This window comes from Micromonospora sp. CNZ296 (assembly GCF_007827635.1).
Genome location: NZ_VISW01000023.1, coordinates 56,265 through 98,804 on the forward strand (window position 1 = coordinate 56,265; position 42,540 = coordinate 98,804).

The window sequence follows — 42,540 nt, forward strand, 5'->3', positions numbered from 1 at the left end:
GCAGGCGCCCGCGAGGCGGTTTCTCATCCGCCGAGTGCACCGTCTCCGGGCATCCGGCACACGGGGCGTGGCGGGCCGGTTCGAGGTAGGGCCAGGCCTACCCGGAGAGCGGGGTCCAGCCGGCTGGGAAGCACGGCGTGGCCTGGCTAGCGTCACCGCATGACCGTTGATCACGGGCTGGCCGGCGCGTTGCGCCGCCGCCGCTACCTGCTGTCCGCGTGGCCGTGGCGGGCACTGGCGTACGCCGTCACGACGCTGCCCCTGGCTGGCGCGGCGGCGCTCGGCGCGGCGGTGGTCGCCGCGCCACTGCTGCTGGTGGCCGGCGCGCTGCGGCGGGGCCGCCCGGTCGACGCCCCGGCGCTGGCGGTGCTGGCCGTGCTGGCGCTCGCGGTGGTGGCGCTCGCCCCGCTGGCCGGCGCGCCGGTGGCTGCCGTCGAGCGGTGGCGCCTCGGCCTGGTCGACGACCGCCCGGTGACAGCACCGCGGTGGCGTGGGCTCGCCGCCCGCCTCACCACCGCCGCCGGGTGGCGGGAGGCCGCGTACCTGGCCGTGCTGGGTGTGGCGGTGCCGCCGGCGTACGGAACGGTCGGTCTGCTCGCGCTGCTGGACGCGGTGCTGATCGCCGGTCCGTGGCTGGCCGGCGGCGAGGACCGGATCGTGCTGGTCTGGGCCACAGTCGACTCCCCGGCCGAGGCGGTGCCGTACGCGCTCGCCGGTCTGCTGGCGGTCCCGGCGCTGGTCTACCTGGCCGGCCTGCTCGTAGCGGTCCAGGCGACGGTGGCCCGCCTGCTGCTCGACGACGCGCCCGCCGGTACGGCGCTGCGCGAGGTGACCCGGTCCCGGGCCCGCCTGGTGAGCGCCTACGAGGCGGAGCGCCGCCGCATCGAGCGGGACGTGCACGACGGCGTGCAGCCGCGCCTGACCAGCCTCACGCTCCAGCTCGGGCTGGCCCGCCTCGACGTGCCGGACGACTCCCCGGGGGCGGGGCCGCTCGCGGCGGCGCACGAGCAGGCCAAGGGGCTGATGGTGACGTTGCGCGGGATCGTCCACGGCATCCGTCCGGCGCAGCTCACCGAACTCGGCCTGGCCGCCGCCGTCGGTGACCTGGCCGCCCGGTCGGTCGTCCCGGTCGCCGTGCACGCCGACCTGACCCGCCCGGTGCCGGAGCTGGTGGAGACCACCGCCTGGTACGTGGTCTCGGAGACGCTCGGCAACGTGGCCCGGCACGCCGGGGCAACCCGGGCGCAGGTGCGGCTGATCCGCGACGAACGGCTGCTGGTGGTGGAGGTGTGCGACGACGGCCGGGGCGGCGCCGACCCGGCGCGCGGCACCGGCCTGACCGGGCTCGCGGACCGGGTGGCCGCGGTGGACGGGCGGCTGCTGCTGTCCAGCCCGCCCGGTGGGCCTACCCTCGTGCGGGTGGAGCTGCCGTGCCGTCCGTGATCCGGGTCGTCCTGGCCGAGGACGAGATCCTGCTGCGGGAGGGCCTGGTGGGCCTGCTGACCCGGTTCGGCTTCGCGGTGGACGCCGCCGTGGGCTCCGCCCCGGAGCTGCTCGACGCGGTCCGCACGCACCGGCCCGATCTGCTGGTGACCGACATCCGGATGCCGCCGCAGCACCGCGACGACGGCCTGCGCGCTGCGGTCACGCTACGCGCCGAGCGCCCGGACCTGGCCGTGGTGGTGCTCAGCCAGCACGTGCAGAGCGGGTACGCCGCCGCGCTGCTCGACAGCGGCGACGGCAACCGGGTCGGCTACCTGCTCAAGGACCGGGTGGCAGACGTCGCCGAGTTCGCCGCGACGCTGCGCCGGGTGGCGGCCGGCGGCACCGCCGTCGACCCGGACGTGGTGCGGCACCTGCTGCGCCGCCCCCGCGACCCGCTCGGCCCGCTGTCCCCCCGGGAGCGGGAGGTGCTGGGGCTGGTCGCCGAGGGCCACTCCAACGCCGCGATCGCGGCCCGCCTGCACGTCACCGAGGCGGCGGTGGGCAAGCACGTGGGCAACATCCTGGCCAAGCTCGGCCTGCCGCCGGACGAGGACACCAACCGGCGGGTGCTGGCAGTGCTCGCCTGGCTGCGCGCGGCGCGCTGACCGGGCGTTACAGGCTCATCGGGCCGGGGTCGGTGGCCAGCGCCCGGAACCGCTCGCGCGGGTCGGACACGAGCCGCCGTGCGGTGAGGTCGAGCAGCCCGCCGACGCCGCTGACCGATGCGACGGGGGTGCCGTCGGCCCGGGTGAACTCCTGGCCGATCCGGAACGTCTTGCCCTCGCCCCAGTGGAACTCGCAGGTCACGTCGACCTCGTCGCCGCCGCGCAGCTCCCGCAGGTAGCGCACCGTCACCTCCAGCGCGACCGGCCCGACGCCGCCGGCGAGCAGCCGGTCCTGGCCGATGCCGGACGCGCGCAGGCACTCCCAGCGGGCGTGCTCGGCGTACTGGAGGTAGACCGCCTGGTTGAGGTGCCCCTGCGTGTCGAGTTCGTAGCCGCGCACGGTGACGCGTACCCGGAACGGATCTGCCATGCCGGCAGCCTAACCAGGGGCGCAGCGGTAATCCGCGTGCGGTCCGGGCCGCGCGGCCCTAGCCTGCCCGGCGTGACCCTGGAGATCGTGACACTGGCGCAGCGGCCCGACCTGGCGCCGCTGCTGGACGACGACTTCGACGGCGCCTGGCCGCCGTTCATGCTCTGGGATCCGATGGGGGCGCTCTACTACGGCGTCGCGCACGAGCTGCACCCCGAGTTCGTCTTCGCCGCCGTCGACCCGGCCGAGCCGGGCCGGGCCGTGGCCCGCGGGTACGCGGTGCCGCTGCGCTGGACCGAGGACGAGCTGCCCGACGGCGGCTGGGACCGGGTGATCCAGCGGGCCACGCTCGGCCGGCTCACCGGGTCGACGCCGAACCTGGTGTCCGCGCTGGAGATCTGCGTGCGACCGGACCGGCGCGGCGGCGGGGTGTCCGGGCTGATGCTCGCGGCCATGCGCGCGGCGGTGGCCCGCGCCGGCTTCGACACGCTGGTGGCGCCGGTGCGCCCGAGCGGCAAGGCCGCCGTCCCGGACGTGCCGATGACCGAGTACGTGGCCCGGCACCGCCCGGACGGGCTGCCGGCCGACCCGTGGCTGCGGGTGCACGTCCGCGCGGGCGGGGTGATCGAGCGGATCGCGCCCCGGTCGATGACGGTGACCGGCACGCTCGCCGACTGGCGGCGCTGGACCGGGCTGCCGTTCGACACCTCCGGCCCGGTACGCGTGCCCGGAGCGCTGACGCCGGTGCTCGTCGACGCCGACCACGACCACGCCGCGTACGTCGAGCCGAACGTGTGGGTGCGGCACCGGCTCTGAGCGGGCCCGCGGGTCAGGCCGGCCAGGCGTGCCCGATCCCGTCGAGCAGCAGCACGACGCCCTCGGTGGCCGCCTCCCGGTCCCGGGAGATCTCCCGGTACTCCGGCGAGGTGGACCAGCGCTCGAAGTCCTCGCGGCTGTCGAAGGACAGGAGCACCGCCTTCTGGTGCGGCCATTCCCCCTCCACCACGCGGGGGGCGGTGTCGGCGGCGAGCAGCTTCCCGCCGTATCGGGCCAGCACCGGCGGGAAGGCCGCGGCATACCTGTCGTAGCGCGCCCGGTCGTGGATGGTGAGCTGTGCGAGGGCGTAGACGGTCACCGGCTCAGGCTACCGACCGCCCGACGGCTGCGGCCTCGTCCGTCGGGCCGGATCCCGCACCTCGCGAGCCGGGTCGACTGTCCGGTGTGCTCTAGCCATTATGGCCCTGACCTGCGAATACTGATAGCAGGTCCGCGCGGCTGGGGGGAAAGAGGTGGGGCACGATGATCGAGCAGGAGACCCAGCCGGAGGCCATACCCGAGCCCCGGAACGCGCCGGAGGGCGGGCCGTCCCGGCCCGCCGCGTCGGTTCCCGGTGCGGTGTGGCAGGTCCGCGTACGGACCAAGCTCGACGACCTGTACCAGCAGCTCGCGGTGCTGTCCCCGCGCGACCCCGAGCGGGCCGAGGCGCTGCGCGCGCAGCTGTCCCGGGTGGAGGTGGTGCTCGGACGCAGCGGCGTGGTCGAGTGGTTGCGCGGCGGCAACCTGGAGTACGCGTGGCAGACGATCCACTCGGTGGAGCGGGCCATGGTGGCGCTGCGCTCCACGGACGAGCTGACCGGGCTGCTGCCCGCGTACCGCAGCGCGGCGGCGCAGGTGCTGCCCGCCGACGATAAGGTGCTCACCGACCTCGACCCGTCGGCCGGCGCCCCGTCCGAGGCGCTGCTGCGCGCCCGGGTGCAGGCGCTGCTGCTGCGCTACCACTCGGCGTCCGACGAGTTCCACGAGTCGGCGCGCCGGCTGCGCAACCGGATGCTGGGCCTGTCGGTGTTCGCGCTGCTGGCGGAGGTCCTGGTGGTGCTGGTGCAGTGGCTCAGCCACGACGTCCGGCTGCTGGAGGCGCCGACCGACGCCGGTGGCGTACCGGCCTGGCGGCTGCTGTTCTTCGTGCTGATCGCCGGGGCCCTCGGGGCGTTCCTCAGCGCGCTGCCGTCGATGATCACCTCCCGGTCCGGCGGGCTGCCCTACAAGCTGCCGTTCCAGCAGGGGCTGCTCAAGCTCGCCGTCGGCCCGCTGGTCGCGGTGGTCGGCATCATGCTGGTCATCGGCGGCCTGGTGGAGACCAGCGTGAGCAGCACCGCCGCGCTGCTGGGCCTGGCGATCGTGTTCGGCGCCGGGCAGCAGGCGGTGACCGCGTTCGCCGACCGGCGGGCGGCCGAGCTGCTCGGCCCGGCGGCCAAGAGCTGATGCCGCGCGGGTGGCCGCCGGCCCTGGGTAGCCTGATCCCATGATCTTCATTACCGCCAAGTTCCGGGTCCGCCCGGAGGATGCCGACCGCTGGCCGCAGATCGCCGCCGACTTCACCGCCGCGACCCGGGCCGAGCCCGGCTGCCTGTGGTTCGACTGGTCCCGCAGCCTGGACGACCCGACCGAGTACGTGCTGGTCGAGGCGTTCCGGGACGACGAGGCGGGCGCGGCGCACGTGCAGTCGGAGCACTTCCGGACCGCCCAGCGCACGTTGCCGCCGCACCTGGCCGAGACGCCCCGGATCGTCAACACGACGGTGCCGCAGCAGGGCTGGTCGCGCCTGGGCGAGATGGCGGTGCCGGGCGGCGCCTGACCGGGTGACCGGTCCGGCGCGGGCGGCGGTCGTGCCGCCCGCGCGGCCGGTCAGGGGATGGTCAGGCCGTACGCGGCGAGGATCTCCAGGATCGGCTGGTAGTAGCTGGTGCCGCCGCTCGTGCAGTTGCCGCTGCCGCCGGACAGGACGCCGATGACGGTACCGGTCGCCGCCACGTAGAGCGGGCCGCCGCTGTCGCCCGGTTCGGCGCAGATGTTCGTGCGGATGAGCCCGGTGACGCTGCCCTCGGCGTAGTTGACAGTCGCGTTCAGCCCGGTGACGGTGCCGCACCGCACGCCCGTGGTGGCGCCGCTGCGGCAGACCGCCTGCCCGACGTACGCGCTGCCCGCGGCGGTGACGGTGACCTGCCCCGGGTAGGTGTGGATCGCGCTCGGGTGGGCGACGGTGCCGGTGTAGCGGACGACGCCGTAGTCGTTGCCGGGGAAGCTGCTGCCGGTCCGGCTGCCCAGCACCGTGGTGCGGGCGCTGTCGGCGTACCAGGTGGCGGCGAGGCGGGTGCAGTGCCCGGCGGTCACGAAGTACCAGGTGGCGCCGCTGCGCACGTTCGCGCCCAGTGAGCAGCGCCCGCCGCCGCCGTGGATCGCCTGACCGCCGGCGATGAGCGTGCGCAGCCGCCCGGGTTCGTGGCGCAGCACCGCGCCGGCCCGGTCGGCGGTCCGGCGCAACGCGGCCAGCTCGCGCCCGCGTACCGTGTCGTCGGCGGTGACTGTCAGCCGGCCGGTGGCCGGGTCGTGCCCCCAGGCGGTGCCGGGCGTGCGGATCGCGGCGAGCGCGGCGGGCTCGGGCGGCGGTGCGGCGGCGCCGGCCCGGGCGACCGCCGGGGTGCCGGCGAGCAGGGCAGCGAGGACGAGTACGACGAGCGCGGGTCGGCGCATCCTCCAGGACCTCCTCCATCGTCTACGGTCGATTCATCAAGCATCGGCCCGGCGACGCGATCGACTCAACCGGCAGAACCGGCGCTCCCCGAAACTTCCGGAGCCGCGCCGGGCGGTACGCGCGTGCCCGCCTACCGCCCCCGCCCGGGATTCCGCCCGTTCGTCCGGTGCCGCGTGCCCCGATGTCGACGTATCGAGGTGATTAAGTTTTCGGAACGCTTCCGGTAGGCTCCGGGCAGAGATTCGCTTCGATCCACTCACGATGTGCCGGGGATTCACTCCCCCACCTGGCGCGGCCACCGGGCGGCCGCGCGGAGCCGACATCGTGGCGGGCGGTGGCCGAGGCGAGCCGATCCCATTGACAGGCTAGAGAGGCGTTCAGATGGACAAGGTGCTCGCCCGCGGCAGCGGGAGCGCGGCAGCCCGGTCACGCCCGCGGACCGCTGTGGTCGCGATGGTGGCGGGGGCCGCGGTGGTCGCCGCCACGATAGCGGCGGCGACCAGCGCCAGCGCCGGTACGACGCTCGGCGCGTCGGCGGCGGAGCAGGGCCGGTACTTCGGCACGGCGGTGGCGGTGAACAAGTTGTCCGACAGCACGTATGTCGGCATCCTGAACCGCGAGTTCAACATGGTCACCGCCGAGAACGAGATGAAGTGGGACGCCACCGAGCCGTCCCAGAACCAGTTCAACTTCAGCAGCGGCGACCGGCTCGTCGCGCACGCCCAGGCCAACGGCATGCGGGTACGCGGACACGCGCTGGCCTGGCACTCGCAGCAGCCCGGCTGGGCGCAGAACATGTCCGGCAGCGCGCTGCGCCAGGCGATGCTCAACCACGTCACCCAGGTCGCCACCCACTACCGGGGCAAGATCCACTCCTGGGACGTGGTGAACGAGGCGTTCGACGACGGCAACAGCGGCGCCCGCCGCAACTCCAACCTGGAGCGCACCGGAAGCGACTGGATCGAGGCCGCGTTCCGTGCCGCCCGCGCCGCCGATCCGGGCGCCAAGCTCTGCTACAACGACTACAACACCGACAACTGGTCGTGGGCCAAGACCCAGGCGGTCTACAACATGGTGCGGGACTTCAAGTCCCGGGGCGTGCCGATCGACTGCGTCGGTCTCCAGTCGCACTTCAACAGCGGGTCGCCGTACCCGAGCAACTACCGCACCACGCTGCAGAACTTCGCCGCGCTCGGCGTCGACGTGCAGATCACCGAGCTGGACATCGAGGGTTCGGGCAGCAGCCAGGCCACCACGTACGGCAACGTGACCCGGGACTGCCTGGCCGTGCCGCGCTGCAACGGCATCACGGTCTGGGGCATCCGGGACACCGACTCCTGGCGGGCCAGCGGCACCCCGCTGCTGTTCGACGGCAGCGGCAACAAGAAGCAGGCGTACACCGCCGTGCTGAACGCGCTCAACGAGGGCGGCACCCCGCCGCCCACCACCGCGCCGCCGACCAGCACGCCGCCCACCTCGGCGCCGCCCACCAGCACGCCGCCGACCAGCGCGCCGCCGACGACTCCCCCGCCGACCGGCGCCTGCACCGCCACGTTCACCGTCAACCAGTGGCCGGGCGGCTTCGTCACCAACGTCCGCATCACCGCGGGCTCCGCCGGACTCAACGGCTGGGCCGTGTCGCTGACAGTGCCCTCGGGCTCGGCGATCACGAACACCTGGAGCGCCCAGGCCAGCGGCACCAGCGGTGCGGTGACCTTCCGCAACGTGGACTACAACCGCCAGGTCGGTGCCGGTGGCACCACCGAGTTCGGCTTCCAGGGCACGGGTACCGCGCCCTCCGGCACGCCGGCCTGCGCGGCCGGCTGACAGTCGACGTGACCCGGCACGGGGCCACCGTGCCGGGTCGCGTCCCGGGCGGGCAGCGGCCCGCGACCGTACAGTGGGGTAGGTCCTGTTCCACCGTTTCGCCGGAAGGACCACAGTGAACCGACGCATCAGGACCGCCCTCGGCGTCGCCCTGACCGCCGCCCTCGTCACCACCGCCGCCCCGGCCCCCGCCACCGCCCACGACCGCCGCCCGAGCGTCATCGCGCTGCCCGACGGCTTCCAGCCGGAGGGCGTCGCCGCCGCCGGCCGGTACGCCTGGTTCGGGTCGCGGGCCACCGGCGAGATCTACCGCGCCGACCTCATCACCGGAGCGGGCCGGCAGGTCAGCCCCGCCACCGGCACCCCCTCGCTCGGCCTGAAGGTCGACCCGCGGGGCCGGCTCTTCGTCGCCGGCGGCACCGCCGGTGACGCCCGGGTGATCGACACGCGCACCGGCGCCGTGCTCGCGAGCTACCGGTTCGCCGACGCGCCGACGTTCGTCAACGACGTGGCGCTCACCCGCGACGCCGCCTGGTTCACCGACTCGAACCGGCCGGTGCTGTACCGCCTGCCGCTGGGGCGCGGTGGCACGCTGCCGCCCGCCGGCGCCTTCACCACGCTGCCGCTGACCGGCGACTTCCAGCAGACCGGCACCGGCATCAACCTCAACGGCATCGCGCCCACGCCGGACGGGCGGGCGCTGATCGTCGTGCAGTCGAACACCGGCACGCTGTTCCGGGTGGACCCGGCCACCGGCGTCACCACCACCGTCGACGTGCCGGGGAGCACGTTCGTCAACGGCGACGGCCTGCTGGTGCTCGGCCGCACGCTGTACGTGGTGCAGAACCGGCTCAACCAGGTCGCCGCGGTCGAGCTGAACCACGCCGGCACCACCGGTGTGCTGCGCCGGGTGCTCACCGATCCGGACTTCGACGTGCCGACCACCGTCACCAGTGCCCTCGGGCGGCTCTACCTGCCCAACGCCCGGTTCTCCACCCCGCCGACGCCGGCCACCCCGTACACGGCTGTCGCCGTCGACGCACGCTGAGCGGGCCGCCGCCCGCGCCGGACGTCCGGCGCGGGCGGCGTCGCTCACTCCTCCATCTCCGGGCCGAGCAGCCGGATCTCCTCGATGTCGATGGCCGCCTGGAGCTGCCGCAGCACCGCGTCGTCGATCTGCCTGGTGTTGCGCAGCCGGGTGATCTCCTGCCGCTTGTGGTCGAGCACCCGCAGCCGCAGCCGGCGGGCCATCTCCCGTTCCGCCTCCGCGTCCTCGCCACCCGGGTCGCGGGCGTCGGCCAGGTGATCCTCGTAGTCGGCGCGCAGCCGGTCCACGGTGTCCTGGGTGGCGCCCACGTCGCTGGCGGCCCGGGGCAGCGCCTCCAGTGCCGCCTCGGTGGCCCGGATCCGGGCCCAGCGCACCTCCTCGTCGCGTTCCCGGTCGCCGGTCAGGCCGGCCCAGCTCACGACCGCGGGAAGCGTGGTGCCCTGCACCAGCATGATCAGCACGATCACCACGACGGTGACGAAGATGATCAGGTCACGTTCGCGTACCGGGCTCCCGTCGTGCATGGTGACCGGCACGGCGAGCGCCGCGGCGAGCGAGACGGCGCCCCGGAAGCCGGCCCAGCCCACGGCGGTACGCATCCGGCCGTCGAAGTGCCGCGCCCGGCTCGACTCCCGCCGGTCCACCCGTTGCAGCGCCGACACCGACAGGTGCACCCAGAGCAGGCGGATCGCCACCACGACCGCTGCGACGAGCACCGCGATGCCGAGCGACGCGGTCGGCGAGTGGCTGGTGATGCTGCGCAGCGAGCGCGGCACCTGCGTGCCGAGCAGCACGAACAGCCCACCGTTGATCATGAAGGTGGAGAGGTCCCAGAACGCGAACGCGGTGACCCGGGAACGGGCCCGGATGACCCGGGGCGCGGCGTACGACAGCAGCAGCCCGGACACGACCACCGCGAGCACCCCACTGGCGTGCACCGCGTCGGCGAGCAGGAACGCGACGAACGGGGTGAGGATGCTCAGCCCGCCCTCGCGCATCGGGTCGTCCACGTGCTTGCGGATCAGCACGACGACCGCGCCGACGAGCAGGCCCGCGGCCACCCCGCCGGCCGACTTGCCGACGAACTCGCCGCTGAGCGTCAGCGCACCGGGCACCGTACCGCCCGCGACCACGCCCGCCGCCACCGCGAACAGCACGAGCGCCGTACCGTCGTTGACCAGGCTCTCCGCGCGCAGCGTGGTGAGGATGCCGCGCGGCATCCGTTTGGCCAGGCCGGCCACGGCGGCGGCGTCGGTCGGCGCCAGGACGGCCCCGAGCACCCACGCGGCGGCCGGCTGCACGCCGAGGGCCTGCGCGGTGTACGCGACGGCGACCATCGTGACGATCACCAGCACGACGGCGAGCCCGACGATCACCGTGAGGTTGGCCCGGATCTCGCGGAGGCTGATGACCAGACTCTCCCGGTAGAGGATCGCCGGAAGGAACAGCACCAGCACGACCTCGGGTTCGAGGATCAGGTTTTCGAACGGCGGCAGCAGGCCGATCAGCGCGCCCATCGCGATCAGCAGGACCGGCGGCGCGACGCTGTAGCGACCGCCGATCGTGGTGCCGACGAGCACGGTGGCACCCAGCACCGTGATCAGCACGAGTGCTTCCACGCCGTACCCCCGTCACCGTCCGCCGGGGATCACGGTGCCCTACGGCGGCGGTCCGGCGGGGCGGAACGGGTGATCGTTACTCGAAGCGGGCCGGGTCGCCGGCGCCGCGGCGCAGGATCTCCGGCTCGGGGCCGGACAGGTCGACCACTGTGGTCGGCTCCAGCCCGCAGTCCCCGGCGTCGACCACGGCGTCGACGAGGTGGTCGAGCCGTTCCTTGATCTCCCAGCCCTGGGTCATCGGCTCGTCCTCGCCGGGCAGCAGCAGCGTGCTGGTCAGCAGCGGCTCACCGAGTTCGGCGAGCAGCGCCTGGGTCACGGTGTGCCGGGGTACGCGCGCCCCGACCACCCGGCGCCGCGGGTCCTGCAACCGGCGGGGCACCTCGGCGGTGGCCGGCAGCAGGAAGGTGTAGCTGCCCGGGATGACGGACTTGACCTGCCGGAAGACCGCGTTGCTGAGCTTGACGAACTGGCCGAGCTGGGCGAAGTCGGCGCACATCAGGGTGAACGGGTGCCGGTCGTCGAGCCGCCGGATCTCCCGGATCCGCTCCACGCCGTCGCGGTTGCCGATCCGGCAGCCGAGCGCGTAGCAGGAGTCGGTCGGGTAGGCGATCACCCCGTCGGCGCGCAGCAGGTCCACCACCTGCCGGATCACGCGGGGCTGGGGGTTGTCCGGATGCAGGTCGTAGTACCTCGCCACGCCGGCCAGCCTATGTCCACGCCCGGGCGGGCGCAGGTTTGGCCGGGGCGGTTTCCGGAAACAGGTGGGGGCCGTTCACGACAGGGGGACCGAATCATGTCCGAAGCCAGCACAGACCGCGTCGCCGACCGCCCCGCGGAGGTGACCGATCCGCTGCTGTGGGACCTGGCCGCCGCGGTGGCCGACGCGCACCAGCCGGACGCCGAGCGCGTCTGCACCAGCCCGAGCTGCGTCGGGGCGGCGTGGCCGTGCGCGGCCTGGAACAACGCGCAGGCGGGGCTGAGCGCCGCCCGGACGCCGCGGCAGCCCGCCGCGCCCCGGCAGTCCGCCGGCTCGCCGCAGTCCGCGTCGCGGCCGGTCGCCGGACAGCCGGGCGCCGGACAGCCGGGCGCCGGGCAGCCGGGCGCCGGGCAGCCGGGCGCCGGTCGAGCCGGTGCCGCCGGTGAGCCGGGCACGGCTGCGGCACGCACCGACGTGCGGAGTCTCGCCGCCACCGCCGCCTGACTCAGCGTAGGCGTACGCGTCCTCGCGCCGCCCCCGGCCGCCTCGGTCGGGGGCGGCGCTTCGTGCGGGCCGTCGACGCTGGTCAGGGCGCTTCGCGAGGTGACCGGAGGGCCTTCCGTGAGCACGGGAGAGCGCTCTCTTTGGTAACAAGACATTGACGGAGCCGTAACCCGAACCTTACTGTCCCTTCTCAAGAGAGCGCTCTCACGACTGCCGGAACACCATTTCGTACCCCGCCTTCTCCTCGTGAAGGGGACCTCCATGAACCTCCTGCGGGACTTCTCCCCCGACCCCGTACCCCCGACCGCGCCCGTCCCGTCCCCGGCCCGCCGTCGCGGTCTGCGGGCGACCGCCCTCGTCGCCGCGTCCGTGCTCGCCGCCGGCCTGCTGGGCGCCGTGGCCGGCGGCGGCGGCACGGCCACCGCCGGCGCCGTCGGCGCGGGCAGCTACACCGAGACGCTGCCGCCCGGCGCCCAGCTGCCCAAGGGCTGCGGCGCGATCAGCACCAACCCGCGCATCTTCACCACCCCCGACGCGCCCGCCGGCGCCATCCCCACCAACGACTGGTGGTCGTCGCTGATCTGGAAGCGCAACAACTGCGCCGGCAGCGAGAACCTGCACGCCCACCCGCTGGCGTTCAAGGCCGAGAACAACGGGCTCGGCCTGTCGTACACCACCACCCCGGCCATCAGCGGCACCGCGACCGGCGTCGGCGAGTTCCACTACCCGTACGGCGAGGACGTCCGCGTCGGGATGCCCGGACTGTCCGCGCCGGTCGTCAAGGCCGCCGACTGGAGCGACTGGACGGTCACCGCCGACTGGAGCGACGGCAGCCGCACCATGCGCGCCACCATCGGCCACGGGCTGCCGTTCAGCTACTACACGGTCAGCGGCGGCACCGCGCAGCTCACCGCCACCGCGACGCCCACCGTGTGGCGCAACTCCGGCGCCACCATCGGCTTCACTGTCAACGGCCACGACTACGTCGCGTACGCACCGACCGGCGCGACCTGGACCGTCAACGGCGCCGGCATCAGCTCGACGCTGGCCGGCAAGGGGTACTTCTCGGTCGCGGTGCTGCCCGGCGGCGGCGACCGGGCCGCCCTGGCCGACACCTACGGCCGGTACGCCCACGCCCACGTCACCGGCACCCGGATGAGCTACACGTACGACCCGTCGGCGGGAACGGTGCGCACCACGTACGCGTTCACCACCACGCCCCGCGAGGGCAGCGAGACGAAGACAGTGGTGGCGCTCTACCCGCACCAGTGGCGCAGCCTCACCGGCGCCACCCCGATCACCCCGACGTACGTCTCGGCGCGCGGCGCCATGCGGGTGCTCACCGGCGTGCCGTCGTTCACCACCACGATGCGTTTCACCGGTGTGCTGCCCGAGGTGCCCGCCGTCGGCGACTCCAGCGGCGCGGACCTGGCCACCGTCACCGGCTACCTCAACGCCGAGCAGGGCAACCCGGAGGGCGTCAGCGGCCGGGACACCTACTGGGCGGGCAAGGGACTCGGCCGGGCCGCCCGGATCGCCGAGATCGCCGACCAGCTCGGGCAGACCCCGGTCCGCGACGCGGCGGTGACCGCGATGAAGAACCGGCTGACCAACTGGCTCACCGCCGGCTCGGGCGAGACCAGCCAGCTGTTCTACTACGACCGCAACTGGGGCACGCTGATCGGCTACCCGGCCTCGTACGGCTCCGACGAGGACCTCAACGACCACCATTTCCACTACGGCTACTTCATCGCCGCCGCCGCCACTGTCGCCAAGTTCGACCCGGGCTGGGCCGACGACAGCCGCTACGGCGGCATGATCGACCTGCTCATCCGCGACGCCAACAACTACGACCGCGCCGACAGCCGCTTCCCCTACCTGCGGGACTTCGACATCTACGCCGGGCACGACTGGGCCTCCGGGCTGGCGCCGTTCTTCGCCGGCAACAACCAGGAGTCCTCCTCGGAGGGGATGAACTTCGCCAACGCGCTGATCCAGTGGGGTCAGGCCACCGGCGACACCGCCGTCCGCGACGCCGGGGTCTACCTGTGGACCACGCAGTCGGCGGCCATCTCCGAGTACTGGTTCGACGTGTACGACCAGAACTTCCCGGCCGCGTTCGGGCACAAGACGGTCGGCATGGTGTGGGGCGACGGCGGGGCGTACGCGACCTGGTTCTCCTCCGCGCCGGAGATGATCCAGGGCATCAACATGCTGCCGATCACCGGCGGTCACCTCTACCTGGGCGACCACCCCGAGTACGTCAAGGCCAACTACGCCGAGCTGGTCACCAACAAGGGCGGCCCGCCGACCGTGTGGCAGGACATCATCTGGGAGTTCCTGGCCCTCGGCGACGGCGAGCAGGCGCTGCGCAACTTCCGGGCGAACAGCGGGTTCACCAGCGAGGAAGGTGAGAGCAAGGCGCACACGTTCCACTGGATCCGCAACCTCGCCGCGCTCGGCACCGTGGACACCACGGTCACCGCGAACCACCCGCTGGCGAAGGTGTTCGTCAAGAACGGCGCCCGCACCTACGTGGCGTCGAACATCACCGCCCAGCCGCTCACAGTCACGTTCTCCAACGGCACCACGCTCACCGTGCCGGCCGGGAGGACGGCCACCTCCGGGGCGTACGCGTGGAGCGGCGGCGACGCCACCGGCGGCGTGACCGTGCCGACCGGTCCGCCGCCGACCTCGACGCCGACGCCGACCCCGACGACCGCCAGTCCGACGCCGACCACGGCCAGCCCGACGCCGACGCCGACGCCGACCACCGCCAGCCCCACTCCGAGTACCGGCACCCCGCTGACACCGGTCCGCTACCTGCGTACGGGCGGCGGGCTGGACGGCAGCGCCGGCACCGCCGGCACGGTGAACGTGGCGGCGGCGAACGGCAACTCCGACGGCACACCGGCCAACCCGCAGGTGTTCACCGCCACCGGGCTGACCGGCACGTACACCGGCGGGGCGACCGTGTTCGACCTGGCCGTCGACGCGGGGACCGCGATCGGCAACGGCGTCCAGATCCGGGTCTCCTACGACCTGACCGGCAACGGCAGCGTCGAGCGGGTGGAGACCTACCGGTACTTCGCCACCGATCCGATCCCGGGTGCGGAGCGCTACCGGCAGACCCAGGGCCTGCTCTCGGCCACCGGCACGCTGGGCAACCTGTCCGGCGGCACGGTACGCGTCGAGGTGTGGAACGCCATCGGTGGCGCGCCCACGATCCTCGGCGTCGGGAACGCCTCGACGGTCACGCTGCCGTACGGCTCCTGACCCACGGTTTCGGCGCCCCGGCCCGCACGGCCGGGGCGCCGGCTCGTGCCTACCGGTTCACGGCCAGCGGGTCGCGGTGGCCTCGAACACCTCGCTGTCACTCGCCACCGGGATGACGCAGAGCAGGTGCCCGCCCGGCGCGCGCAGCACGTGGCAGTCGAGCCAGCGGGACACCGGCGTGGCGCCCAGCCCGCACAGCCGCTCCACCTCGGCCGCCACGTCGTCGGTCTCGATGTCGAGATGGTGACGGGGCGCGTCGTCGACCGACTGCACGGCGGTGACCAGCCCCGGCACCACGTCGGCCAGGCCGGTGAACTCCGGTTCGGCCGGATCGGTGCGCAGGCTCGCGCCGAGCGCGGCGGACCAGAACGCGGCGCACTCCCCCGCCTCGTCCTGCGGCGCGTCGATGATCAGGGCGTACAACCTCGATCGATGCATCGCCCGAGCCTAGCCACGACCGCCGGCAGCGGCAGCCCGGCGAGGTCAGGCGGTCACGTGGGCGCTGTCGCCGGCCGTCGCGGCGAACGACGTGCCGCTGACCATCCGCGCGGCGTCGGAGGCGAGGAACACCACCAGCGGCGACACGTCCTCCGGCTCCACCCACGGCACGCCGAGCGGCGTCTTCGACCGCAGCGCCTGAATCGCGGCGTCCTCCACCTGAGCCAGGTCACCGGAGGCCGGCTTGCCCGCCTCGACGAGCGCCTGGACGTACCGGTCCCGGTGCCGGGTCAGGGCGGTGTCGACCAGGCCCGGGATCACCGCGTTCACCGTCACGCCGTGCGGCCCGAGTTCCAGCGCGGCGGACTTGACCAGCCCGATCAGTCCCCACTTGGACGCCGAGTACGCGGACCCGTTCGTGGTGCCGTGCTGCCCCTGGGTGGACGACGTGACCACGATCCGGCCGCCGCCGCGACGTACCAGCAACGGCGCGAAGACCCGCAGCACGTTCGCGGCGCCGGTGAGGTTCACGTCGATCTGGTCGTGCCAGTGCCGGTCGGTCATCTCCAGCAGCGGCGCGAACGCCTGGATCCCGGCGTTGGCGAACAGCACGTCCACACCGCCGTGCTCGCGTTCCACCGCCTCGGCCACAGCGCGTACCGCGCCGATGTCGCGCTGATCGGCCACGTGCGCCGACCAGCGGGCGCCCGCCGCCGTCACCCGCCGGCCGGTCTCGGCCAGGTCCTCCGGGGTAGCGGGCGGCAGGTCCAGGATCGGGCTGACCGGCCCGGCGACGTCCATCCCGGCCACGTCCGCGCCCGCCTCGGCCAGCGCCACCGCCGCGGCCCGGCCGATCCCCCGCGCGGCGCCGGTGACCACAGCGACCCGCCCCGACAGCACCCCCGCCACCGCGTCACCCCTCCCGTGGACTCCCCTCTCGCACCGTAAGCCCTGCCGCCATCGCCCCGCCTGCAATCGAGATCCCCGTACGCCCGCCCAGCTCACCGCACCCCGGCCCGCTCATCACCGATGCCTCCCTCAACCGGCGACCGCCTCGCCCAAGTGGAGGCGCACCTCTGGACAGAACCAGCCACCTCCCGGAGTTGGCGTCAAGCACGCACCCCACGTGCACCCGCCGATCCAAGGTCAACGCCAGCACGGGGAGGTGGTCACATCCAACCCACCCGGACCCCACCACTCCCCCGAACTGGTGTCGATCACGTATGACCTGCCCACGCCCGGCACCCCACGCCACCAAAGGCCGACACCACCTCGCCGAAGCGGCGGCATCCCCTGCATGAGAAGCGAGCCACCCGGCCAAAGCCCAGGCCAAGGCAACCAAGATCAACACCACCATCGGGAAGTGGCGCCTTCAGACCCGGCCCGACCCCGCCACTCCCCCGAACTGGTGTCGATCTTGAGGGACCGGACCGCTACGGCGCGGTCACCTCGGCCAGCAGCTCCAGCAGGTGCCGGTACGGCTGCCCGGTGGCCCGCGCAAGCCCGATTTCGCAGGTCCGGTTCACCGAGGCGTACCCGTCGAAGGGGCGCGTCGCGACGGCGGCGGCCTCGGCCCGGGTGGCCGACGCGGTCAGCTCCGGATGCAGCAGTCCCCGGTCACCGGCGAAGCCGCAGCACTGCCAGCCGTCCGGGACCACCACCTCGTCGGCGACCGCGCGGGCCACTGTGAGCAGCGCGTCGTCCAGGCCGAGCCGGACCGACGAGCAGGTCGGGTGCAGCGCGAGCGAACCGATCCGGCGGCGCACCGTCAGCCGGGGCAGCAGCGTGCCGGCGGTGTACGCGACCGCGTCCACGACCCGCACGTCCCCGGCGCCGTCGAGCAGCCGTTCGAAGCCCTCGGTGCAGGACGCGGCGTCGCTGACCACCGGCAGCGCGCCGTCGCGGCTCGCGGCGCGCAGCACCGGGGGCACGCGGTCGCGGACCGACCGGTAGCCGTCGGTGAGGCCCTTCGACGACCAGGGGGTGCCGCAGCACAGGTCACCGATGCCGTCCGGCACGAGCAGGCGTACGCCGGCCCGCTCGGCGAGCGTGAGCAGCGCGGCGGCCACGCCGGTGCCACCCTGCGCCGGGGCGAACAGCGTGCCCAGGCAGGACGGGACGAACACCGCGTCGGGGTCGTCGGCCGGGTGGGGGCGGCGCGGGACGCCGCCGCGCGGCAGGTCCCGCTGCCACCGCGGCACCCGGTCCGCGCCGAGCACCGCGCGGGCGGCCCGGGTGGCGGCCTCGGGCAGCGCGGGCGGCAGCGCCCCGGCCAGGTCGAGTCCCCGGGCCATGCCCCGGGTGGTGGCGCCCCAGCGGCGGGCCGCGCCGCGCCAGGCGGTCCCCGCCGTCCGGCCGTGCTCCTGCGCGCGCAGCCGCTTGACCAGGTCACCGGTGTTGATCAGCACCGGGCAGGCGGTGGCGCACATGCCGTCGACCGCGCAGGTCTGCACCGCGTCGTAGTCGTAGTCGTCGGTCAGCTCCCGGGCCAGCGCGGTGTCTCCGGCGGCCTGCGCGGCGGCGATCTCCCGGCGTAGCACGATGCGCTGCCGGGGCGTGGTGGTGAGATCACGGCTGGGGCAGACCGGCTCGCAGTAGCCGCACTCGACGCAGCGGTCCACCTCCTCCTCCACCGCCGGCACGGTCTTGAGGTGCCGCATGTGGATCTCCGGATCGTCGCTGAGCAGCACGCCCGGGTTCAGCACGCCGTCCGGGTCGCAGAGCATCTTCAGCTCGCGCATCACCTCGTACAGCTCGTCGCCGAACTGGCGGCGCACGTAGGGGGCCATCACCCGGCCGGTGCCGTGCTCTGCCTTGAGCGTGCCGCCGTGGCCGAGCACCAGGTCGACCATCTCCTCGGTGAAGTCGGCGTAGCGCGCCGGGGCCTCGCCGCCGTCGAACCGCTCGTTGAGCATGAAGTGCAGGTTGCCGTCCTTGGCGTGGCCGAAGATCACGCTGTCGGCGTACCGGTGCCGCTCGAACAGGTCGGCCAGCGACGCGCAGGTACCGGCGAGCGCCTCGACCGGGACGGCGATGTCCTCCAGCAGCGCCGTGGTGCCGAACGGGCGGGCGCCCGCCACGGCCGCGTACAGGCCCTTGCGGATGTGCCACAGCGCGGCGCGGGCGGCCGGCTCTCCGCTGAGCCGGGCCGGGGCGCTCAGCGGCAGGCCGGACAGCACCGGTCCGGCGTCTGCGACCCGGTCGGCGAGCGCCGCCAGGTCGGACTCCTGCCACTCGGCGAGCAGCGCGGCGTGCCCGCGCACGGCCAGGCCGCGCAGCGTGGCGTCCGCCTTCGGGTCGCGCTGGGCGACCCGCAGGGCGGCGGCGTCGAGCAACTCGATCGCCGCCGGCCCGGCGGCCACCAGCGCCGGCATGGCGGCCATCGCCGCGCCCAGGGTGTCGAAGACCAGCAGGCCGGTCGCGGCGTGCCGGTGCACGGGTACGGTGCGGAACGTCGCCGAGGCGACGAACGCGAGCGTGCCCTCACTGCCCACCACGAGCCGGGTGAGCAGGTCGGCCGGGTCGTCGTGGTCGAGGAACGCGTTCACGCCGTACCCCATGGTGTTCTTCATGGCGTACTGGGCGCGGATGCGGCGCACCGAGTCGGGATTGCCGCGTACCCGGTCGCGCAGCCGCAGCAGCCCGGCGTGCAGGTCCGGTTCGGCGGCGCGCAGCCGGGCGTCGGCGTCCGGGGCGCCGGTGTCCAGCACGGTGCCGCCGGGCAGGGCGAGGACCAGCGACTCCAGCGTCCGGTACGTGTTGAACTCGGTTCCGCAGGTCATGCCGCTGGAGTTGTTGGCGACCACGCCGCCGACCGTGCAGGCGGACTCGCTGGCCGGGTCGGGGCCGAGTTTGCGGCCGTACGGCGCGAGGCGCGCGTTCACCTGCCGCAGCACCACCCCGGGCTGCACCCGTACCCGCCGCCCGTCGTCGAGCACCGTCAGGTCGCGGAAGTGCCGCCGCACGTCGACGAGCAGCCGGTCGGTGACCGCCTGGCCGCTGAGGCTGGTGCCGCCGGAGCGGAACGTCAGCGCGGTGCCGGTGCGGCGCCCGTACGCGAGCAGCGCGGCCACCTGACCGGCGTCGGCCGGCGTGATCACCGCGCCGGGGTGCAGCAGGTAGTGCGAGGCGTCGTGGGCCATCCGCAGCCGGTCCGCGGCCCGGGTCGTCACGCCGCCGGGCACCACCGACTCCAGCCCGGCCCGCGTGGACGCGCTCAGCTCCGTCATGATCACCGCACCTCCCCCGGCTCACAGTAGTCACGCACGGCGGGGGTCACCGCGCGGTGATCCGGTCCAGCACCCGCCGCTGGAACGCGCGGGCAGCCGGGCCGGACGGCGGCGTGCCGCCCCGGCGGGCCGCGATCGAGGCGCGGATCAGCGCGGCGTCCGGGTCGTCGGCGGCCACCCGCAGCCCGGCGTCGACCTTGCCCAGCCAGACGCCGTCGCGGATGCGCACCAGCGCCCGGCAGGCGCCGAGCACCGCGTCCTCCGCGCCGGGGGCCGGTTCGTCGCCGGGTGGCGTGGGCAGCGCCAGCCACCAGCGCAGCGCGTCCGCAAGCAGCGCCCGCAGCGCCTCCAGGGACGGGTCGGCGAACACGTCGGCGGCGGGCGGGCCGAGTAGCGTCCGGCCGGACTGGCGCAGGATGCTGCGGTCCAGCGCGTACCAGAACCGCCCGTCGGCGGCGGGCCGGTCGGCCGGGTCGTAGGTGGCGCGGAACGGCATGGTGGCGCCGGTGTTCAGCTCGACCTCGAAGCCCGGCTCCGGGGTGCCGGAGGCGGCCACGTCGCGGCGGTAGACGACCAGTTCCAGGCCGCGCGCCGGGCATGGCAGCGACTCGTGCCGCAGCCGGTTCACGAGCAGGCGCTTGTCCGGCTCCGGCATCGGCCCGGCGGCCACCAGCGCCACGTCCACGTCGCTGCGGCCCGGCTGGTACGCGCCCAGCCCGACCGACCCGGCGGCGTACGCGCCGACCAGGTCCTCACCGAGCACGTCCCGGGAGCGGCGGACCACTTCGGCCAGGTAGTCGCGGATGTCGTCGCGCATTCCGGCATCCTGCCCCGGCCCGGGCGCGGTCAGTCCGCCGGGTCGGGACAGCACACGGTCAGCGCGCCCGGCACCACCTTCACCTTGAGCCGTTTCGCCTTGCCCCGGGCGCCGCCGTCCAGCTCGTACGTCTTCGGCGCGTCGAACCGGACCTTGATCTTGCGACCCCGGGTGATCCGCACGAACGGCGACTCCTCGGAACGCCCGGCGGCCATCCGGCCCAGTGTGCGCGCCCAGTCCACCGCGCCGCTGGCGGTGGACACGCCGACCTCCAGCGCCCCGTCGTCCGGGCGGGCGTCGTCGAAGGCCGGGATGCCACCGGTGATGGTGCCGACGTTGCCGAACAGCACGCAGCTCGCCTCGTCGTCGAACCAGTCGGCGCCGTCGACCCGGATCCGGGTCCGTACGCACTCGCCGCGCACGTGCCGCAGCCCGGTCCAGACGTACGCGATCCGGCCGAACCGGCCCTTGAGCTGCCGGTCGGCGTCACGGATCAGGTCGCCGTCGAACCCGGCGCCGGCCATCACCGCGAAGTGCTCGCCGTTGATCCGGCCCAGGTCCAGCTCGCGCCGGCGGCCGTGCAGCGCGATGCGCACCGCCTCCGGCAGGTCGACCGGGATGCCCAGGTTCACCGCGAACAGGTTGGCCGTGCCGGCGGGCAGGATGCCCATCGGCACGCCGCTGCCCGCGAGCGCGTCGGCGCACCGCTGCACCATGCCGTCGCCGCCCCACACCAGCACCAGCTCGGCACCCTCGTCCAGGGCCGCGCGCACCCGCTTGGGCGCCTTGCGGCTCTTCGGCACCTCGTACCAGAGCAGCCGCCCGACCCCGGCGGCGACGAGCCGCGAGCGCAGCTCGTCGAGCCCACCCCCGAACGTCTTCTTCCGGTGGGCGACGACAGCGACCACACCGGCCGGGGGCGCGGCGGGGGCGGGGTCGGTGTCCGGGCGTTCGGCCGTGCGCGTGTCCATGGCCGGCTGGTACCCGGACGCCGCGGATCCCACGCCTGCGCCCGGCGCGACGCGCCCGACACGGATCGACGGCGTACTGTGCCCGGGCCGCCACGTTGGGTACAGTGCGGGGCGTCGATCGGTGCCGCCGGGCGTGGATCCGAAGGGTGCGGGATGTCGGAACGGACCGGGTGGATGGCGCGCTGCACGCTGCGCCTCGGCCTGCTGCTCGGTGCCGTGGCGGTCGTCTGGGGCGCCCACGAGGTCGCATCCGGCTCGGCCGCCCACGCCGCCGACCGCGAGCCGTCCGGCCCGCTCACCGCCACCGTCGGGGTGCTCACCCACACGCTCGGAACGGTGCTCGGCCTGCCCACGTCCGGAACGGGCGCCGCGCCCTCCACCGGATCCGGTGACGCCGCGGCGCAGCCGGCGACGCCCGCCGCGCCCGCGCCTGCTCCCGACCCCGCCGCACCCGGCCCCGCCGCACCCGCGCCTGCGTCCGACTCCGCCGCGCCGGTGCCCGCACCTGACGCGACCGCGCCGAAGCCCGGCACGCCCGCGTCCGGAACGCCGTTGCCCGGCACGGGCCGGCCGAATGCCCAGCCGGCCCCCGCGGCGCCGGTCACCGGCCGGGTGGTCGACGCGGTGGTGACGCCGGTCCGCGACCACGTGCTCACGCCCGTCACCGACGGCCTGCGCCCGGTCACCGACCCGGTAAGCGACCACGTGCTCGCGCCGGTCGCGGAGGGCCTGCGCCCGGTCACCGACCCGGTGAGGGCAGGCGTGCTCGACCCGGTGGCGGACGTGCTGGCCCCGGTCGTGGAGCCGTTGCGCCCGATCCTCGGCCCGGTCTGGCGGGGCCTGGAACCGGTACTCGACCCGCTGGATCCGGTGCTCGATCCGCTCAGCCCGGTGACCGATCTGATCGACCCGCCGGCCGCGCCGGACCCCGGCTCGCCCCCGGCGCCCGGCGAGCCCGTGCCCGGCCCGGCCGCTCCCGGCGCCCCGATCGTCCCGGCCGACCCGGCCGCGACGCCGGCACCGGCTCCCGAGCGTGCGCACGACACGCCGCCCCGCCTCGGCGGGCCGGTCCTCGCCGCCCCGGCGGCGCGCAGCCTCACCGTCGTCGGCACGCGGTGGGTCGAGCCCGTACGCAGCCGGGCACCGGCGACCGTCGGTCCGGCCGCGCACGTCACGACCACACCCGCCCTGCCGCTGCCGCTCGACGGCGTCACCCACGGCGGCGGCGCGGTGCACAGCGAGGCCGCCGACGCGGACGCGAACCGCTGGCGACTGCCGACGCTGACCCACGGGTACGCGCGACCGTCGGCCGACCCGCTGCCGCCGTCGCGCACGTCGCGCCCCGGCACCAGACCTGCCTGAGCGGACTCCACAGGCACCACCTCCGATCCGGAGCACGGGCGTGTCCCGCCCGACTGCCGCATGCCGCGGCGGCGCCGTCGACAGTCGTCCGGCGCCCGTAACCGACCCGACCACGCCTGGAAAACAGGAGTTCGTTCATGAGCACAGCCCTGCCCGTCGTCCGCGCCCGATGGTGCGACATCGGCCGGATCGCCGATCTCGTCGCCGAGGCCCTCGCGCCCACCGCGCTGGCCGCCTGGCTCGTCCCCGACAAGTCCCGCCGCCTGCCGGTCCTCGCCGCCGTGGCGCGGATCTGGACCGAACACGCGTTGCTGTTCGGCGACGCGTTCCTGCTGCCAGACGGCAGCGCCGCCACCGTGTGGTTCCACCGCTACCGCCCGATCCCCGTCCCCCACCGGTACGCCGACCGGCTCGCCGGCGCCGCCGGGACGGACGAGGACCGGTTCCGCCGCCTCGGTGAGGAACTGGCGGCACGCCGTCCTGCCGAGCCGCACAACCATCTGGCGCTGCTGGCCGCGCCCCGGGGCGGCGCGACGCAGGCGCTGTCCGCGGCGCAGCGCCGGATGGACACGTTGAGCCTGCCCACGTACGCGCACCCGTGCGCCGGTGAGCAGGAGGAGGAGCTGCTGCGGCGGCTCGGCTACGCCGAACGGGAGACGTTCGCCGCCCCGGACGGCACGCCGGTGCGGTCGCTGTGGCGGTCGGCGCCGTTCCACGCGGGCGGCAACGACAGGTGGCGGACCCGCCGGGCCGCCCGCCGGGAACGCGACGACCGGGCCGTCGGCTGGGCGGCACGCTGACCGGCTGAGCCCCGGGCCGGGGCGGACGACCGCCGCCCCGGCCCGGACCGGCGCCACACCGTCCGGGTTCTTCGGCCGGTGCCGTCGGCGCAGCTCGGTTAGCCTGCGAGCCGGGCACGACTCAGCCGAGCAGCCGGAGGTAACGCGTGCGGAACAGCGGATCCACCCCGGAACCGGGCGGCGCGACCCAGGTGCGCCCCAGGCGCAAGCGGCGGCGTCTGCTGGTCGTCCTCGCGGTCTGCACGCTGCTGGCCGGCTGCGGGCTGGTCGCCGGCGGCTACTACTTCGACAGCGTGCCGACGCCCAGCGACCTGAAGCTGCCCGAGTCCACCACCGTCTACTACGCAGACGGGCGCACGCCGATGGCGAAGCTGGGCGCGCAGAACCGCACCATCGTGCCGTACGACCAGATGAACGACTCGGCGAAGCAGGCGATCGTGGCGGCCGAGGACCGTACGTTCTGGACGAACCAGGGCATCGACTTCAAGGGTGTGATGCGGGCGGCCTGGGCCAACGTGAGCGGCGGGCAGCGGCAGGGCGCGTCCACCCTCACCCAGCAGTACGCGCGCATCGCCGCCGACCTGCGCGGGGTCACCTACTCCCGCAAGCTGCGCGAGGCGGTGATCGCGTGGAAGCTCGACGACGCATACTCCAAGGAGGAGATCCTCGGTTTCTACCTGAACACCGTGCCGTTCGGCCGGGGCGCGTACGGCATCGAGGCGGCCGCGCAGACGTACTTCGGCAAGACGGTGCGCCGGGACGCGCCCGCCGCGCGGCAGCTCACGCCGGCCGAGGCGATGGTGCTCTGCGCGATGGTGAAGCAGCCGGAGGCGGACCCGGCCGACCCGGAGGGCTCGCCCGGCTACGATCCGCGCCGCAACGCGCTGGCCCGGCAGAACTCGATCGACAGGTGGAACTACATCCGCGACGGCATGGTCAAGCTCGGCTACCTGACGCCGCAGCAGGCGGCGGATCTCGCGTACCCGGACACGGTCCGGCCGATCGACAAGGACGCGGGCCGCTCCGACCTGGACCGGCCGACCGGCCTGGTGGTCAACCATGTGCTCGCCGAGCTGCGCGAGACCGAGCCGTTCCGCGGCAAGCCGGACGAGGTGATCCGCGACGGCGGCTACCGGATCGTCACCACGATCGACAAGCGCGTGCAGGACGCGGCCGAGGCGGCGGCGGACATCCGCCGCGACACCGCGCCGCAGGCGGTACGCGGCCAGCCGCGCAACTGGCAGGCCGCGCTGGTGGCGGTGGAGCCGGGCACCGGCCGGGTGCTCGGCTACTACGGCGGCGACAAGGGCTCGGGCGCGGACTACGCCGGCTGGTACTACGACGAGAACGGCGAGACCCGCGGCTTCGGCCAGCATCCGCCGGGGTCGTCGTTCAAGGTGTACGACCTGGCCGCCGCCGTACGCGACGGGATCTCGGTGAAGCAGCGGTTCGACTCGCCGGACACCAAGGAGTTCCCCGCCTCGGGGCGGACGAAGGGCAGCGCGGCCGGGCCGATCCGCAACGCGGAGCGCGCGCCCTGCCAGCCGGACTGCGCGCTCTGGGAGGCCACTGTCGCGTCGCTGAACGTGACCTACTTCGAGCTGACCGAGAAGCTGGGCACCGCCAAGGTGATCGAGACCGCGCGGCAGGCCGGCGTGGAGTCGATGTGGGAGACGGTGCGGGGCAATCCCCGGCCGCAGCGCGTCGACCTGCGCAGCGACCCGGCCGACGAGGTGGCGAAGCGGTTCTCCACCGAGGTCGGGATCGGGCAGTACGGCATAACCGTGCAGGACCACGCGAACGGGATGGCGACGTTCGCGGCCGGCGGCAAGCGTGCCGACGCGCACTTCGTCCGGTCGGTGACCAAGGACGACGAGGAGGTGTGGACCGAGCAGCTCCGTACGACGGACCTGGGCCTGGACCGGGAGGCGATCGACCAGCTCGACTGGACGCTGCGCCGCGTGCGGGCCGCCGAGCTGGGCAACGGCTGGGACTCCGCCGGGAAGACCGGCACCTGGCAGGCCGGGCAGAGCACCACGCAGAACGTGCACACCTGGATGGTCGGCTGGACCGGCGCGCTCGCCTCGGCCGTCTGGCTGGGAACCACCGACGGCAAGCCGCTGCGGACCAGGGGCGGCAGCTACGAGGTGTACGGCTCGACCGGCGCCGCGCCGATCTGGCGGCAGTTCATGACCCGGGCCACCGCGGCCATGAAGCTCGACCCGGACAAGTACCGCTTCGGTCAGCCGAAGTTCCCCGGCGAGACCCCGGAGCCGACCCGGTCGGCGCCTCCGCCGGCGACCACCGCCGCGCCGACGCCGTCGGAGTCGCCGAGCCCGAGCCCGTCCTCGTCGAGCCCGAGCCCGGACCCGACCGGGCGGCCGACCTCGCGGCCGACGCTGACGCCGTCGCTGCCGCCGCTGCCCACCGTGTCGCCGACGCGGACCCGCGGCCCACGCTGACCCGGCCGGGCGGCGGTCCGCCGCCGCCCGGCCGCGCTGACGGCGGCCTCGCGTCTATGCGCGCCATTCGCACACAGCGGCAACGTCCGCAATTTGCACCGGCATCCATCCACCGTCGGCGATGTTCGCCCTGATCAGGGCCTATTGAAGATCATGGTTGCCTGGATCGGCGCGCGCGGCGGCGCGCCCGACTGTCAGCCGTTGCCCAGGTCACCCATTGCTCCGGGCTCGGGCGGCGTGTGATTGTGCACCAGCGAGCCGCCGACCCCCGGCGAATCGCGACGGTCGATCTGTCGACCCGGAGCCACGCCGGCAGCTCCGGTGACCGGCCGTCACCCTGCCTCGCACCACCGCGCCGCCCGTCCCCACCGGGCTCCGTGCGGCGCGCCTGTAGAACAGGAGCAAACCCCCGTGAAACTCTCACCTCGCCTCGCCGCGCTCACCGGCGCGGCCGCGGCCGGCCTGCTCGCCGCAGGCACCGCCGCCGCCGTGCAGGCCGCGCCACCCGGACCCGCCGCCCCCGACCCGGCGCAGGCCCGCGCGACCGCCGCCGACTCGGCCCGCGCCCTGGTCGCTAGCCGCCCCGCCTACCTGCAGGCCGGCTCCGACGACGCGTTCGTCCAGAAGCCGGTCATCTCCTCCGAGGGCACCCAGTACGTGCCCTACGAGCGCACCTACAAGGGCCTCCCGGTGGTCGGCGGCGACTTCGTGCTCGCCACGGACTCGGCCGGCAACCTGAAGTACGCCTCGGTCGCCCAGCAGCGGCCCATCGGCGCCCTCGCCACCACGCCCGCGCTGACTCCGGCCGCCGCCGCGAAGACGGCGCGCGCCCAGCTCAAGACCGTGAACGCGGTCGAGGGCACCACGCTCGTGGTCTACACGCTCGGCGCCGCACCGGCGCTGGCCTGGGAGACCACTGTTCGCGGCACCGGCGCGGACGGGCCGAGCCGGCTCACCGTCGACGTCGACGCCCGCACCGGCGCGGTCCTGCGCAAGCAGGAGCACGTCGTCCGCGGCACCGGCACCGGCGCCTGGAACGGGCCCAGCCCGCTCACGCTCAACACCACCCAGTCGGGCTCCACGTACACCATGAAGGACCCGACCGTCACCAACCTGAGCTGCCAGGACGCGGCCAACAACACCACGTTCAGCGGCTCCGACGACGTGTGGGGCAACGGCACCGCCACCAACAAGGAGACCGGCTGCGTGGACGCGTTGTTCTCCGCGCAGACCGAGCACAAGATGCTCGCCCAGTGGCTGGGCCGCAACGGCGCCAACGGCAACGGCGGCTACTGGCCGATCCGGGTGGGCCTCAACGACCAGAACGCCTACTACGACGGCAGCCAGGTGCAGATCGGCAAGAACACCGCCGGCCAGTGGATCGGCTCGCTGGACGTGGTGGCGCACGAGATCGGCCACGGCATCGACGACAACACCCCGGGCGGCATCTCCGGCGGCGGCACCCAGGAGTTCGTGGCCGATACGTTCGGCGCGGCCACCGAGTGGTTCGCCAACGAGCCGTCCAGCTACGACGCGCCCGACTTCCTGGTCGGCGAGAAGATCAACCTGGTCGGCTCCGGCCCGATCCGCAACATGTACAACCCGTCGGCGCTCGGCGACCCGAACTGCTACTCCAGCAGCATCCCGTCGACCGAGGTGCACGCCGCGGCCGGCCCGGGCAACCACTGGTTCTACCTGCTCGCCAACGGCAGCAGCCCGACCAACGGGCAGCCGTCCAGCTCGACCTGCAACGGCAGCAGCGTGACCGGCCTGGGCATCCAGAAGGCCATGAAGATCATGTACAACGGCATGCTGCTGAAGACCTCGTCCTCGTCGTACCTGAAGTACCGCACCTGGACGCTGCAGGCGGCGAAGAACCTCTACCCGGGCAGCTGCGCGGAGTTCAACACGGTCAAGGCGGCCTGGGACGCGGTGAGCGTGCCGGCCCAGTCCGGTGACCCGACCTGCGCCGGCGGCACCCCGACGCCCACCCCGAGCACCACGACCACCCCGCCGTCGGGCGGCTGCTCCGGCAACAAGCTCGCCAACCCGGGCTTCGAGTCCGGCAACGTGAGCTGGAGCGCCTCGTCCGGCGTCATCACCACCGCCAGCGGCCAGGCCGCGCACGGCGGCTCGTACAAGGCGTGGCTGGACGGGTACGGCTCGTCGCACACCGACACGCTCAGCCAGTCGGTGACGATCCCGGCCGGCTGCCGGGCGACGTTGAGCTTCTGGCTGCACATCGACAGCGCGGAGTCGACCACCAGCACCGCGTACGACAAGCTCACCGTCAAGGCGGGCAGCACCACGCTGGCCACCTACTCCAACCTGAACAAGGCCACCGGCTACGTGCAGCGGTCCTTCGACATCTCGTCGCTCGCAGGCACCACGGCGACCATCTCGTTCAGCGGCGTGGAGGACAGCTCGTTGCAGACGTCCTTCGTCGTCGACGACACCGCGGTCACCCTGAGCTGACCGTGGCGTGCGCGGCCGGTCGTCGTCCTCCCGGCGGCCGGCCGCCTCGCCGTGTCAGGCCCGGCGTCCCGCCGTGTCAGGCCCGGCGTCCCGCCGTGTCAGGCCCGGCGTCCCGCCGTGTCGGGCCGGCCATTTCGCCGTGTCAGGCCCGGCGCGCGCCCTGGGACGCGGTGCCGCGGTCGCGGTGGATCCGCGCGGCCGCCTCGTGCATCGCGCGGCCGAACAGCTCGGCCTGGTCGCCCATGCTGCCGAGCCGGGCGGCGAGCGCGTCGGCGTCGGCCCGCGCCGACGCGCTGACCCGGGCGTCCAGCTCGGACAGCGCGGCGTTGGCGGCGGTGACGAAGTGTCCGCAGAGGACGTCGAGGGGCTCGCCGGCCAGCTCCGGGTCGATCGTCACGGAATCCAGCCGGCCACCCTGGACGGCGACCGCGCGGACCCGGCCGCCGGCGGCCGTGCCCTCGGCGCGCAGCAGGTCGCCGGGCTCGCCGTCGGCGTGCGCCGAGGCCCGGGAGCGCATCGCGGTGAGCGCCTGCTGCGTGCGGGTCAGCAGCTCGTCGATGCTCGCGGCCGCCGAGAACGGGTCGTTGGTCATATCCGCGCTTTCTTCACGTCTTAGCCGAGCATCGTGACACTAGCAACCGGCTCCGACGAATCGCGGTCACCGCCGTCGCGGACCGTCTCCCGGACGCCGGGAGCAGGCCGGACACCGTCGACGCGGCGTGTCGCGGACGGGGCGAACGCCCGGCCGGGGCGACCCGGCCGGGCGTTCTCGGACCGCTGTCAGCGCAGCCGCAGCCGCTGACCGGGGAAGATCAGGCCGGGGTCGTCGCCGACCACTGCGCGGTTGCGCTCGTGCAGGGCGCGCCAGCCGCCGTCGACGCGCTGCGTCACGGCGATCTCCGACAGCGTGTCCCCACGCCGGACCAGGTACGTCCCGGCGCCGGACGACGGCTGCGGCGCCACCGTCGTCGTGGCGCGCTCGGGCGCGGCCCTGCGGGTGGCCGCCCGCTCCGGCGCGGCCTTGCGCGTGGCGGCCCGCTTCGGGGCCGCCTTTGTGGTGGCCCGCTCGGACCGGGTCGCCGCGCTCGCCGAGCCGCCCTTCTTGCCGCAGACCGGCCACGCGCCGATGCCCTGGCCGCGCCGCACCTTCTCCGCGACGGCGATCTGCTCGGACCGGCTGGCCAGGTCTGCGCGCGCGGCGTACTTCTTGCCGCCGTAGCCGTTCCAGGTGGCGCGGGAGAACTGGAGCCCGCCGTAGTAGCCGTTACCGGTGTTGATCTTCCAGTTGCCGCCCGACTCGCAGCGCGCGACCGCGTCCCAGTTGACGCCCGCGCTGGCCGGAGCGGCCGGGCCGAACAGGGTCGCGGCGCCGACGGCGGCGCCGGCCAGGACCGCTCCGAGGGCGGTACGGCGGCTTCGGGCAGAGTATTCAGTTGCCATGTGGATTCCTCCACGCCGACGAGGTGAGCTGTCGGGTTCGGGCCGAGGAGCCCGGCCGCCGGTGGCGGCTTCACCCCGAGGTGACGATGCACCGTGGAACGTGTGGTTCCCCCGCTCCCGCGCGAGGTCCGGTTACCGGGGACGGCGGCGGGATTTGGCGTTTCCGGCCCGCGGTGTCCGCGTCTGCGAACGAAACCGACGCTAGGAGCGATTTGTGACAATCGTCCACTTCTTGTGACGCTCTTCACCCGGCCGGGCTACCGGCGGCGGCGCTACGGTGGCAGGGCCAGGCAAGATCACGGGAGGGCTTGACGGATGACCGATCACGGACACGAGCTGACCTTCGGCGGCTTCATCACCCCCGCCGCCGGGCAGCCCGACCAGGTCGTGGCGCTGGCCCGGCTGTGCGAGCAGGTCGGGCTGGACCTGGTCACGTTCCAGGACCATCCCTACCAGCCGGGCTTCCTGGACACCTGGACGCTGATGTCCTACGTGGCCGCGGCGACCGAACGCATCCGCCTGGCCGGAAACGTCCTCAACCTGCCGTTGCGCCAGCCGGTGGTACTGGCCCGCAGCGTCGCCAGCCTGGATCTGCTCACCGGCGGCCGGGTCGAGCTGGGACTCGGCGCGGGCGCGTTCTGGGACGCGATCGAGGCGGCGGGCGGGCGGCGCCTGTCCCCCGGCGCCGCCGTCGACGCCCTCGACGAGGCGATCCGGGTGATCCGCGAGGTCTGGGACACCGGCAGCCGCGGCATGATCCGTGTCGACGGCGAGCACTACCGGGTGGTCGGCGCCAAGCGCGGCCCGGCGCCCGCGCATCCGGTCGGCATCTGGGTCGGCGCCTACAAGCCGCGCATGCTGCGCCTGGTGGGCCGCGCCGCGGACGGCTGGCTGCCGTCCCTGTCGTACCTGCCCAAGGGCCCCGACGAGCTGCCCGCCCTGAACGCGCTCGTGGACGAGGGCGCCCGGGCCGCCGGGCGCGACCCGGCCGCGATCCGCCGCATGCTCAACGTGACCGGCACGTTCGCCCGCTCGTCGGCCGGTTTCCTGACCGGGCCGCCGGAGCAGTGGGTGGAGGAACTGGCCGGGCTCACCCTGGAGCACGGCATCACCACGTTCATCCTCAGCAGCGACGAGCCGCGCGCGATCCAGATCTTCGGCCAGGAGGTGGCCCCCGCGGTCCGGGAACTGGTCGCCGCCGAGCGCGCCACGCCCGCCGGCGGCGCCCGGGAGGCCGCCGACGAGCCGACCACCGCCGGCGGCCCGAGCACGCTCGGCGTCACCCCCACCCCCGACCCGGGGGTACGCCTGAGCGCGCGCCGCCCGTGGGACGAGTCCACCCGCCCGAGCGCCCCGCCGCCGCCGGCCGGACACGTCTACCCGGCCCGGGGACAGGCCGCCGGGCAGCACCTGGTGGACGTGCACGACCATCTGCGCCAGGAGCTGGCCCAGGTGCGCGACCTGCTGGAACAGGTCAAGCAGGGCTCGGTCTCGCCGGGCCGGGCGCGGGCCGCGCTCAACGAGATGACCATGCGGCAGAACAACTGGACGCTCGGGGCGTACTGCGCGGCCTACTGCACGATGGTCACCCAGCACCACGGGCTGGAGGACGCCTCGGTCTTCCCGCACCTGCGCCGCTCAGAGGCCGGGCTGGCCGCGGTGCTGGACCGCCTCGAGGAGGAGCACGTGGTGATCCACGGGGTGGTGGAGAGCGTCGACCGGGCGCTCGTGGAGCTGGTCCGGCGGCCCGGCGACTTCACGCAGCTCCAGGAGGCGGTGGACCTGCTCACCGACACGCTGCTGTCGCACCTGTCGTACGAGGAGCACCAGATCGTCGAGCCGCTGGCCCGGCACGGGTTCTTCCCCGGCCAGCTGTGAGGTAGCTGACTTCTGCTTTCTTAAGTCAGGGGGTACCGTCGACGCCATGACGGACCTCCTTGCGCAGCGTGACTCCTGGTCCACCGCCAACTGCTCGATCGCCCGGGCGCTGGAGGTGGTCGGCAACCGCACCACGCTGCTCCTGCTGCGGGAGGCGTCGTTCGGCACCCGCCGCTTCGACGACTTCGCCCGGCGGGTCGGCGTCAGCGAGCCGGTGGCCGCCGCACGCCTCAAGCAGCTCGTCGCCGACGGGCTGCTCGACCGGCGTCCCTACCGGGAGCCCGGGCAGCGCACCCGCGACGAGTACGTGCTCACTGCGAAGGGAAGCGACCTGATCCCGGTGCTCGTCGCGCTGCGGCAGTGGGGCGACACGTACGCCGCCGACGAGGCGGGCCCGGCGGTGCGGGTGGCCCACGAGGAGTGCGGCGCCGCGGTGCACGCCCGGCTGCGCTGCGGCGCGGGGCACGACGTACCCCCCGGCGAGCTGGCCGTCCTGCCCGGTCCGGGCCTGCTGTCCGCCTGACCCCTCCCTTCTCCACACCTCGGAGCGAGACATGAAGATCGCTGGAAGCACCGCCCTGGTCACCGGCGCCAACCGCGGCTTCGGCCGGCACCTGGCCGCCGAACTCGTCGCACGCGGCGCCACCGTCTGGGCCGGCGCCCGCAACCCGGACACCGTGGACCTGCCCGGAGTCACCCCGGTACGCCTCGACATCACCGACCCCGAGTCGGTGGCCGCCGCCGCGCAGCGGGCCGGGGACGTGACGCTGCTGGTCAACAGCGCCGGCGTGAGCACCGGCACCGACCTGCTCGACGGCGACCTCGCGCAGATCCGGCTGGAGATGGAGACGCACTACCTCGGCACGCTGTCGGTGGTACGGGCGTTCGCGCCGCAGATCGTGGCCAACGGCGGCGGCACGATCCTGAACGTGCTGTCGGCGCTGTCCTGGTTCACGTTCCCCGGCGTCGGCGCGTACGGCGCGGCGAAGGCCGCCGAGTGGTCGATGACGAACGCCCTGCGCCTGGAGCTGGCCGGCCGGGGCGTCCGCGTCGCGGGCCTGCACGTGGGCTACATGGACACCGAGATGGCCGCCGCCGTACCCGGCCCGAAGGCCCACCCGGCCGACGTCGCCCGGCTCGCGGCCGACGGCATCGAGTCCGACAGCTACGAGATCCTCGCCGACGACGTGGCGCGCCGGGTCCAGGCCGGACTGTCCGGCGGTGTGGCCGCGCTCTACCCCGCGCTCCCCTGAGCCGACCCGCCTCGCCGAGGCGGCGGCGTCACATCGGCGAGCCGGGTGTCGATCAATCGGCTGCCACGACAACCGCCTGAGGTCCCTCCATCTGGGACCAGCCTCCCCCACTCTGGGACACCCAAGCTCCCACGACTACCGCCCGGGCACAGTCGATCAACAGCCGTCGACAAGAGCCTGACATTCAGCCGGTGCCCGCCGCGCGGCGCTCCGCCCCATCCACACCGACCCACACCTGTGCACCCGGGCAGCCCTGCCGACGCGGGCGGAAGCCCCTAGCGTCCCGAGCATCCCTCCAGATGGGATCGCTCGTCCCAAGTCTGGGAGACCCACCGTGATCAACACCAGTTCGGCGAAATGGCGGGGTCAGAGCCCGTCCGATACCACCACTTCGGCGAGCTGGAGTGGATCCACGCAACTGACCCGACACCCGCCCGACCATCGACTTCCGAGCGGGGTCGACACCGGCTCGGCGAGGTGGCGGTATCGGTGGCATGCCGATACCGCCACCTCGGCGGCATGGAGTCGATCACGCCGGCCCGCCGGGGCGGGTCGGGCGAACCGGGTCGGGGTGGGGCTACAGGCCGCGGGCCAGGCGGTCGGCGAGGATCCGGGTGAACCGGGCCGGGTCGGCCAGCTCGCCGCCCTCGGCCAGCAGCGCCATGCCGTACAGCAGCTCGGCGGTCTCGGTCAGCGCGGCCGTGTCGCCGCCCTCCCCGTGCGCCTTGCGCAGCCCGGTGACCAGCGGGTGGGCCGGGTTCAGCTCCAGGATCCGCTTGACCCGGGGCACCTCCTGGCCCATCGCCCGGTACATCTTCTCCAGCGTCGGCGTCATGTCGTGCGCGTCGCCCACCACGCAGGCCGGTGAGGTGGTCAGCCGGGTGGACAGGCGCACCTCCTTGACGCTGTCGGCGAGCGCGCCGCCGAGGAACGTGAGCAGGTCGGCGTACTCCTGGCGCTCCGCCTCGGCCTTCTCCTTCTCCTCCTCGGTCTCCAGGTCCACCTGCCCCTTGGCGACCGAGCGCAGCGTCTTCCCGTCGTACGCGCCGACGCGCTCGACCCACACCTCGTCCACCGGGTCGGTGAGGATCAGCACCTCGTAGCCCTTGGCGCGGAACGCCTCCAGGTGCGGCGAGTTCTCGATGGTGGCCCGGTTCTCGCCGGTGGCGTAGTAGATCTCGGTCTGGCCGTCCTTCATCCGCTCCACGTAGTCGCGCAGCGTGGTCGGCTCGGCCGGGTCGTGGGTGCTGGCGGTGCGAACCAGTTCCAGCAGCGTCTCGGTGTTGTCCGGGTCCTCCAGCAGACCCTCCTTGACCACCGCGCCGAACTCGGTCCAGAACGTGCGGTACGACTCGGCGGACATGTCCTTGAGCGTGGCGAGCACCTTCTTGACCAGCCGCCGGCGCACCGCGCGGATCTGCCGGTCCTGCTGGAGGATCTCCCGGGAGATGTTCAGCGACAGGTCGTGCGCGTCCACGACGCCCTTGACGAAGCGCAGGTAGTTGGGCATCAGCGCGTCGCAGTCGTCCATGATGAACACGCGCTTGACGTAGAGCTGCACACCCCGGCGGCCCTGCGGGGAGAACAGATCGAGCGGGGCGTGCGACGGCAGGAACAGCAGCGCCTCGTACTCGAAGGTGCCCTCGCCGCGCATGTGGATCGTCTCGAGCGGGTCGGCCCAGTCGTGCGCGACGTGCCGGTAGAACTCCTTGTACTCGGCCTCGTCGACCTCGTCCCGCGAGCGCGCCCAGAGCGCCTTCATCGAGTTGAGCGTCTGCTCCTCGCGGGTGGTGGCGCCGTCCTCGCCGGGCTTGTCGACAGTCATCCGGATCGGCCACGAGATGAAGTCGGAGTAGCGCTTGACGATCTCGCGGATCGTCCACTCGGCGGTGTAGTCGTGCAGGTTGTCCTCGGTGTCGACCGGCTTGAGGTGCAGCGTGACCGAGGTGCCCTGGGGCGCGTCCTCGACCTCCTCGATCGAGTAGGTGCCCTCGCCCGCGGACTCCCAGCGGGTGCCGCCGGACTGCCCGGCGCGGCGGGTCAGCAGCGTCACCCTGTCGGCGACCATGAACGTGGCGTAGAAGCCGACGCCGAACTGGCCGATCAGCTCCTGGGACGCGGCGGCGTCGGCGGACTCGCGCAGCTTGCGCAGCAGCTCGGCGGTTCCGGACTTCGCGATCGTGCCGATCAGGCCGACCACCTCGTCGCGGTTCATGCCGATGCCGTTGTCCCGCACGGTGAGCGTACGGGCGTCCTTGTCGACCTCGATCTCGATGTGCAGGTCGGAGGTGTCCGCCGACAGTTCCTTGTCGACGAGCGACTCCAGCCGCAGCTTGTCCAGCGCGTCGGACGCGTTCGAGATCAGTTCGCGCAGGAAGACGTCCTTGTTCGAGTAGATCGAGTGCACCATCAGCTGCAACAGCTGACGAGCCTCGGCCTGGAACTCCAACGTCTCGACGCGGTTGCTCACACCGACTCCCTCTCCTCTGGCGGGCCTACGGCGGAAAGGATACGAGGGGTGACGGCTGCGGCACGCACCGGCCGCCCCGGAAATCCACTGGTACAACCAGTTGACGGGTTGATGTGTTCGGGGCCACACTTCTGCGCATGACCTTCGATCCCGCGCCTCGTGTCTCGGTCTCCGACCACGTCTTCGGGCGGCTGCGCGACGCGATCGTGTCCGGCCGGTACGCGCCGGGCGAGACGCTGCCCGGCGAGCGGGAGCTGGCCGGCGCGTTCGCGGTCAACCGGCACGCGGTCCGGGAGGCGCTGCGCCGCCTGCAACAGCTCGGCCTGGTCCGGGTCAGCCAGGGCGGCGCGACCCGGGTGCTGGACTGGCGGGTCCACGCCGGGCTGGACCTGGCGCTGTCCCTGGCCCGCTCCACTGACGTACTCCCGGTCGAGACGCTGGTGCGCGACATGCTGGAGATGCGGGCCTGCGTCGGGATCGACGCGGCCCGGCTCTGCGCCGAGCGCGCGGACGCGGCGGTCGTCGCCGCCCTGGTCCGGGCCGCCGAGGAGTACGGCGACCTGGCCCCCGACCTGGACCTGATGAACGAGGCGAACATCGCCATCTGGCGGCTGGTCGTGCGCGGCAGCGGTAACACCGCCTACCAGCTCGCGTTCAACAGCCTGGTGGCCGGCACGTTCGCGGTCGGCGACGTCCCCCCGGACGCCCGCGCGGCCGAACTGCTGGACGTGGCCGGGCACCGCCGTCTCGCCGCGTCGGTCGCCTCCGGTCAGGGCGCGGCGGCGGCCCGGCACGCCCGGGCGCTGCTGACCGCGCCGGTCACCACCCCCACCACCCCCACACCCGGAAGGAAAGCGCGCGCATGATCCCCGCCGTGCTGTACGCCGTCCCGGCGTTCCTGCTCCTGATCGTCATCGAGGCGGTCTCCTACCGCTTCCTGCCCGACGACGACGAACGCGGCTACGAGCTGCGCGACACCACCACCAGCCTGTCGATGGGGCTGGGCAGCCAGATCATCGGCTTCCCGTGGAAGCTGCTCACAGTCGGCCTGTTCGCGGCGCTGTGGACCGTGGCGCCGGTGCACCTGTCGCCCGGCGACTGGTGGACCTGGGTGATCCTGTTCTTCGCCGACGACCTGGCCTACTACTGGTTCCACCGCTCGCACCACGAGGTACGCGTGCTCTGGGCCAGCCACGTCGTGCACCACTCCAGCGTCTACTACAACTTCTCCACCGCGTTGCGGCAGAGCTGGACGCCGATGACCTCGCTGCCGTTCTGGCTGCCGCTGGCGCTGCTCGGCATCCCGCCGTGGATGATCTTCCTCCAGCAGTCGGTCAGCCTGCTGTACCAGTTCTTCCTGCACACCGAGCGGATCAACGTGCTGCCCCGGCCGATCGAGTGGATCTTCAACACGCCGTCGCACCACCGGGTGCACCACGGCTCGAACACCGAGTACCTGGACCGCAACTACGGCGGCATCCTGATCGTCTGGGACCGGCTGTTCGGCAGCTTCGAGCCGGAGCGGGCCACCGCGCGCTACGGGCTCACCAAGAACATCGGCACCTACAACCCGCTGCGGGTGGCCACCCACGAGTTCGCCGCGATCTGGTCCGACGTACGCCGGGCCGACTCCTGGCGGCACCGCCTCGGTTACCTGTTCGGCCGTCCCGGCTGGCAGCCGGCCCGATGAGGCGCTCCTGGCTGCTGCCCCTGTTCGGGCTGGTCGCGGCCGTCGAACTGGTCGGGGTCGCGCTCGACTCGACCGCGCTCCAGTGGCTGGCCAAGCCGCTGCTCGCGCCGGTGCTGCTGGCGTACCTCTGGGCGCACCGGCGCCGCGTCGACGCGGTGGCGGTCGGCCTGGTCGCCGCCACCGCGGGCGACGTCGCCCTGCTCCCGCCGGGAGACACCGCGTTCCTGGCCGGCATGGGCTTCTTCCTGGTCACCCAGATCGCGTTCATCACCGCCTTCGTCCGGTACCGGCGTGCCCGGGGCGTGGCGTGGGCCGGTTACCTGCTCGCCTGGGCCGGCGCGAACGCACTGCTCTGGGGCATGCTCGGGCCGCTGCGGCTGCCGGTGCTCGGCTACAGCCTGGCGCTGTGCCTGATGGCCGCCGCCGCGACCGGGGTGTCCGCGCGGGTCGCCGCGGGCGGGGCGCTCTTCCTCGTCTCCGACCTGCTCATCGGCGTGGGCGCGGCCGGTGTGGACCTGCCCGGGCGGGGCCTGCTGGTGATGACCACCTACTGCGCCGCGCTGCTGCTCATCACCACCGGCTGGGTGGCCGCGGCGCGCCCGGCGACCGGCCCGCAGCCGCCCCCGGCGGGTACTCTGCTCGCGTGGCCAGGGAGAACGGGCGCAAGCTGATCGCCTCGAACAAGAAGGCGCGGCACGACTACGACATCCTCAAGACGTACGAGGCGGGCATCGTGCTGGCCGGCACCGAGGTCAAGTCGCTGCGCGAGGGGCGGGTGTCGCTGGTCGACGCGTTCGCCCAGGAGCGCGACGGCGAGATCATGCTGTACGGCCTGCACATCGCCGAGTACGGCTTCGGCACCTGGACCAACCACGCGCCCCGGCGCACCCGCAAGCTGCTGCTGCACCGGGTGGAGATCGCCCGGATCCTGGAGAAGCTGCGCGACGGCGGCATCACGCTGGTGCCGCTGTCGATGTACTTCGCCGACGGCTGGGCCAAGGTGGAGCTGGGCCTGGCCCGGGGCCGCCGGTCGTACGACAAGCGCCAGGCGCTGGCCGAGCGGGACGCCAAACGCGAGATCGCCCGGGAGATGGGCCGCCGGCTCAAGGGCCGGACGGCGGCGCGGCGGGGCTGAGCGGGCCGTTTTCTGTCCCAGGGCGGTGGCACGCTGAGGCGCATGACCGATCTGACCTGGAACCCGCTGCTCCGCGAGCAGCTCACCTGGCACTGGACCTACCAGTTGCGCGACCGCCTCGCCGGGCTCACCGACGCCGAATACCTCTGGGAGCCGGTCCCCGGCTGCTGGAGCGTGCGCCCGCGCGGCGACGACGGCATTCCGGCGATCGACTTCGCGATGCCGCAGCCGGACCCGCCGCCGTTCACCACCATCGCCTGGCGGCTGGCCCACGTCATCGTGGGCGTGCTGGCCATGCGCAACGCGTCGCACTTCGGCCGCGCGCCCACCGACTACGGCTCGTTCCCCTACTCCCCGACCGCGGCCGGCGCGCTGGCCCAGCTCGACGAGGAGTACGCCGCCTGGACGGCAGGGGTCGAGGCGCTCGGCGAGGACGGCCTGGCCCGCCCCTGCGGCCCGGCTGAGGGGCCGTTCGCCGACGTCCCGATGGCCACGCTCGTGCTGCACATCAACCGGGAGGTGATCCACCACCTGTCCGAGGTGTGCCTGCTGCGCGACCTGTACCGCCACACGCCGGAAGCGGTGCAATGAGTACAAGACTTCTTGTACATCATTCCTTGTCGGTCTAACCTGGCGGCATGACTGACGGAACCGGCAACCGGCGGGTGAGTGACCCGCGAGCCATGCGGGCGCTGGCCCACCCCACCCGGCTGCGGCTGCTCGGCGAACTGCGCCTGCGCGGCCCGCAGACGGTCGGCATGCTGAGCGAACGGACCGGCGAGGCGGTCGGGTCGGTCAGCTACCACGTCGGCAAGCTGGCCGAGCACGGCTTCGTGGCCGAGGCGCCCGAGCTGGCCCGGGACCGGCGCGAACGGTGGTGGCGAGCCGCGCACGCCACCACCGACTGGGATCCGCTCGAACTCCTCGACGACCCGGAGCGCCGGCTCGCCGGCAACATGCTGCGCCAGGCCGCCATGCAGCGCTATGTGGACCGCTACCAGGAATACCTGGAGTCGGAGGCGAGCCTCGACCCGGCGTGGGTCCGCGGCACCACCAGCAGCGACATGGTGCTGCGCCTGACACCTGACGAACTGGTCGAGCTGCGCGACGAGCTGTCCGCGCTGGGCCGGCGCTGGCAGGAGCGCGGCGCACCCGGCCGGCCCGGCGCCGAGATGGTCACGCTGATCTGGCAGGCGTACCGGGGGCCGCAGTGACCCGCGACCGCCGGCCCCTGGCCGGACTGCTGATCGGGCACGCCGTCTCGCTGACCGGCAACGTGCTCACGCTCATCGCGCTGCCGCTCTACGTCCTGGCCGAGACCGGCTCACCCGCCGCCACCGGGCTGGCCGGGGCGTTCGCCACCGCGCCCGTGGTGCTCGGCGGCGCGTTCGGTGGCGTGCTCGTCGACCGGATCGGCTACCGGCGCTCCAGCGTGCTCGCCGACGTGGTCTCCGGCGTGACGATCGCCGCCGTACCCCTGTTGCACGCCACAGTCGGCCTGCCGTTCCCGGCGCTGCTGGCCCTGGTCTTCGTCAGCGGCCTGCTCGACACGCCGGGGCAGACCGCGCGCACCGCGTTGCTGCCGGAGGCCGCCGCGGCGGCAGGGGTGCCGATCGAGCGGGCGGCCGGGTGGGAGGACGCGACCTCGCGCGGCGCCCGGATGATCGGCGCACCCGTGGCCGGCCTGCTGGTCGGTGTGTTCGGTGCGGTGCCGGTGCTGGCGCTCGACGCGGTGACGTTCGCCGTGTCGGCCCTCGTGGTGACGCTGCTGGTGCCGCGCGGCCTGCGGCCGTCCGACGACGGGAGCGAGCCGGAGACCGGCGGCTACTGGCGGCAGTTCGCCGCCGGGCTGCGCTTCCTGGTCCGGGAGCCGCTGCTGCGCGCCATGGTCCTGCTGGTGCTGGTGACGAACCTGTTCGACGCGGCGAAGAGCAACGTGCTGCTGCCGGTGGTCGCCGAACGGGAACTCGGCGGGCCGGCCGCGTTCGGCCTGCTGGTGGGCGTCATGGGCGGCGGCGCGCTGGTCGGCTCGCTGGTGTTCAGCGCGATCGGGCACCGGCTGCCCCGCCGGGCCACGTTCGTCACCGCGTACGTGCTGTGCGGCGCCCCACCACTGTGGGCGCTCGCCGCCGCGCCGCCGCTGCCGGTGGTGGCCGCCGTGGTGGCGATGGCCGGGCTGGCCGCCGGCGCGCTCAACCCGCTGATGGGCGCGGTCCAGTTGGAGCGGGTGCCGCCGGCCATGCGCGCCCGGGTGTACGGCGTGATCGGCGCCGGCGCGTGGGCGGCCATGCCGGCCGGCGCGGTCGGCGCGGGATTCGCCGCGGACCGGTTCGGCCCCACGTCCACGCTCGTCGTGATGGGCGCCTGCTACCTGCTGGTGGTGCTGACGCCGCTGCTGGGCGGCCCGTGGCGGGACATGCGCCGATCCACTGTGGTACGGCAGCGGGAGCCCGAGCCGACGTCGGAGCGCCAGCGGGAAGCGCTCTCTTGACATCGACCGACTTCATTCATACCTTCATCGAAGTCTATTTGTATGGTTTGTTAACCGTTGGGCGGGGCCGGCCGCCGTGACGGTAACGGCCACCACCCCCGCAGGAGGCGCCCCGTGCGCACCATCCGTACCCTCGCCGCCCTGGCGGTGACAGCGGTCGGCCTCACCGCCGCCCTCACCGCCGTCCCCAGCACCCCGGCGGCCGCCGCCCCCGGCGCGGTCACCTGGTCCGACGACTTCAACGGCCCGGCCGGGGCCGCCCCCGACGCGAGCAAGTGGCGCTACGACATCGGTGGCGGCGGCTGGGGCAATAACGAGCTCCAGTACTACACGAACAGCACCCGCAACGCCGCGCTCGACGGCAACGGCAACCTGGTCATCACCGCCCGCAAGGAGAACCCGGGCGGCTACTCCTGCTGGTACGGAAGCTGCCAGTACACCTCGGCCCGGCTGCTCACCAACGGCACGTTCGCCCAGGCGTACGGGCGGTTCGAGGCACGCATCAAGGTCCCGCGTGGACAAGGGCTGTGGCCGGCGTTCTGGATGCTCGGCAACGACATCGGCACGAACCCGTGGCCCGGCAGCGGCGAGATCGACATCATGGAGAACGTCGGCTACGCCCCCTCGACCGTCTGGGGCACGCTGCACGGCCCCGGCTACTCCGGCGGCGGCGGCGTCGGCGCGTCCACCTCGCTGCCAGGCGGCCAGGCGCTCGCCGACGCCTTCCACACGTTCACAGTGGACTGGGCGCCGGACTCGATCACCTGGTACCTCGACGGCGTCGCGTACTCCCGCAAGACGCCCGCCGACATCGGCGGCAACCGCTGGGTCTTCGACCACCCGTTCTTCATGATCATGAACGTGGCGGTCGGCGGCAACTGGCCCGGCTCGCCGGACGGCAGCACCACGTTCCCGCAGACCATGACCGTCGACTACGTCCGCGTCCAGGCCTGGGACAACGGCGGCGGGGGCACCGGCGGCCAGATCGTCGGGTACGGCAACAAGTGCGTGGACGTGGCGAGCGCCAGCACCGCCAACGGCACCCCGGTGCAGCTCTGGACGTGCAACGGCACCGCCGCCCAGCGCTGGACCTGGAACGCCGACGGCTCGGTCCGCGCACTCGGCAAGTGCCTCGACGTGGCCGCCGGATCGACCGCGAGCGGCGCCAAGGTGCAGCTCTACGACTGCAACGGCACCGGCGCGCAGAAGTGGGTGTTCAGCGCGGCCGGGGACATCGTGAACCCCCAGGCGAACAAGTGCCTGGACGCGACGGGTCCGAGCTCGGCCGACGGCACCCGGCTGCAGATCTGGGACTGCACCGGCGGCGCCAACCAGAAGTGGCGGCGCTGACCGGTCCCCGACCCGGGGCGGGCGGCACCCCGCCCGCCCCGGCGCCCCTCATCCCCGCCCCCGCCCCCGCCCCCCCGCCCCCGCCCTCCCTCCCCCTCTCCCCCGCGATCTTGCACTTTCGGCCCGAGCGGTGACGTGAATGTCCCATTCGCCCGGGCACAAACTGCAAGACGCTTCTATGTCTGTGGTGATCGGTTCGGCTGATTGCCGTTAGGGTTCGGCGTTGGTGATCACTTGGGTGGCTCTTCGTTGATCC

Annotated in this window: 38 protein-coding genes and 1 riboswitch (1 of these 39 cut by a window edge); of the genes, 24 read left to right on the plus strand and 14 right to left on the minus strand. The window is 73.7% G+C overall.

What is annotated here, in order from left to right; translation table 11 throughout:
• Positions 1–27 carry the 5' end (the start) of a DUF998 domain-containing protein gene (locus FB455_RS29065; protein ID WP_145755412.1) on the minus strand. Its footprint begins 615 nt before the window's first position, so only the first 27 of its 642 coding nucleotides appear in the window; the start codon lies at positions 25–27; its stop codon lies beyond the left edge, outside the window.
• A 132-nt stretch (positions 28–159) separates the two neighbouring features.
• On the opposite strand from FB455_RS29065, the gene FB455_RS29070 reads away from it, so the two are divergent.
• Both FB455_RS29070 and FB455_RS29075 read left to right on the plus strand, forming a co-directional pair.
• A complete protein-coding gene (locus tag FB455_RS29070; RefSeq protein WP_145755413.1) occupies positions 160–1,443 on the plus strand; it encodes a histidine kinase in 1,284 nt (427 codons plus the stop codon).
• A complete protein-coding gene (locus FB455_RS29075) occupies positions 1,431–2,090 on the plus strand; it encodes a response regulator transcription factor (protein WP_071094899.1) in 660 nt (219 codons plus the stop codon). The genes FB455_RS29070 and FB455_RS29075 overlap by 13 nt, the downstream gene beginning before the upstream one ends.
• 7 nt (positions 2,091–2,097) lie before the next feature.
• On the opposite strand, the gene FB455_RS29080 is transcribed toward FB455_RS29075, so the two are convergent.
• Positions 2,098–2,520, minus strand: a complete 423-nt coding sequence (locus FB455_RS29080) for an acyl-CoA thioesterase (RefSeq protein ID WP_013286483.1) — start codon at positions 2,518–2,520, stop codon at positions 2,098–2,100.
• Positions 2,521–2,592: 72 nt separating this feature from the next.
• On the opposite strand from FB455_RS29080, the gene FB455_RS29085 reads away from it, so the two are divergent.
• Positions 2,593–3,336: an N-acetyltransferase gene (locus FB455_RS29085; RefSeq protein WP_357001547.1), complete on the plus strand. Its 744-nt coding sequence runs from the start codon at positions 2,593–2,595 to the stop codon at positions 3,334–3,336.
• Between the two features lie 13 nt (positions 3,337–3,349).
• Here the strand turns inward: FB455_RS29085 and FB455_RS29090 are convergent, their stop codons facing one another.
• Positions 3,350–3,655, minus strand: a complete 306-nt coding sequence (locus tag FB455_RS29090; protein WP_013286485.1) for a DUF1330 domain-containing protein — start codon at positions 3,653–3,655, stop codon at positions 3,350–3,352.
• A gap of 164 nt (positions 3,656–3,819) precedes the next feature.
• On the opposite strand from FB455_RS29090, the gene FB455_RS29095 reads away from it, so the two are divergent.
• Together FB455_RS29095 and FB455_RS29100 are read left to right on the plus strand one after the other, a co-directional pair.
• Positions 3,820–4,782: a hypothetical protein gene (locus FB455_RS29095; protein ID WP_071094893.1), complete on the plus strand. Its 963-nt coding sequence runs from the start codon at positions 3,820–3,822 to the stop codon at positions 4,780–4,782.
• 40 nt (positions 4,783–4,822) lie between these two features.
• Entirely contained in the window at positions 4,823–5,155 is a 333-nt protein-coding gene (locus tag FB455_RS29100) for a putative quinol monooxygenase (protein WP_145755415.1), read from the plus strand.
• A 50-nt stretch (positions 5,156–5,205) separates the two neighbouring features.
• Here the strand turns inward: FB455_RS29100 and FB455_RS29105 are convergent, their stop codons facing one another.
• On the minus strand, positions 5,206–6,051 hold the full coding sequence (locus tag FB455_RS29105; protein ID WP_013476671.1) for a S1 family peptidase: 846 nt from the start codon (positions 6,049–6,051) through the stop codon (positions 5,206–5,208).
• 382 nt (positions 6,052–6,433) lie between these two features.
• On the opposite strand from FB455_RS29105, the gene FB455_RS29110 reads away from it, so the two are divergent.
• Positions 6,434–7,879, plus strand: a complete 1,446-nt coding sequence (locus FB455_RS29110; protein ID WP_114920478.1) for a glycoside hydrolase family 10 protein — start codon at positions 6,434–6,436, stop codon at positions 7,877–7,879.
• Positions 7,880–7,994: 115 nt separating this feature from the next.
• Positions 7,995–8,927: an SMP-30/gluconolactonase/LRE family protein gene (locus FB455_RS29115; RefSeq protein ID WP_145755416.1), complete on the plus strand. Its 933-nt coding sequence runs from the start codon at positions 7,995–7,997 to the stop codon at positions 8,925–8,927.
• Positions 8,928–8,971: 44 nt separating this feature from the next.
• Here FB455_RS29115 and FB455_RS29120 read toward each other — a convergent pair whose 3' ends face one another.
• Both FB455_RS29120 and FB455_RS29125 read right to left on the minus strand, forming a co-directional pair.
• Positions 8,972–10,546: a Na+/H+ antiporter gene (locus FB455_RS29120; protein ID WP_030273226.1), complete on the minus strand. Its 1,575-nt coding sequence runs from the start codon at positions 10,544–10,546 to the stop codon at positions 8,972–8,974.
• Between the two features lie 76 nt (positions 10,547–10,622).
• Entirely contained in the window at positions 10,623–11,243 is a 621-nt protein-coding gene (locus tag FB455_RS29125; RefSeq protein WP_013286492.1) for an L-threonylcarbamoyladenylate synthase, read from the minus strand.
• A gap of 96 nt (positions 11,244–11,339) precedes the next feature.
• Between FB455_RS29125 and FB455_RS29130 the strand changes: the two genes are divergently transcribed.
• Positions 11,340–11,747 (plus strand): hypothetical protein, encoded by a 408-nt coding sequence (locus FB455_RS29130; protein WP_145755417.1) that lies wholly within the window; start codon positions 11,340–11,342, stop codon positions 11,745–11,747.
• A gap of 261 nt (positions 11,748–12,008) precedes the next feature.
• Complete coding sequence (locus FB455_RS29135; RefSeq protein ID WP_145755418.1) at positions 12,009–15,023, plus strand: glycosyl hydrolase; 3,015 nt, start codon at positions 12,009–12,011, stop codon at positions 15,021–15,023.
• 57 nt (positions 15,024–15,080) lie between these two features.
• Here FB455_RS29135 and FB455_RS29140 read toward each other — a convergent pair whose 3' ends face one another.
• The 5 genes from FB455_RS29140 to FB455_RS29160 all read right to left on the minus strand — a co-directional run bounded on the left by FB455_RS29140 (position 15,081) and on the right by FB455_RS29160 (position 21,478).
• A complete protein-coding gene (locus tag FB455_RS29140) occupies positions 15,081–15,461 on the minus strand; it encodes a VOC family protein (RefSeq protein ID WP_145755419.1) in 381 nt (126 codons plus the stop codon).
• Positions 15,462–15,506: 45 nt separating this feature from the next.
• Positions 15,507–16,370, minus strand: a complete 864-nt coding sequence (locus FB455_RS29145) for an SDR family NAD(P)-dependent oxidoreductase (RefSeq protein WP_123110655.1) — start codon at positions 16,368–16,370, stop codon at positions 15,507–15,509.
• Positions 16,371–16,894: 524 nt separating this feature from the next.
• Entirely contained in the window at positions 16,895–19,690 is a 2,796-nt protein-coding gene (locus FB455_RS29150; protein ID WP_145755420.1) for an FAD-binding and (Fe-S)-binding domain-containing protein, read from the minus strand.
• Between the two features lie 46 nt (positions 19,691–19,736).
• Complete coding sequence (locus FB455_RS29155) at positions 19,737–20,507, minus strand: hypothetical protein (protein ID WP_030273236.1); 771 nt, start codon at positions 20,505–20,507, stop codon at positions 19,737–19,739.
• A 29-nt stretch (positions 20,508–20,536) separates the two neighbouring features.
• Positions 20,537–21,478, minus strand: coding sequence for a diacylglycerol/lipid kinase family protein (locus FB455_RS29160; RefSeq protein WP_030273238.1), 942 nt, complete (start codon positions 21,476–21,478; stop codon positions 20,537–20,539).
• A gap of 153 nt (positions 21,479–21,631) precedes the next feature.
• On the opposite strand from FB455_RS29160, the gene FB455_RS29165 reads away from it, so the two are divergent.
• From FB455_RS29165 to FB455_RS29180, 4 genes are all read left to right on the plus strand, one after another.
• Positions 21,632–22,840 carry a hypothetical protein gene (locus tag FB455_RS29165; RefSeq protein WP_486481609.1) on the plus strand — a complete coding sequence of 403 codons (1,209 nt, stop codon included), beginning with the start codon at positions 21,632–21,634 and terminating at the stop codon, positions 22,838–22,840.
• A gap of 137 nt (positions 22,841–22,977) precedes the next feature.
• A complete protein-coding gene (locus FB455_RS29170; RefSeq protein WP_145755421.1) occupies positions 22,978–23,640 on the plus strand; it encodes a hypothetical protein in 663 nt (220 codons plus the stop codon).
• 146 nt (positions 23,641–23,786) lie between these two features.
• Positions 23,787–26,102, plus strand: a complete 2,316-nt coding sequence (locus FB455_RS29175) for a transglycosylase domain-containing protein (protein ID WP_114920484.1) — start codon at positions 23,787–23,789, stop codon at positions 26,100–26,102.
• A gap of 411 nt (positions 26,103–26,513) precedes the next feature.
• Entirely contained in the window at positions 26,514–28,577 is a 2,064-nt protein-coding gene (locus tag FB455_RS29180) for a M4 family metallopeptidase (RefSeq protein WP_145755422.1), read from the plus strand.
• Between the two features lie 142 nt (positions 28,578–28,719).
• On the opposite strand, the gene FB455_RS29185 is transcribed toward FB455_RS29180, so the two are convergent.
• Both FB455_RS29185 and FB455_RS29190 read right to left on the minus strand, forming a co-directional pair.
• A complete protein-coding gene (locus FB455_RS29185; protein WP_030273244.1) occupies positions 28,720–29,169 on the minus strand; it encodes a YbaB/EbfC family nucleoid-associated protein in 450 nt (149 codons plus the stop codon).
• A 188-nt stretch (positions 29,170–29,357) separates the two neighbouring features.
• On the minus strand, positions 29,358–30,017 hold the full coding sequence (locus tag FB455_RS29190) for a transglycosylase family protein (protein WP_145755423.1): 660 nt from the start codon (positions 30,015–30,017) through the stop codon (positions 29,358–29,360).
• Positions 30,016–30,174, minus strand: a riboswitch (cyclic di-AMP (ydaO/yuaA leader). (Overlaps the previous gene by 2 nt.)
• A 158-nt stretch (positions 30,175–30,332) precedes the next feature.
• On the opposite strand from FB455_RS29190, the gene FB455_RS29195 reads away from it, so the two are divergent.
• From FB455_RS29195 to FB455_RS29205, 3 genes are read left to right on the plus strand one after another with little or no spacing between them, the layout of a single operon-like run.
• Positions 30,333–31,895 (plus strand): LLM class flavin-dependent oxidoreductase, encoded by a 1,563-nt coding sequence (locus FB455_RS29195; RefSeq protein WP_145755424.1) that lies wholly within the window; start codon positions 30,333–30,335, stop codon positions 31,893–31,895.
• Positions 31,896–31,941: 46 nt separating this feature from the next.
• A complete protein-coding gene (locus FB455_RS29200) occupies positions 31,942–32,418 on the plus strand; it encodes a winged helix-turn-helix transcriptional regulator (RefSeq protein ID WP_013286507.1) in 477 nt (158 codons plus the stop codon).
• Between the two features lie 31 nt (positions 32,419–32,449).
• Entirely contained in the window at positions 32,450–33,148 is a 699-nt protein-coding gene (locus FB455_RS29205; protein WP_030273250.1) for an SDR family oxidoreductase, read from the plus strand.
• Between the two features lie 577 nt (positions 33,149–33,725).
• On the opposite strand, the gene htpG is transcribed toward FB455_RS29205, so the two are convergent.
• Positions 33,726–35,618 (minus strand): molecular chaperone HtpG, encoded by a 1,893-nt coding sequence (gene htpG / locus FB455_RS29210; RefSeq protein WP_145755425.1) that lies wholly within the window; start codon positions 35,616–35,618, stop codon positions 33,726–33,728.
• 137 nt (positions 35,619–35,755) lie between these two features.
• Here htpG and FB455_RS29215 point away from each other — a divergent pair, with 137 nt between their 5' ends.
• The 8 genes from FB455_RS29215 (at position 35,756) to FB455_RS29250 (ending at position 42,284) form a co-directional block, all read left to right on the plus strand.
• Positions 35,756–36,484: a FadR/GntR family transcriptional regulator gene (locus FB455_RS29215; RefSeq protein WP_013476654.1), complete on the plus strand. Its 729-nt coding sequence runs from the start codon at positions 35,756–35,758 to the stop codon at positions 36,482–36,484.
• Entirely contained in the window at positions 36,481–37,308 is an 828-nt protein-coding gene (locus FB455_RS29220; protein ID WP_013476653.1) for a sterol desaturase family protein, read from the plus strand. Before FB455_RS29215 ends, FB455_RS29220 begins: the two co-directional genes overlap by 4 nt.
• Positions 37,305–37,979, plus strand: coding sequence for a lysoplasmalogenase (locus FB455_RS29225; protein ID WP_047891950.1), 675 nt, complete (start codon positions 37,305–37,307; stop codon positions 37,977–37,979). Before FB455_RS29220 ends, FB455_RS29225 begins: the two co-directional genes overlap by 4 nt.
• Positions 37,952–38,443: an SsrA-binding protein SmpB gene (gene smpB, locus FB455_RS29230; RefSeq protein WP_013286513.1), complete on the plus strand. Its 492-nt coding sequence runs from the start codon at positions 37,952–37,954 to the stop codon at positions 38,441–38,443. Before FB455_RS29225 ends, smpB begins: the two co-directional genes overlap by 28 nt.
• A gap of 42 nt (positions 38,444–38,485) precedes the next feature.
• The gene (locus FB455_RS29235; protein WP_145755426.1) at positions 38,486–39,034 is read left to right on the plus strand and encodes a DinB family protein; all 549 of its coding nucleotides are present in this window, start codon (positions 38,486–38,488) and stop codon (positions 39,032–39,034) included.
• Positions 39,035–39,081: 47 nt separating this feature from the next.
• A complete protein-coding gene (locus FB455_RS29240; RefSeq protein WP_145755427.1) occupies positions 39,082–39,657 on the plus strand; it encodes a winged helix-turn-helix domain-containing protein in 576 nt (191 codons plus the stop codon).
• Positions 39,654–40,934: an MFS transporter gene (locus FB455_RS29245; RefSeq protein ID WP_013476650.1), complete on the plus strand. Its 1,281-nt coding sequence runs from the start codon at positions 39,654–39,656 to the stop codon at positions 40,932–40,934. Before FB455_RS29240 ends, FB455_RS29245 begins: the two co-directional genes overlap by 4 nt.
• 114 nt (positions 40,935–41,048) lie before the next feature.
• A complete protein-coding gene (locus FB455_RS29250; protein ID WP_013286517.1) occupies positions 41,049–42,284 on the plus strand; it encodes a glycoside hydrolase family 16 protein in 1,236 nt (411 codons plus the stop codon).
• The last annotated feature ends 256 nt before the right edge of the window (positions 42,285–42,540 follow it).

Bases quoted from the DNA above. Each gene is read 5' to 3' on its own strand.
- FB455_RS29070 (WP_145755413.1), top strand. From the start codon at position 160: ATGACCGTTGATCACGGGCTGGCCGGCGCGTTGCGCCGCCGCCGCTAC.
- FB455_RS29080 (WP_013286483.1), bottom strand. From the start codon at position 2,520: ATGGCAGATCCGTTCCGGGTACGCGTCACCGTGCGCGGCTACGAACTC.
- FB455_RS29095 (WP_071094893.1), top strand. From the start codon at position 3,820: ATGATCGAGCAGGAGACCCAGCCGGAGGCCATACCCGAGCCCCGGAAC.
- FB455_RS29100 (WP_145755415.1), top strand. From the start codon at position 4,823: ATGATCTTCATTACCGCCAAGTTCCGGGTCCGCCCGGAGGATGCCGAC.
- FB455_RS29105 (WP_013476671.1), bottom strand. From the start codon at position 6,051: ATGCGCCGACCCGCGCTCGTCGTACTCGTCCTCGCTGCCCTGCTCGCC.
- FB455_RS29110 (WP_114920478.1), top strand. From the start codon at position 6,434: ATGGACAAGGTGCTCGCCCGCGGCAGCGGGAGCGCGGCAGCCCGGTCA.
- FB455_RS29130 (WP_145755417.1), top strand. From the start codon at position 11,340: ATGTCCGAAGCCAGCACAGACCGCGTCGCCGACCGCCCCGCGGAGGTG.
- FB455_RS29135 (WP_145755418.1), top strand. From the start codon at position 12,009: ATGAACCTCCTGCGGGACTTCTCCCCCGACCCCGTACCCCCGACCGCG.
- FB455_RS29140 (WP_145755419.1), bottom strand. From the start codon at position 15,461: ATGCATCGATCGAGGTTGTACGCCCTGATCATCGACGCGCCGCAGGAC.
- FB455_RS29150 (WP_145755420.1), bottom strand. From the start codon at position 19,690: ATGACGGAGCTGAGCGCGTCCACGCGGGCCGGGCTGGAGTCGGTGGTG.
- FB455_RS29155 (WP_030273236.1), bottom strand. From the start codon at position 20,507: ATGCGCGACGACATCCGCGACTACCTGGCCGAAGTGGTCCGCCGCTCC.
- FB455_RS29160 (WP_030273238.1), bottom strand. From the start codon at position 21,478: ATGGACACGCGCACGGCCGAACGCCCGGACACCGACCCCGCCCCCGCC.
- FB455_RS29165 (WP_486481609.1), top strand. From the start codon at position 21,632: ATGTCGGAACGGACCGGGTGGATGGCGCGCTGCACGCTGCGCCTCGGC.
- FB455_RS29170 (WP_145755421.1), top strand. From the start codon at position 22,978: ATGAGCACAGCCCTGCCCGTCGTCCGCGCCCGATGGTGCGACATCGGC.
- FB455_RS29185 (WP_030273244.1), bottom strand. From the start codon at position 29,169: ATGACCAACGACCCGTTCTCGGCGGCCGCGAGCATCGACGAGCTGCTG.
- FB455_RS29190 (WP_145755423.1), bottom strand. From the start codon at position 30,017: ATGGCAACTGAATACTCTGCCCGAAGCCGCCGTACCGCCCTCGGAGCG.
- FB455_RS29195 (WP_145755424.1), top strand. From the start codon at position 30,333: ATGACCGATCACGGACACGAGCTGACCTTCGGCGGCTTCATCACCCCC.
- FB455_RS29200 (WP_013286507.1), top strand. From the start codon at position 31,942: ATGACGGACCTCCTTGCGCAGCGTGACTCCTGGTCCACCGCCAACTGC.
- FB455_RS29205 (WP_030273250.1), top strand. From the start codon at position 32,450: ATGAAGATCGCTGGAAGCACCGCCCTGGTCACCGGCGCCAACCGCGGC.
- FB455_RS29215 (WP_013476654.1), top strand. From the start codon at position 35,756: ATGACCTTCGATCCCGCGCCTCGTGTCTCGGTCTCCGACCACGTCTTC.
- FB455_RS29220 (WP_013476653.1), top strand. From the start codon at position 36,481: ATGATCCCCGCCGTGCTGTACGCCGTCCCGGCGTTCCTGCTCCTGATC.
- FB455_RS29225 (WP_047891950.1), top strand. From the start codon at position 37,305: ATGAGGCGCTCCTGGCTGCTGCCCCTGTTCGGGCTGGTCGCGGCCGTC.
- FB455_RS29235 (WP_145755426.1), top strand. From the start codon at position 38,486: ATGACCGATCTGACCTGGAACCCGCTGCTCCGCGAGCAGCTCACCTGG.
- FB455_RS29240 (WP_145755427.1), top strand. From the start codon at position 39,082: ATGACTGACGGAACCGGCAACCGGCGGGTGAGTGACCCGCGAGCCATG.